Annotated in this window: 54 protein-coding genes and 1 tRNA gene (1 of these 55 only partly in view); 33 read left to right on the top strand and 22 right to left on the bottom strand. The window is 67.5% G+C overall.

Going from position 1 to position 54,406, the window contains the following annotated elements:
* Nucleotides 1-38: 38 nt before the first annotated feature.
* Nucleotides 39-758, top strand: coding sequence for a TerC family protein (locus tag ABNQ40_RS17880; RefSeq protein WP_109048117.1), 720 nt, complete (start codon nt 39-41; stop codon nt 756-758).
* A 42-nt stretch (nt 759-800) separates the two neighbouring features.
* Here ABNQ40_RS17880 and ABNQ40_RS17875 read toward each other — a convergent pair whose 3' ends face one another.
* Together ABNQ40_RS17875 and ABNQ40_RS17870 are read right to left on the bottom strand one after the other, a co-directional pair.
* Nucleotides 801-1,211 carry a cyclic nucleotide-binding/CBS domain-containing protein gene (locus ABNQ40_RS17875; RefSeq protein WP_109048118.1) on the bottom strand — a complete coding sequence of 137 codons (411 nt, stop codon included), beginning with the start codon at nt 1,209-1,211 and terminating at the stop codon, nt 801-803.
* 134 nt (nt 1,212-1,345) lie between these two features.
* A complete protein-coding gene (locus tag ABNQ40_RS17870) occupies nt 1,346-2,563 on the bottom strand; it encodes a YbfB/YjiJ family MFS transporter (RefSeq protein ID WP_109048119.1) in 1,218 nt (405 codons plus the stop codon).
* A gap of 195 nt (nt 2,564-2,758) precedes the next feature.
* On the opposite strand from ABNQ40_RS17870, the gene ABNQ40_RS17865 reads away from it, so the two are divergent.
* The 5 genes from ABNQ40_RS17865 to ABNQ40_RS17845 all read left to right on the top strand — a co-directional run bounded on the left by ABNQ40_RS17865 (nt 2,759) and on the right by ABNQ40_RS17845 (nt 7,424).
* Nucleotides 2,759-3,703 (top strand): LysR family transcriptional regulator, encoded by a 945-nt coding sequence (locus tag ABNQ40_RS17865; RefSeq protein ID WP_109048120.1) that lies wholly within the window; start codon nt 2,759-2,761, stop codon nt 3,701-3,703.
* A 140-nt stretch (nt 3,704-3,843) separates the two neighbouring features.
* Nucleotides 3,844-4,173 carry a ferredoxin FdxA gene (fdxA, locus tag ABNQ40_RS17860; protein WP_098738899.1) on the top strand — a complete coding sequence of 110 codons (330 nt, stop codon included), beginning with the start codon at nt 3,844-3,846 and terminating at the stop codon, nt 4,171-4,173.
* A gap of 367 nt (nt 4,174-4,540) precedes the next feature.
* Nucleotides 4,541-5,041 carry a CarD family transcriptional regulator gene (locus tag ABNQ40_RS17855; RefSeq protein WP_109048121.1) on the top strand — a complete coding sequence of 167 codons (501 nt, stop codon included), beginning with the start codon at nt 4,541-4,543 and terminating at the stop codon, nt 5,039-5,041.
* 189 nt (nt 5,042-5,230) lie between these two features.
* Nucleotides 5,231-6,226 carry a hypothetical protein gene (locus ABNQ40_RS17850; RefSeq protein ID WP_109048122.1) on the top strand — a complete coding sequence of 332 codons (996 nt, stop codon included), beginning with the start codon at nt 5,231-5,233 and terminating at the stop codon, nt 6,224-6,226.
* Between the two features lie 301 nt (nt 6,227-6,527).
* Nucleotides 6,528-7,424, top strand: coding sequence for an RNA polymerase factor sigma-32 (locus tag ABNQ40_RS17845; protein WP_109048123.1), 897 nt, complete (start codon nt 6,528-6,530; stop codon nt 7,422-7,424).
* Between the two features lie 44 nt (nt 7,425-7,468).
* Here ABNQ40_RS17845 and purH read toward each other — a convergent pair whose 3' ends face one another.
* The 4 genes from purH to ABNQ40_RS17825 all read right to left on the bottom strand — a co-directional run bounded on the left by purH (nt 7,469) and on the right by ABNQ40_RS17825 (nt 12,695).
* Nucleotides 7,469-9,073: a bifunctional phosphoribosylaminoimidazolecarboxamide formyltransferase/IMP cyclohydrolase gene (purH, locus tag ABNQ40_RS17840; RefSeq protein ID WP_109048124.1), complete on the bottom strand. Its 1,605-nt coding sequence runs from the start codon at nt 9,071-9,073 to the stop codon at nt 7,469-7,471.
* A gap of 271 nt (nt 9,074-9,344) precedes the next feature.
* On the bottom strand, nt 9,345-11,012 hold the full coding sequence (locus ABNQ40_RS17835; protein ID WP_109048125.1) for a heparinase II/III family protein: 1,668 nt from the start codon (nt 11,010-11,012) through the stop codon (nt 9,345-9,347).
* A gap of 165 nt (nt 11,013-11,177) precedes the next feature.
* Nucleotides 11,178-12,473, bottom strand: coding sequence for an RsmB/NOP family class I SAM-dependent RNA methyltransferase (locus ABNQ40_RS17830; RefSeq protein WP_391348437.1), 1,296 nt, complete (start codon nt 12,471-12,473; stop codon nt 11,178-11,180).
* A gap of 147 nt (nt 12,474-12,620) precedes the next feature.
* Nucleotides 12,621-12,695 (bottom strand) — tRNA-Gly (locus tag ABNQ40_RS17825).
* A gap of 201 nt (nt 12,696-12,896) precedes the next feature.
* On the opposite strand from ABNQ40_RS17825, the gene ABNQ40_RS17820 reads away from it, so the two are divergent.
* From ABNQ40_RS17820 to ABNQ40_RS17805, 4 genes are all read left to right on the top strand, one after another.
* Complete coding sequence (locus tag ABNQ40_RS17820) at nt 12,897-13,688, top strand: enoyl-CoA hydratase/isomerase family protein (RefSeq protein ID WP_391348435.1); 792 nt, start codon at nt 12,897-12,899, stop codon at nt 13,686-13,688.
* A 53-nt stretch (nt 13,689-13,741) separates the two neighbouring features.
* Nucleotides 13,742-14,476 (top strand): aspartate/glutamate racemase family protein, encoded by a 735-nt coding sequence (locus tag ABNQ40_RS17815; protein ID WP_109051895.1) that lies wholly within the window; start codon nt 13,742-13,744, stop codon nt 14,474-14,476.
* Between the two features lie 108 nt (nt 14,477-14,584).
* On the top strand, nt 14,585-16,036 hold the full coding sequence (locus ABNQ40_RS17810) for a DHA2 family efflux MFS transporter permease subunit (RefSeq protein WP_109051894.1): 1,452 nt from the start codon (nt 14,585-14,587) through the stop codon (nt 16,034-16,036).
* A gap of 255 nt (nt 16,037-16,291) precedes the next feature.
* The gene (locus ABNQ40_RS17805; protein ID WP_098738890.1) at nt 16,292-17,182 is read left to right on the top strand and encodes a LysR family transcriptional regulator; all 891 of its coding nucleotides are present in this window, start codon (nt 16,292-16,294) and stop codon (nt 17,180-17,182) included.
* A gap of 776 nt (nt 17,183-17,958) precedes the next feature.
* Here the strand turns inward: ABNQ40_RS17805 and ABNQ40_RS17800 are convergent.
* Both ABNQ40_RS17800 and ABNQ40_RS17795 read right to left on the bottom strand, forming a co-directional pair.
* Nucleotides 17,959-18,573, bottom strand: coding sequence for a Hint domain-containing protein (locus ABNQ40_RS17800; protein ID WP_391348431.1), 615 nt, complete (start codon nt 18,571-18,573; stop codon nt 17,959-17,961).
* A 191-nt stretch (nt 18,574-18,764) separates the two neighbouring features.
* Nucleotides 18,765-18,956: a hypothetical protein gene (locus ABNQ40_RS17795; protein WP_109051892.1), complete on the bottom strand. Its 192-nt coding sequence runs from the start codon at nt 18,954-18,956 to the stop codon at nt 18,765-18,767.
* A gap of 153 nt (nt 18,957-19,109) precedes the next feature.
* Between ABNQ40_RS17795 and ABNQ40_RS17790 the strand changes: the two genes are divergently transcribed.
* The 4 genes from ABNQ40_RS17790 (at nt 19,110) to ABNQ40_RS17775 (ending at nt 22,454) form a co-directional block, all read left to right on the top strand.
* Entirely contained in the window at nt 19,110-19,379 is a 270-nt protein-coding gene (locus tag ABNQ40_RS17790; RefSeq protein ID WP_098738887.1) for a ribbon-helix-helix domain-containing protein, read from the top strand.
* A 170-nt stretch (nt 19,380-19,549) separates the two neighbouring features.
* Nucleotides 19,550-20,194 carry a hemolysin III family protein gene (locus ABNQ40_RS17785; RefSeq protein WP_391348426.1) on the top strand — a complete coding sequence of 215 codons (645 nt, stop codon included), beginning with the start codon at nt 19,550-19,552 and terminating at the stop codon, nt 20,192-20,194.
* 131 nt (nt 20,195-20,325) lie between these two features.
* Nucleotides 20,326-21,873 carry a lysozyme inhibitor LprI family protein gene (locus ABNQ40_RS17780; RefSeq protein ID WP_247880063.1) on the top strand — a complete coding sequence of 516 codons (1,548 nt, stop codon included), beginning with the start codon at nt 20,326-20,328 and terminating at the stop codon, nt 21,871-21,873.
* A gap of 122 nt (nt 21,874-21,995) precedes the next feature.
* The gene (locus tag ABNQ40_RS17775) at nt 21,996-22,454 is read left to right on the top strand and encodes a MarR family transcriptional regulator (RefSeq protein WP_098738885.1); all 459 of its coding nucleotides are present in this window, start codon (nt 21,996-21,998) and stop codon (nt 22,452-22,454) included.
* Between the two features lie 40 nt (nt 22,455-22,494).
* Here the strand turns inward: ABNQ40_RS17775 and ABNQ40_RS17770 are convergent, their stop codons facing one another.
* Nucleotides 22,495-23,484, bottom strand: coding sequence for a D-glycerate dehydrogenase (locus ABNQ40_RS17770; RefSeq protein ID WP_109051890.1), 990 nt, complete (start codon nt 23,482-23,484; stop codon nt 22,495-22,497).
* Between the two features lie 251 nt (nt 23,485-23,735).
* Here ABNQ40_RS17770 and ABNQ40_RS17765 point away from each other — a divergent pair, with 251 nt between their 5' ends.
* Together ABNQ40_RS17765 and ABNQ40_RS17760 are read left to right on the top strand one after the other, a co-directional pair.
* Nucleotides 23,736-24,284, top strand: coding sequence for an SH3 domain-containing protein (locus ABNQ40_RS17765; RefSeq protein ID WP_247880062.1), 549 nt, complete (start codon nt 23,736-23,738; stop codon nt 24,282-24,284).
* Between the two features lie 108 nt (nt 24,285-24,392).
* Nucleotides 24,393-25,628 (top strand): argininosuccinate synthase, encoded by a 1,236-nt coding sequence (locus ABNQ40_RS17760; RefSeq protein ID WP_098738883.1) that lies wholly within the window; start codon nt 24,393-24,395, stop codon nt 25,626-25,628.
* Between the two features lie 68 nt (nt 25,629-25,696).
* On the opposite strand, the gene ABNQ40_RS17755 is transcribed toward ABNQ40_RS17760, so the two are convergent.
* Both ABNQ40_RS17755 and ABNQ40_RS17750 read right to left on the bottom strand, forming a co-directional pair.
* Nucleotides 25,697-27,736: an elongation factor G gene (locus ABNQ40_RS17755; RefSeq protein WP_109051889.1), complete on the bottom strand. Its 2,040-nt coding sequence runs from the start codon at nt 27,734-27,736 to the stop codon at nt 25,697-25,699.
* Between the two features lie 290 nt (nt 27,737-28,026).
* On the bottom strand, nt 28,027-28,308 hold the full coding sequence (locus ABNQ40_RS17750) for a hypothetical protein (RefSeq protein WP_146255527.1): 282 nt from the start codon (nt 28,306-28,308) through the stop codon (nt 28,027-28,029).
* A 54-nt stretch (nt 28,309-28,362) separates the two neighbouring features.
* Here ABNQ40_RS17750 and ABNQ40_RS17745 point away from each other — a divergent pair, with 54 nt between their 5' ends.
* The 3 genes from ABNQ40_RS17745 to ABNQ40_RS17735 all read left to right on the top strand — a co-directional run bounded on the left by ABNQ40_RS17745 (nt 28,363) and on the right by ABNQ40_RS17735 (nt 31,277).
* Nucleotides 28,363-28,845, top strand: a complete 483-nt coding sequence (locus ABNQ40_RS17745; protein ID WP_109051888.1) for a cache domain-containing protein — start codon at nt 28,363-28,365, stop codon at nt 28,843-28,845.
* A 65-nt stretch (nt 28,846-28,910) separates the two neighbouring features.
* Complete coding sequence (locus ABNQ40_RS17740; protein ID WP_109051887.1) at nt 28,911-30,623, top strand: methyl-accepting chemotaxis protein; 1,713 nt, start codon at nt 28,911-28,913, stop codon at nt 30,621-30,623.
* Nucleotides 30,624-30,809: 186 nt separating this feature from the next.
* The gene (locus tag ABNQ40_RS17735; RefSeq protein ID WP_098738879.1) at nt 30,810-31,277 is read left to right on the top strand and encodes a Dps family protein; all 468 of its coding nucleotides are present in this window, start codon (nt 30,810-30,812) and stop codon (nt 31,275-31,277) included.
* 98 nt (nt 31,278-31,375) lie between these two features.
* Here the strand turns inward: ABNQ40_RS17735 and ABNQ40_RS17730 are convergent, their stop codons facing one another.
* A complete protein-coding gene (locus ABNQ40_RS17730) occupies nt 31,376-33,046 on the bottom strand; it encodes a sensor histidine kinase (RefSeq protein ID WP_109051886.1) in 1,671 nt (556 codons plus the stop codon).
* Nucleotides 33,047-33,229: 183 nt separating this feature from the next.
* Between ABNQ40_RS17730 and mtnA the strand changes: the two genes are divergently transcribed.
* The gene (gene mtnA, locus ABNQ40_RS17725; RefSeq protein ID WP_109051885.1) at nt 33,230-34,321 is read left to right on the top strand and encodes an S-methyl-5-thioribose-1-phosphate isomerase; all 1,092 of its coding nucleotides are present in this window, start codon (nt 33,230-33,232) and stop codon (nt 34,319-34,321) included.
* Nucleotides 34,322-34,333: 12 nt separating this feature from the next.
* Here the strand turns inward: mtnA and ABNQ40_RS17720 are convergent, their stop codons facing one another.
* Both ABNQ40_RS17720 and ABNQ40_RS17715 read right to left on the bottom strand, forming a co-directional pair.
* Entirely contained in the window at nt 34,334-34,552 is a 219-nt protein-coding gene (locus tag ABNQ40_RS17720) for a hypothetical protein (protein WP_109051884.1), read from the bottom strand.
* Nucleotides 34,553-34,702: 150 nt separating this feature from the next.
* Nucleotides 34,703-34,969: a hypothetical protein gene (locus ABNQ40_RS17715; RefSeq protein ID WP_146255526.1), complete on the bottom strand. Its 267-nt coding sequence runs from the start codon at nt 34,967-34,969 to the stop codon at nt 34,703-34,705.
* Nucleotides 34,970-35,444: 475 nt separating this feature from the next.
* Here ABNQ40_RS17715 and ABNQ40_RS17710 point away from each other — a divergent pair, with 475 nt between their 5' ends.
* On the top strand, nt 35,445-35,696 hold the full coding sequence (locus tag ABNQ40_RS17710; protein ID WP_109051882.1) for a hypothetical protein: 252 nt from the start codon (nt 35,445-35,447) through the stop codon (nt 35,694-35,696).
* 51 nt (nt 35,697-35,747) lie between these two features.
* On the opposite strand, the gene ABNQ40_RS17705 is transcribed toward ABNQ40_RS17710, so the two are convergent.
* Nucleotides 35,748-36,518: a hypothetical protein gene (locus ABNQ40_RS17705; RefSeq protein ID WP_109051881.1), complete on the bottom strand. Its 771-nt coding sequence runs from the start codon at nt 36,516-36,518 to the stop codon at nt 35,748-35,750.
* 71 nt (nt 36,519-36,589) lie between these two features.
* Nucleotides 36,590-37,732 carry a Do family serine endopeptidase gene (locus tag ABNQ40_RS17700; protein WP_109051880.1) on the bottom strand — a complete coding sequence of 381 codons (1,143 nt, stop codon included), beginning with the start codon at nt 37,730-37,732 and terminating at the stop codon, nt 36,590-36,592.
* Nucleotides 37,733-38,012: 280 nt separating this feature from the next.
* On the opposite strand from ABNQ40_RS17700, the gene ABNQ40_RS17695 reads away from it, so the two are divergent.
* The 7 genes from ABNQ40_RS17695 to ABNQ40_RS17665 all read left to right on the top strand — a co-directional run bounded on the left by ABNQ40_RS17695 (nt 38,013) and on the right by ABNQ40_RS17665 (nt 45,512).
* Nucleotides 38,013-38,963 (top strand): hypothetical protein, encoded by a 951-nt coding sequence (locus ABNQ40_RS17695; RefSeq protein WP_109051879.1) that lies wholly within the window; start codon nt 38,013-38,015, stop codon nt 38,961-38,963.
* A gap of 6 nt (nt 38,964-38,969) precedes the next feature.
* A complete protein-coding gene (locus tag ABNQ40_RS17690) occupies nt 38,970-40,244 on the top strand; it encodes a pentapeptide repeat-containing protein (RefSeq protein ID WP_109051878.1) in 1,275 nt (424 codons plus the stop codon).
* A 268-nt stretch (nt 40,245-40,512) separates the two neighbouring features.
* Nucleotides 40,513-40,794: an integration host factor subunit beta gene (gene ihfB, locus ABNQ40_RS17685; RefSeq protein WP_085090428.1), complete on the top strand. Its 282-nt coding sequence runs from the start codon at nt 40,513-40,515 to the stop codon at nt 40,792-40,794.
* A gap of 63 nt (nt 40,795-40,857) precedes the next feature.
* Nucleotides 40,858-41,259, top strand: a complete 402-nt coding sequence (locus tag ABNQ40_RS17680) for a lipopolysaccharide assembly protein LapA domain-containing protein (protein WP_098738869.1) — start codon at nt 40,858-40,860, stop codon at nt 41,257-41,259.
* 115 nt (nt 41,260-41,374) lie between these two features.
* On the top strand, nt 41,375-42,334 hold the full coding sequence (locus ABNQ40_RS17675; protein ID WP_109051877.1) for an ornithine cyclodeaminase family protein: 960 nt from the start codon (nt 41,375-41,377) through the stop codon (nt 42,332-42,334).
* A gap of 196 nt (nt 42,335-42,530) precedes the next feature.
* Nucleotides 42,531-44,324: a sensor histidine kinase gene (locus ABNQ40_RS17670; RefSeq protein ID WP_109051876.1), complete on the top strand. Its 1,794-nt coding sequence runs from the start codon at nt 42,531-42,533 to the stop codon at nt 44,322-44,324.
* 240 nt (nt 44,325-44,564) lie between these two features.
* Entirely contained in the window at nt 44,565-45,512 is a 948-nt protein-coding gene (locus ABNQ40_RS17665) for a DMT family transporter (protein WP_247880060.1), read from the top strand.
* Between the two features lie 98 nt (nt 45,513-45,610).
* Here the strand turns inward: ABNQ40_RS17665 and ABNQ40_RS17660 are convergent, their stop codons facing one another.
* Nucleotides 45,611-46,036 (bottom strand): YkvA family protein, encoded by a 426-nt coding sequence (locus ABNQ40_RS17660; protein WP_109051874.1) that lies wholly within the window; start codon nt 46,034-46,036, stop codon nt 45,611-45,613.
* 187 nt (nt 46,037-46,223) lie between these two features.
* Between ABNQ40_RS17660 and ABNQ40_RS17655 the strand changes: the two genes are divergently transcribed.
* On the top strand, nt 46,224-46,985 hold the full coding sequence (locus ABNQ40_RS17655) for an SDR family NAD(P)-dependent oxidoreductase (protein WP_109051873.1): 762 nt from the start codon (nt 46,224-46,226) through the stop codon (nt 46,983-46,985).
* A 74-nt stretch (nt 46,986-47,059) separates the two neighbouring features.
* Here ABNQ40_RS17655 and ABNQ40_RS17650 read toward each other — a convergent pair whose 3' ends face one another.
* Nucleotides 47,060-47,257 (bottom strand): hypothetical protein, encoded by a 198-nt coding sequence (locus ABNQ40_RS17650; protein ID WP_098738850.1) that lies wholly within the window; start codon nt 47,255-47,257, stop codon nt 47,060-47,062.
* A 324-nt stretch (nt 47,258-47,581) separates the two neighbouring features.
* Here ABNQ40_RS17650 and ABNQ40_RS17645 point away from each other — a divergent pair, with 324 nt between their 5' ends.
* Nucleotides 47,582-48,130 carry an NADPH-dependent FMN reductase gene (locus ABNQ40_RS17645; RefSeq protein ID WP_109051872.1) on the top strand — a complete coding sequence of 183 codons (549 nt, stop codon included), beginning with the start codon at nt 47,582-47,584 and terminating at the stop codon, nt 48,128-48,130.
* Nucleotides 48,131-48,213: 83 nt separating this feature from the next.
* On the opposite strand, the gene ABNQ40_RS17640 is transcribed toward ABNQ40_RS17645, so the two are convergent.
* Nucleotides 48,214-49,419, bottom strand: a complete 1,206-nt coding sequence (locus ABNQ40_RS17640) for an aspartate transaminase (RefSeq protein ID WP_109051871.1) — start codon at nt 49,417-49,419, stop codon at nt 48,214-48,216.
* Nucleotides 49,420-49,802: 383 nt separating this feature from the next.
* On the opposite strand from ABNQ40_RS17640, the gene ABNQ40_RS17635 reads away from it, so the two are divergent.
* The gene (locus tag ABNQ40_RS17635; protein ID WP_109051870.1) at nt 49,803-50,240 is read left to right on the top strand and encodes a cytochrome c; all 438 of its coding nucleotides are present in this window, start codon (nt 49,803-49,805) and stop codon (nt 50,238-50,240) included.
* Nucleotides 50,241-50,339: 99 nt separating this feature from the next.
* Here ABNQ40_RS17635 and ABNQ40_RS17630 read toward each other — a convergent pair whose 3' ends face one another.
* Together ABNQ40_RS17630 and ABNQ40_RS17625 are read right to left on the bottom strand one after the other, a co-directional pair.
* Nucleotides 50,340-51,446 carry a cytochrome-c peroxidase gene (locus tag ABNQ40_RS17630; protein WP_109051869.1) on the bottom strand — a complete coding sequence of 369 codons (1,107 nt, stop codon included), beginning with the start codon at nt 51,444-51,446 and terminating at the stop codon, nt 50,340-50,342.
* A gap of 230 nt (nt 51,447-51,676) precedes the next feature.
* Nucleotides 51,677-52,375, bottom strand: a complete 699-nt coding sequence (locus tag ABNQ40_RS17625; protein WP_109051868.1) for a cytochrome b/b6 domain-containing protein — start codon at nt 52,373-52,375, stop codon at nt 51,677-51,679.
* 238 nt (nt 52,376-52,613) lie between these two features.
* On the opposite strand from ABNQ40_RS17625, the gene ABNQ40_RS17620 reads away from it, so the two are divergent.
* Both ABNQ40_RS17620 and ABNQ40_RS17615 read left to right on the top strand, forming a co-directional pair.
* Nucleotides 52,614-52,850, top strand: coding sequence for a DUF4170 domain-containing protein (locus ABNQ40_RS17620; protein WP_098738845.1), 237 nt, complete (start codon nt 52,614-52,616; stop codon nt 52,848-52,850).
* Between the two features lie 77 nt (nt 52,851-52,927).
* Nucleotides 52,928-53,458: a metallophosphoesterase family protein gene (locus tag ABNQ40_RS17615; protein WP_109051867.1), complete on the top strand. Its 531-nt coding sequence runs from the start codon at nt 52,928-52,930 to the stop codon at nt 53,456-53,458.
* Here the strand turns inward: ABNQ40_RS17615 and ABNQ40_RS17610 are convergent.
* Nucleotides 53,444-54,406, bottom strand: partial view of an EAL domain-containing protein gene (locus ABNQ40_RS17610; protein ID WP_391348405.1) — the 3' portion only. The gene runs 1,437 nt beyond the window's last position; only the last 963 of its 2,400 coding nucleotides appear in the window; its start codon lies beyond the right edge, outside the window — the gene reads right to left on this strand; the stop codon is at nt 53,444-53,446. The genes ABNQ40_RS17615 and ABNQ40_RS17610 overlap by 15 nt on opposite strands.

The raw sequence follows: 54,406 nt of genomic DNA, 5'->3' as shown, positions 1-54,406 counted from the left end.
CGATTGCCGCCATCTGACTGCCGGAGCCCCGCCCCTACATGCTCGACCTGCTCTCCGACCCGAATGTCTGGGCCAGCCTTCTGACGTTGACCGCGTTGGAGATCGTGCTGGGCATCGACAACATCATCTTCATCTCGATCATGGCGTCGAAGCTGCCGCCCGAACGGCAGCACAGCGCGCGGCGCGTCGGCCTGGCGCTGGCGCTGCTGACCCGCTTGGCGCTGCTGGCCTCCATCGCCTGGGTGGCGCAGCTGACCCAGCCGCTGTTCACCGTCGCCGGCTGGGATGTATCCGGCCGCGACCTGATTCTGATCCTCGGCGGCCTGTTCCTGCTGGCCAAGGGCACACTGGAGATCCATCACACCGTCGAAGGCCATGAGGAGGGCGGATCGGCGCCCAAGCACGCCACCTTCACCTCGGTGGTCATCCAGATCATGTTCCTGGACATCGTCTTCTCGCTCGACAGCGTCATCACCGCGGTCGGCATGTCCGACCATCTGCCGGTGATGGTCGCCGCCGTCGTCATCGCCATGGCGGTGATGCTGTTCGCCTCCGGCCCGGTCGGCGATTTCGTCAACCGTCACGTCACGGTTAAGATGCTGGCGCTGTCCTTCCTGCTGCTGGTCGGCGTGGCGCTGGTGGCGGACGGCTTCGGCTTCCACATCCCCAAGGGCTACCTGTACTTCGCCATCGCCTTCTCCACCCTGGTGGAGGCGCTGAACCTGCTGGCCCGACGCAAGCACAACGCGGCGCACTGACCGAAAGGAAGGGGGCGCCGTCCGCGACGCCCCCTTCCCCCGTCACGCCTCGGCGCGTTCGGCCATCAGATGCTCGTAGGCGACCTTGAACAGGTCGCGGATCGACACGATGCCGACCGCGCGCTTGCCCTGGGTGATGGGCAGGTGGCGGTAATGCTTGTCATGCATCAGCTTCAGCGCATCGACCGCGTCGGCGTCGGGCGGCAGGCTGTCGGGGTTGCGGGTCATCACCGCACCGACCTCCACCGACGACGGGTCGAGGTCCTTGGACAGCACCTTGTTGTTCAGGTCGCGCTCGGTGACGATGCCGATCAGGGCACCGTGGTCCACCACCAGAACCGCGCCGATGTTCTTGTCGGCCATCATCTTCGACACCGTGGCGACGGAGGTATCCTCCGGCACCAGGATCAGTTCCTGCGACTTCACGACGTCTGGAACGAGCTTGCGTTTCATCGACTCCCCCGGATCTGGTTGTTGTGGACCAGACTGTAGCCAAAGCAAATGATCGGGGAGAACAACGGCATCGCAGCAAATCCGGCGCCGATTGTCGCAGGCATACCTTTCGAATACTTACGAAGCTTTTCCCCTCATGACGCTTTGGGCGAGGCGAATGCCGACCCCGCCGACGACTGCCGCCCGGCGATCACCATGCCCAGCGCCAGCAGCAGCGCGCCCAGCACCACCACGGCAGCGGCCCCCAGCAGCACGGCATTGAAGCTGCCGGTGCGGGTCACCACCAGCCCGGCCGGCAGTGGCCCGATGATCTGCCCCAGCCCATAGGCGGCGGTCAGCGCCCCGACCACCCGGGCCGAGGCGCCGGCCGACAGCTGCCGCCCCAGCGCAAAAGCCTGGGAGACGATACCGACGAAGGTACCGCCGAACAGCAGCGCGGAAATGACGGCAACCGTCGGCGATCCGGTCATCGGCAGCAGGATGGCGACGGCTTGGGTCAGGTGCGCCAGGATCAGCGACCACCAGCTGTTCGACCGGCGGGCGACCGCGGCCCAGAACACCCCGGCGCCCATCGCCCCCAGTCCGGCAACCATCCAGGCGGCCTCGCCCACCGCGGCGGTGCCGGGATCGGTCTTCAGGATCGACACCAGGAAAGTGGCCGACACGATGTAGCCGCCGCCTTCCAGGAAATAGGCGAGCGTCAGCAGCAGGAGCGGCGCCGACAGTCCTCCCCGCCGTGCCGTACCGGCATCTCCCGCAGCCCCGGCCGTGGCGGAATGTTGCGGCTGCGGCGGGTCGCGCACCCAAAGGCCGGGCATCAGCCCAAGCACCGCGCAGATCGCCCCCAGGGCCAGCCAGTCGCCGGCCCAGCCCAGCCGCTCGCCGAACAGCGCGACGAACAGCCCCGACGACGCAATGCCCAGCCCCACCCCGGTGTAGAGCCAGCCGGCGAAGCGTTCGCCGCCCCGCCGCGTCAGGGTGTCCAGCACCATGGCGATGCCCAGGATGAAGATGCCGGCGCTCGACACCCCCGACAGGAAGCGCAGGACCAGCCAGACCGGCATCGCCTGCCCGGCATCGCCCAGCTCCAGCCCCATCGCCGCGGTGGTGACGACGCTGACCAGCAGCGACAGCCGGTACATCGCCGTCCGCGTGCCGCCGTGCGGCACAAGCCCGGCGCCCAGCGCGCCGACGAAATAGCCCAGATAGTTCAGAGAGGCGAGCAGCCCCGCCCCGTCGGCACGCAGCCCGGTGGCCTCCTGCATCGCCGGCAGGATCGGGGTGAAGGCGAACCGCGCGACACCCATTGCGATGGCAAGCCCGATCAGGCCGCCAACCAGCACCCGCACCATGATCCACGCCCTCTCGTTTTTTCGGCCGGCTCCTTTGACCGGGAAATGTTCGACAGAACGAACCGTCCGGTCGGCCGATTGATTTGGCGTCCATCATGGCCGCGGCCCCGCCCTCATTTCCAATGAATTGTTCTGATGATAAGCTCCACTTTCAGTGATGGGTGCCATGCACAGGAAGTGGAAGGAGGCCTCACGATGGATCTGGCCGGTTTGCGGGTGGTGAAGGCGGTCGCCGACACCGGAAGCGTCAGCCGGGCGGCGGAGGCGCTGAACTGCGTGCAGTCCAACGTCACCGCGCGGATCAAACGGCTTGAGGAGGATTTGGGCGTCGACCTGTTCCTCCGCCTCAGCCGCGGGATGGAGCCGACGCCGGCCGGGCGGGTGCTCAGCGGCTATGCCGACCGGGTGCTGCGGCTGGTCGCCCAGGCCCGCGACGCGGTGGCGGAAGCGGCCGGGCGCGGCGGCCGGCTGGCGGTGGGCAGCATGGAATCGACCGCCGCGGTGCGCCTGCCGCCAGTCCTGGCCCGCTTCCACCGCGACCATCCCGACGTGGAGTTGACCATCACCCCCGGCCCGACCGAGACTCTGCTGGCGGACGTGCTGGCCGGACGGCTGGACGGCGCCTTCGTCGGCGGCGAGGTCGCCCACCCCGACCTGATCGCCCGGCGCATCTTCGACGAGGAGCTGGTGCTGGCCGAACCGGCCGCCGGGCTGACCACCGAGTCCGCGCGCCGCACCCTGATCGCCTTCGGCCGGGCCTGCGCCTATCGCAGCCGGGCGGAGATGGCGATGCGCGAGGCCGGGCGCGTGCCCTTCCGGGTCATGGAGTTCGGGGCGCTGGACGCCATCCTGGGCTGCGTCGGCGCCGGCATGGGGGTGACGGTCATCCCGCGCGCCGTCGTCGAGCGCAATCCCTGGCGCGACCTGCTGGCGGCCCGGCCGCTGCCCGACGCGCTGGCCCGCATGCCGACCCAGTTCGTGCGACGCACCGACGCCATCGAAACCGCCAGCCTGCGCGCCTTCATGGAGGCGTTTTCACAAGCCCCCGGCCCGGTCATCGCTTCGAATGCCGCGTTGCAGGGTGCGACAGCGTCGCCCACATCATGCACAGGGTTGAACGGCTCGTCTGCGGCGTGCTAGGCAGGCGCGGGTTGGCCATCCGGCCCTGTGCCATGCGCGTGCCCTATTCCTGGGAAACGGCTCCGATCGGCCCCGATGGGCGATAGCGGGACCACGGACGCGCGGCTGGCACCGCGGGCCGGAACAGCGGAGAAGAGATCATGCCCTACGTCGTCACCGACGGCTGCATCAAGTGCAAGTACACCGACTGCGTCGAAGTCTGCCCCGTGGATTGCTTCTACGAGGGTGAGAACATGCTGGTCATCCATCCGGACGAGTGCATCGACTGCGGCGTGTGCGAGCCGGAATGCCCGGCCGAGGCGATCGTCCCCGACACCGACGACCGCGCGACCAAGTGGCTGGAGATGAACCGCGACTATTCCGGCCAGTGGCCGAACATCACCCGCAAGAAGGACGCGCCGGCCGACGCCGACGAGTTCAAGGGTGTGGACGGCAAGTTCGAGAAGTATTTCTCCCCGAAGGCGGGCTGAGACCGACTGACGATGCGGCCCGGCCCCCGATCCGAGTAGGATTTTTCGAGTCGGGCCACATCAACCGATTGCACCCATCGATGTTGCTATGCAAAATCGACGGGGCGGCCATGGCCGGGCGATGGACGATTTCCGCCCGATGGATTGCGCGTTCCCTTTGTAACTCGGGCGTAACATCGCTATAATGCGCGCCCGGAGCCGGCCTTCGCGCCATTGCCGGTTTTCCCATCGTTCCAGGACCTGTGGCTTTTGTGATCGTCGTGGATGGGTCCCATCCCCACGGCGCCATAATCGTCCGGGGTCCTTTTTCGTCCCTTCCACCGGGGCGGCAAAATGGCGTGATCGCGAGAAGTGAGAGCCAATCCACATGTCGAACAAGCTTGACTTCGAAGCCGGTGACTTCGTCGTTTATCCGGCTCATGGCGTCGGTCGGGTCGAAGGGATCGAGACCCACAGCATTGCCGGACTCGAGGTTCAACTCTACGCGATCACGTTCGAGAAAGAGCGCATGACGCTCAAGGTTCCGGTTACCAAGGCCCGCAACGCCGGCCTGCGCCGCCTGTCCTCCAAGGACCGGATCAAGGTCGCGCTGGAGACTCTGCAGGGCCGTTCGCGCGTCCGCCGCACCATGTGGAGCCGCCGCGCCCAGGAGTATGAGGCCAAGATCAACTCCGGTGATCCGGTGTCCATCGCCGAGGTGGTGCGCGACCTGTACCGCGGTGCCGACCAGTCCGACCAGTCCTACAGCGAGCGCCAGATCTATCAGGCCGCCCTGGAGCGTCTGGCCCGCGAGCTGGCCGCCGTCGAGAAGATCGACGAGATCAAGGCGACGGAGCGTCTGGAATCGGTGCTGTCCAAGGCCGCCTGATTCCAGGTCCCGGTTTCCGGGCACCTCATATACGTCCGTGACACGAACGGGCGCGCGGCTGCTACGTCACGCCGCGCGCCCGTCTCGTTTTTCGCCTTTGTTTCCACGGCATGACACGCCTAAACTCCGGCCGCCTTCCGGCGGACAGCGTCGGAACGACTTCGCGAACGACGCCGAAGGGAATCGAGTTTGGGTCTGCCGCCGCGCCTTGGTCTTCCCAACCGCCGGACCAACCGACCTGCCGGCCCCAGCGCCGGCACCCTTGTCGGTGCCCTTGAGGACGACAGCCGGTTCGCGTCGCTCGGCCGGCCGCGCCGGATCTGGGCCATCGGCGCCATCCATGCACAGCCGGACCGGTTGGACCTGATCCATCAGGCCGTCGGCCAGCGCTTCCGCCCCGGCGACCGGCTGGTCTATCTCGGCAACATGATCGGCTTCGGCGAGCAGGTGGTGGAAACCATCGACCGGCTGCTTGCCTTCCGCATCGCCCTGCTGGCGATGCCGGGCATGATCGCATCCGACATCGTCTACCTGCGCGGCCAGCAGGAGGAGATGTGGCAGAAGTTGCTGCAACTCCATTTCGCTCCCGATCCGCGCACCGTGCTGGACTGGATGCTGCGCCAGGGCGTTGCGCCGACGCTGGCGGCCTATGGCGGCCATCTCGATGCCGGCATGGCGGCGGCACGCGGCGGGGCGGTGATGCTGGGCCGCTGGACGCGCGAACTCCGGCAGGCGGTGGCCGCGAGGCCCGGTCATGAACAGCTGTTCAACGCGCTGCGCCGCGCCGCCTACACCGGCGGCCCAACATCGCAGGGCGGGGCCGCGGATGACGGATCCTCCGACGGGCTTTCGGAGGACGCTGGGGACGGCGAGGGCTGGACCGGCAGCAGCCGCGGCGGCGGAAGCCTGCTGCTGGTCAATTCCGGCATCGATCCCCGCCGCCCGCTGACCGGCCAGGGCGACGCTTTCTGGTGGGGCAGCGCCGGTTTCACCCGGCTGGAGCAGCCCTATGGCGGTTTCAGCCGTCTGGTGCGCGGTTACGACCCCAACTGGATGCCGGAAAGCCCCGGCGTCGGTGTCGGACCGGCAACGGTGACGCTCGACGGCGGTTGCGGCCGCGGTGGCTACCTCGTCTGCGCCTGTTTTGATTCTTTCGGTGAGGTGCTGGACCTTTTCCAGGCCTGACCCAACCTCAGATTCTGCCAGATCGCTCCGCCCGACCGTAACTTCGCGCAATAACAGTGAAGAGTTTCCGCTCTCCGCCCCCTCACCGGCCACCCATGAACGGGTCGCCGGAAAAATTCCTTTGTCTCTCCGGTGATCCGCTCCCCCTACACCTGCGTATGATTCCGCAACAGGGCGCGCTCATGCTTGTTGTCTTAACCCGACGGCATCGACCGACGGCAGGCGGCAAAGCGGCGAAGACCCGATAGTACGGGGATATGCGACGGAACACGATGCCGCCCAGACGGGAAGGAAGGGACGGATGGCATACATCGACGATCCGGAGACTCAGCGTGCAAATCTGAGCTTCATCAAGGCATCCATGCGCGAGCCGTTGCTGTCGCGCGACCACGAATTCGACCTCGCCCGAAAATGGCGCGAGGGCAACGACGAACGTGCCCTGCATCAGCTGGTCCGGGCATACACCCGTCTGGTGGTGGCCACCGCATCGCGTTTCCGCAACTACGGCCTGCCGATGGGCGATCTCGTCCAGGAGGGCAATGTCGGCCTGATGCAGGCGGCCAGCCGCTTCGAACCCGACCGCGAGGTGCGTTTCTCCACCTACGCCGCCTGGTGGATCCGCTCGGCCATGCAGGACTACATCCTGCGCAACTGGTCGATCGTGCGGACCGGCACCACCGCCGCGCAGAAATCCCTGTTCTTCAACCTGCGCCGTCTGCGCGCCAAGATCGACAGCGCCACCCAGAACGGCAGCGGTGCGCCCCTGACCAGGGAAGGCCGCGAGTGGATCGCCGGTGAACTGAAGGTCGAGGTGTCCGAGGTCGAGGCGATGGAGATGCGCCTGTCCGGTTCCGACCAGTCGCTGAACACGCCGGTGGCCGACGGCTCCGACGACGACTGGCAGGATTTCCTGGCCGACCAGCGCCCCTCGCCCGAGGACGTGGTGATCGGCATGCGCGACGCCAGCACGCGGTCGCAATGGCTGGCGGAGGCGCTGGGCGAACTGAGCCCTCGCGAACGCACCATCATCCGCGAACGCCGCCTGCGCGAGGAAGGCGCCACGCTGGAGGAACTCGGCCGTGAGCTGGGCGTCAGCAAGGAGCGCGTGCGCCAGCTGGAGCACCGGGCGCTGCTGAAACTGCGGCAGTCGATGCTGAAGCGGGTCGAGGATTCCGACGACCTGCTGGCGGAGGCGTGAGAAAAAGCCCTCCCCCCTGAAGGGAGAGGGCTCGTTTCATATCGTCAATGCCGGAAGTGCCGCATTCCGGTCAGCACCATCGCCAGACCCTTCTCGTCCGCGGCGGCGATCACGTCGTTGTCGCGGATCGAACCGCCCGGCTGGATCACCGCCGTCACCCCCGCTTCCGCCGCGGCCAGAAGGCCGTCGGCGAAGGGGAAGAAGGCGTCCGACGCAACCACCGAGCCCTTGGTCAGCGGCTCCGACAGGCCGGCGGCCTTGGCGGCTTCACCCGACTTGATGGCGGCGATACGGGCCGAATCGACACGGCTCATCTGGCCGGCGCCGACACCCACAGTGGCGCCGTTCTTGGCATAGACGATGGCGTTCGACTTGACGTGCTTGGCGACGCGGAAGGCGAACAGCAGGTCGGCCAGTTCCTGTTCGGTCGGCGCGCGCTTGGTGACGACCTTCAGCTCGGCCGGGTCGATGCGGCCGCTGTCGCGGTTCTGCAGCAGGAAGCCGCCCGACAGCTGCTTGATCATCATGCCGGGCTCGGCCGGGTTCGGCACGTCCTTGGTCAGCAGCACGCGCAGGTTCTTCTTGGTGGCGAGCAGCGCGCGGGCGGCCGCGTCGGCGTCGGGGGCGATCACCACTTCGGCGAACAGCTTGGAGATCTCCTCGGCCGTCTCGGCGTCCAGGCTGCGGTTGACGGCGATGATGCCGCCGAAGGCGCTGACCGGATCGCACAGCAGAGCCGACTTGTAGGCCTCCAGCAGGTTCGACCCTTGCGCCACGCCGCAGGGGTTGGCGTGCTTGATGATGGCGACGGCCGGCTGCTCGAACTCCGCCACCAGCTCGAAAGCGGCGTCGGTATCGTTCAGGTTGTTGTAGGACAGTTCCTTGCCCTGCAACTGCACGGCGGTGGAGACGCCCGGACGCTTCTCGCCGGTGACGTAGAAGGCCGCCTGCTGGTGCGGGTTCTCGCCATAGCGCAGGGTCTGCGCCAGCGAGCCCGACAGGGTGGTGCGCGGCGGGAAGGTCTCGCCCAGCTGGCCGGCCAGCCAGGTGGAGATGGCGGCATCGTAGGCGGCGGTGCGGGCATAGGCGCGCTGCGCCAGCTTGCGGCGCAGGGCCAGCGTGACGCAGCCGTCATGGGTCGCCAGCTCGTCCATCACCGCCTCGTAGTCGGACGGCTCGGTGACGATGGCGACGAAATCGTGGTTCTTGGCGGCGGCGCGGATCATCGCCGGCCCGCCGATGTCGATGTTCTCGACACAGTCGTCATAGGCAGCGCCCTTGGCGACCGTCGCCTCGAACGGGTAGAGGTTGACCACCACCAGATCGATGCCGGGGATGTCGTGCTGCGCCATCGCGTCGGCGTGGATGTCGCGGCGGGCCAGGATGCCGCCATGGACGCGCGGGTGCAGGGTCTTGACGCGACCGTCCATGATCTCCGGGAAGCCGGTGTGGTCGGAGACCTCCTTGACCGGCACGCCGGCCTCGGCCAGACGCTGGGCCGACCCGCCGGTCGACAGGATCTCGACGCCGCGGGCGGCGAGCGCCTTGCCCAGCTCCACCAGACCGGCCTTGTCGGACACGGAAATCAGGGCGCGGGCGATGCGGACCTTGTCAGGGGCGGGGGCGTGGTTGGCTTTGGGCGGGCTCATGGCGTCATCCTGATCGCTGCGGGAATTGCATAAGGCCGCAGGCAACCGGGGAGACCCGGACAAGCACGGAAGAAGAAAAGCACGGACGACCACGGAAATGCCGCTCAGCTGTGCTTATCCGCGTCCGCCCGGCCGATGCCGGCCCGGACGGACATGGATAAGCACGGCGTGAAGAGTCCCGTGGTCGTCCGTGCCCCAAAATCCCGTGTTCATCCGTGTTTCCACGCCTCTCCCGAAGGGAATAGGCCCGGCCACCGCGGATGGGCGCGATTTACGCCGCCTTGCGCTCGCGGCGCAAGGCCCATTTCACCGTCAGCCCTTCGGGTCCGCATTGTCCCTGCATCATGATCTGCCGGGTGCGGCGGGGCTCCTCCCCACTGCCGAGATAGACGCTCTCCGCCACCTCCAGCACGGCGCCGGTCACCCGCATGCGCCAGGCATTGCCGCTGGGAAGGCGCAGCAGCACCTGATCGTTGCCGCCATTGCCCTGTGCCTGAACCGGAACGACCTGGACATTGGGGTGCAGGTGGAAGCGGATGGCATAGGGCTGCGGTTGGGGCGTGGCGCCGATCACCGGTTCCAGCGTGTCCTCGCCCCGCAGATCCTCGCCATTGTCGGCCAGATAGACGCGGCGGCGGTGCAGCAGGCCGAAACCCTTGCTGTAGCCGTTGTGGGTGGCCACCACCAGCATGGCGCCGTCCGATTCCTGGCGTTCGCAACTGACATGCGTCGGCCGGCGGCCGAGCCCGCCCTTCTCCAGCACCTCCGACGAATTGGTGTCGGCGACCGCCATGGTCGAGTGGGCGGAGGTGCCGGCCAGCGCCGCGCGCCAGGGGCCGCGCTGAGACGGGTGACTGCCGCAATTGACGATCAGCCGCTCCTTGTTGACGGAAACCTCCATCGACAGGGTGCCGGCATGGGCGGTGCGGTCCAGCCCGGCCGGCGGCGGCGCGCCGGTGTCGAGCAGCACCAGCGTGCGCCCGGCGAGCAGACGCTCGAAGCCGGTGTGCGGCGCGCTCTTCAGCGGTCGGCCGCGGGCATCGGCCTGGGCCAGCACCGTGTCGATCAGCGCCGGCTCCTCCTCCCGCCCGCCGTTGAACAGGGCGAGGCTGCCATCGACATGGCGGAAGAAGCGCAGGGCCGGCGTCATGCGGTCGATGGCGTGCTGGAGGGTTTCCGGCACCTCTTCCTTCGCGACGCGCAGGACGGCGCGCATGTCGATCAGGTCGCGCAGCACCCGCATCTGGATCGACGGGTTGCGCTCCACATGGCCGCCATCGGGCAGGATCTGGCGGGGCAGCTCCTTGTCGAGCAGGCGCAACGCCTCCCGTGCCGCCCTGTCCTGGTCGGGCAGGCAATAGCCGCCGTAGAGCAGGCCCTTGATCGCGCCGATCAGCCGCTCGCCGTCCAGCTTGGCCGGCGCCACCCGCAGCAGGTGGCGAAGCTGGCGGGCCATGCTCTCGAACACCCGGGCGCGGAACTCGTCGTCGGCGGACGCGCAGTAGAAATCATGCAGACCGATCCAACTGGACAGCCGCATGCCCAGCACATCGGGCGCCCAGCTCTGCGAATGCCAGCCGCCGTTCTGGTCGAGCCAGGACCACACCAGCACCCGCGCCCGGCGCCGCGCAGTGTCGCCGCCGACCGCGCGCAGGTCGCGCAGCCATTCGAAGCCGTGGGCGGCGCGCAGCCAGCCGGGGCTGACGCCCTGGGGCCGCCAGTTGGGCACACCGTTGGGGTCGACCATGACCGGTTGGCCGGCGAAGCTCATCCGGCCGGCCAGCATGGCGTTGCCGTTGTCGGTATCGCCCGGCCAGGGATCGGGCGGGATCACCGCCAGCGCGCCCGGCGCCTTACCGCCCAGCATCAGGGCGTAGAGGGGGTTCCCATAGGCAAGGCGCGCCATGCCGCTGCGAAACCGTCCGTTCCCGTCGCCCATCTGCGCCGACTCCTTCAGGACCGCAAGCGGCGTCGGCAGCCGGCGGAGGGTGATGATGCGGTGCGGGAGAACGCGGACGGAAGCATGGCTCGTGTCGTATCAATTCGCCGCCCGCACCGCAAGACAGGGCTGGGATTTATCCCGCGGTGCGGACCGCACAAGGCTTCACCCCTGGCGTCGGCGCAGGCGTGCCACGAAGAAGCCGTCGATCCCGCCGAGATCGGCCAGCATGCCCGGCAGGCTGCGGACCTCCCCCGCCTCGTTGATCGGCTCCGACAGGCCGCCGAGCTCATCGGCGGTCACAGGCCAACGCTCCACCCGCTTGTCCTGTTCCAGCAGGCGGGCAACCTGCACCTCCCCCTCTTCCGGCTGGATGGAGCAGGTGCAGTAGATCAGCGTGCCGCCGGGCTTCACCAGCTCGACCGAGCGGGCGAGCAGCCGCGACTGGGCGCGGGCCAGCTTGGCGATGTCGTCGGGCGTCTTGACCCGCAGGATGTCGGGATGGCGCCGGATCGCACCCGTAGCCGAGCAGGGCGCGTCGAGCAGAACGGCGTCGGCCGGCTCCTCCGGCTCCCAGGTGGTGGCGTCGGCGGCCAGCACATCGGCCTCAAGGCGCAGGCGCTTCAGGTTCTCCGTCACCCGCTCCAGCCGGCGGGCCGAGCGGTCGATGGCGGTGACCTGCGCGCCCCGCACCACCAGCTGCGCCGTTTTGCCGCCGGGGGCGGCGCACAGGTCGAACACCCGTTTGCCCGCCAGATCGCCGAACAGCTTGGCCGGCAGCGAGGCGGCGAGATCCTGGATCCACCATTCCCCGTCCTCGAAGCCCGGAAGCTCGGTCACCGACCCGCCGGTCGGACGGCGCAGCGATCCGGTCGGCAGCAGGGTGGCGCCCAACCGCTCCGCCCAGCCGGCGGGGTCGGACTTCACCGTGATGTCGAGCGGCGCCTCGTGCAGGTGCGCCTCGACGATGCCGCGGGTGCGGGCGGTGCCGTAGGCGGAGCGCCAGGACAGCCACAGCCAGTCCGGCGTGTTCAGCCGCCCGGCATCCTGCCGCGCCGCCATCTCCGCCCCCTCGCGCCCGATGCGGCGCAGCACGGCGTTGATCAGCCCCTTGTAGGGAGCGGCGTTGCGCGCTGCCGCCAGTTCCACCGCGGTGTCGACGGCGGCGTGGGCGGGGGTGTTCAGGAACACCAGCTGCGCCGTGCCCAGCCGCAGCATGTCGTGGATGGCCGCCTTGGGCAGGCCCGGCTTGGCGAGGCTGGCCTGGATCATCTCGTCGATCTGGCCCAGACGGCGCAGGACGGTGGCGACCAGCAGGCGGACGAAGCCGCGGTCGCGCGGCTGCAACGCCGCCAGTTCGGGATGCGCGTCGAACGCGTCGTCGAAGGGGACGGACTTGCGCAGCACGTCGCGCAGCAAGTCGAGCGCAACGCCGCGGGCGGCGAGGGAAGTGTCGGTCATGTGTATGGATCTAGCGCGCCGGACGGCCAGTGTCGATACGGGATACCCAGCGATTTCAAAAGCCCGTTGCCGGGCCGCGGAAGCCGGAAAAGCGAAGGGCCGGTGCGTTGCCGCCCGGCCCTTTGATCTTCGCTTTCACCGGAGAACTGGAGCGGGCGAAGGGATTCGAACCCTCGACCCCAACCTTGGCAAGGTTGTGCTCTACCCCTGAGCTACGCCCGCGCTCCCGTCGTCCGGGAGCCGCTTTCTACGGAAACACGGCCTCCGCCGCAAGAGGAAAATTCACCCTCCTCTCACTTTTTTCGCGACCTCCCCTTCCAACCTTGCGGCCCACCCGTTCCGCGCCGCGGCACCGGGCAGCTTGCGTCCCGGCGGCGGCGCGCTATGGTACGCGGCCATACGGCAACGGATGGAGACTGCGGCATGGCCGGCACCATCACCCTGACCCGCGATGGAGTCGTCGCGACCCTGACCCTGTCCAACCCGGACAAGCTGAACGCCTTCGACAAGCCGATGTGGCACGCCTTGATCGGGCACCTGAGCGCGCTGGAAGCCGACGAGGGTGTCCGCGTCGTCGTCATGCGCGGCGGTCCCGGCGCCAATGGTGCCCGCACCTTCTCTCCCGGCGCCGACATCTCGGAGTTCGAGAGCGAGCGCAACAGCCCCGAACAGGGGGCGAGCTATGGCGATCTGATGGACGAGGGGCTGGATGGCCTGCGTGCCTTGCGCCATCCGGTGCTGGCCGCCATCGACGGCCCTTGCTGCGGCATCGGTCTGGCAGTGGCGCTGGCCTGCGACCTCCGGGTCTGTTCGGAGAGCAGTCGCTTCGGCGTGCCGGTCAGCCGGCTCGGCATCTCCATGGGGCCGACGGAGCTGAAGCTGGTCGCCGACGTCGCCGGCGGTCCGGCGGCGCTGGAAATCCTGCTGGAAGGCCGGGTCTTCGGTGCAGCGGAGGCCAAGGACAAGAACCTCGTCCACCGCACCGTCCCGGATGAAGGCTTCGAGACGGAGGTCGCCGCCACAATCCAGCGCATCGCCGCCGGCGCACCGCTGGCCGCGACCCTGCACAAGCGCTATGTCCACCGCCTCTCCGATCCGGCGCCGCTGACCGAGGCAGAGATCGCCGAATGCTACCGCTGCTTCGGCACCGGGGATTTCCGCGAGGGCTACAGGGCTTTCCTGGAAAAGCGGAAGCCGGTGTTCACCGGGCGGTGACGTGCTAAGGCTCAAGGCCTGCTCAGGACGAGCCAATGAGGAGCCACACCGCGATGACGATCCATCCAACCGTCCGCCCCGTGCCACAGAAGACCATCGGTGTGCTCGGCGGCATGAGCAATCAGGCCACCGGCGAATATTACCGTCTTCTCAACGACGGGCTGAATGACCGGCTGGGCGGCTGGGACAACGGCGAGATCGTCATCGTCAGCGTGAATTTCGGCAACATCGAGCATTTTGTCCGCACCGGCGACTGGAACGGCGCCGAACGCTACCTCTCCGGCAAGGTCGATGCGCTGGAGCGGGCCAGCGCCGATCTGGTCATCTGCGTGTCCAACACCATGCACCGGGTGGTCGAGCCGATCATGGCCGGCCGCAGCATCCCCTTCATCCACATCGCCGACCCGACTGGCGAGGCGATCGCGAAGGCCGGGCTGCGGCGGGTCGGCCTGCTCGGTACCGCGGCGACCATGCGGTCCGACCTGCTGGCGAAGCGGTTCCGCGACCGTTTCGGCGTCGAGCTTCTGGTGCCCGACGAGGCCGACCAGGCCCTTGTCGACCGCATCATCTTCGACGAGCTGGTCCGGCGCGACCTCCGCCCCGACTCCAAGGCCGAGTATCTGCGCATCGTCGAGGATCTGCGCCGCCGTGGCGCCGGGGGCGTGATCCTGGGCTGCACCGAGATCTTCCTGCTGATCGACCAGCCCGATCTGCCGGGCTTCCCTGTGTTCGACACCACGCGGCTGCACACGCAGGCGGCGGTGGACTTCGTCTCCGCGGCCGGATGATCCTTCTCCGACCGCGCTTACGCATGGCAGGGCTTTCGCATGGGCGATGGTCAATGCGGCGGGACGCCTCACATTCGTAGGGTTCCGCTTCCTGCCTGACGGTCCGTCATGTCGCGTGTCACCCCGCTGATCATCGCCTGCGCCCTGTTCATGGAGAACCTCGACTCGACGGTGATCGCCACCGCCCTGCCGGGGATCGCGCAGTCGATGGGCGAGGATCCGCTGCGGCTCAGTCTGGCGATGACCTCCTACATGCTGGCGCTGGCGGTGTTCCTGCCGGTCAGCGGCTGGGCGGCCGACCGTTACGGCGCCCGCACCGTCTTCGCCAGCGCCATCGGCGTCTTCATGGCGGGCTCCATTGCCTGCGGCCTGTCGAACGGGCTGGCGGAGCTGGTGGCCGCCCGCATCCTCCAGGGCATGGGCGGGGCGATGATGGTGCCGGTCGGCCGGCTGATCCTGCTGCGCACCGTGCCCAAGGACCAGCTGGTGACGGCGATGGCGCGGATGACCCTGCCGGCGCTGATCGGGCCGGCGCTGGGGCCGCTGGTCGGCGGGGCGATCACCACCTACGCCTCCTGGCGCTGGATCTTCTTCATCAATGTGCCGATCGGGCTGGTGGGCATCGCCCTGGTGCTGGCGCTGATCCCCAATCTGAAAGAGGAGCAGCGCGACCCCTTCGACGCCCGCGGCTTCCTGTGGAGTTCCATCGCGCTGGCCGCCTTCATGTTCGGCTTCGAGAATGTCGGACGCGACCTGCTGCCGGCCACTGCGGTGGCGATCCTGCTGGCGGTGGCGCTGCTGGCGACGCTGGCGTATCTGCGCCATGCCCGGCGGGTGGCACGGCCGGTGCTGGACCCGTCGCTGTTCCGGCTGCAAACCTACCGGGCGTCGGTGCTGGGCGGCACCCTGTTCCGCATCGGCATCGGCGCGGTGCCCTTCCTGATGCCGGTGATGCTGCAGATCGGCTTCGGCCTGACCGCCTTCGAGTCGGGCGCCCTCACCTTCGCCGGAGCGGCGGGCGCCCTGACCATGAAGGCGCTGGCCGGACCGATCCTGCGCCGCTTCGGCTTCCGACCGGTGCTGACGCTGAACTCCATCGTCAGCGGCGTGATCCTGGCCAGCTACGGCGCCTTCCGTCCCGATACGCCGCATCTGGTGATCCTGGGCGCGCTGCTGCTGGGCGGCTTCTTCCGTTCGCTGCAATTCACCGGCATGAACACGCTGAGCTATGCCGAGGTGCCGCAGCCGATGACAAGCCGCGCCAACACGCTGGCCAGCGTGATGCAGCAACTGTCAATGAGCCTCGGCGTCGCCGTCGGCGCCACCACGCTTCACCTGACCGTGCAGTGGAGCGGCACGCTGACCCCGGCCTCCTTCGTTCCCGCCTTCCTGACGGTCGGGCTGATGGCCTGCGCCTCCAGCCTGCCATTCTGGCGCCTGCCCGCCGATGCCGGCGACGAGATCAGCGGACATATCGGCCGCCGCGGTCCGGACAAGCCGGCGGGCGATGCCCGCAGCGCAACGGTCAAGGCCGCCGCCCTGACCGACGCCGCGGATTAGCAAAACAGGGGCGAACGACCGCCGCCCCGTTTCCGAGCATCGCAAACATCCCTATCCATTATACGGATATACTCGGATCGCTGTGACTTCGGATGAGAATAACTCCGGTGATCATGATTAATTTTCGTGCGAATCGCTTTTACTAGCGCGTGCGTTCCGGGCGCGTTCCCGCTATAAACATGCATGGCGGCCATGCGCCGTCCTCAAGATAAACGGGAGGCTCCGGGCGGTTGCGCATCGGGGCGGGACAGCATGATGGATTGGGACAAGCTTCGGGTCTTCCACGCGGTGGCCGAAGCCGGCAGCTTCACGCACGCCGGTGAGACGTTGAACCTCAGCCAGTCGGCGGTCAGCCGCCAGATCAGCGCGCTTGAGGAAAGCCTGGGCGTTCCACTGTTTCACCGCCACGCCCGTGGGCTGATCCTGACCGAACAGGGCGAACTGCTTCACCGCACCGCCCGCGACGTCTTCGCCAAACTGTCGATGACCGAGGCGATGCTGACCGAAAGCCGGGAGCATCCCAAGGGCCCGCTGCGGGTGACGACGACCGTCGCCTTCGGATCGACCTGGCTGACGCCGCGTATCAACGAGTTCATGTCGATCTACCCCGACATCCAGCTGACGCTGCTGATCGACGACGACGAGCTGGATCTGGCGATGCGCGAGGCGGACATCGCCATCCGCATGAACACGCCGCGCCAGCCGGACCTGATCCAGCGGCACCTGATGTCGATCCGCTTCCACCTCTATGCCAGCCAGAGCTACCTGAAGAAGAAGGGCTCGCCCAAGACGCTGGCGGAGCTGGACAACCACGACCTGATCACCTACCCGCCCGACGTGCGGGCGCCGATCCCCAACGTCAACTGGATCATGGAAATGGGCGATCCGTCGCCCAACCGGAAACCGATCCTGCAGGTCAACAGCGTCTACGCCATCTACCGCGCGGTGGAGAGCGGGCTTGGCATCGGCGCGCTGCCCGACTTCCTGGTCGACAGCTTCTCCAAGGACGTGACGCGGATCCTGCCGGATGTCGACGGGCCGAAGGTCGACGCCTACTTCGTCTATGCCGAAGAATTGCGCCATTCCAAGCGCATCGCCGTCTTCCGCGACTTCCTGGTTAAAAAAGTGGCAGAAACTCCGTTCTGACCACGAACATTTTCAGTGATCCTGTAAGAGAATTGCCAAAAACGACAGCGCCGCTCCAACTTACCGGAGCGGCGCTGTCGTTTTTGGCATTTTTATTAGCTTTCTAAGGGACTTCAGAAGCCATGCGTGTCTTGCATGGTAGATTTATACATTTATGCCTGGAAAGTTGGCAGCAGAATGGTCAAATTTTGATCGTTGGATGTTGCGACGCAGCATCTGATGTTTCGTCCCGGAGGTCTCCCCTCCGGGGTTGGGTCCTCGGACCCAGCGTCTCCCAGACGTGAAGCCTCCCTGTTCAACTCGCCGCTAATCCATCGGGTTAGCGGCGGTTTTTTTATGTGCGCAGGGGTTGGGCTACGCTAGGGGCCACAGTCTGCATGGTTCCGGCTGGCTGCTATGGCCGGCTGCAAGGTGGCCGGCAGTCGAGATCCGTCTTTGCCCAGCGCATCATTCCCAGCGGCAGGTCATCACCGGGGATAGGACGCCCGGCCGAACCGGGGACATGCCGAACGCCGCCCGCTGGCTCGACATGCCTCCACCGAGGCATCGCGCCGTCGCACCTATTTGTAGGGGCGACGGTGGAGGTCAGGAGGGTCGACATCCAGGGGCTTCTTGTTCAGTCTTTTGATGAGACCCGGCTGCTTTCGGCAGCAGTCGTAACAGGACGGGTGAAGCTCCTAGACGTCCCCAGCCTCCGCCAACGCAAAAGGGCCGCCCCACAGGACGGCCCTCTCTTACATTCGACAATCCGGCCCACAGACGGGCCAAGCCCTGCTTCAGGCCAGTTCGGCCGTTTCGATCTGCTCGGCGCGCTTGTTCACGTTCTTGCGGATTTGCTCCAGCGCGGCCAGCGGGATGTCGATCTTCACACAGGGTTCCTGAATGCGCGGATCGTCTCCCGGATACAGCGCCTCATATTCGGCAGCGTTGTCGTAAGCCTGACGGTTGTCGGCTTCGAGGTAGGTCTCGACCGGCAGCCCTTCGGCGTACATGCCGTCATGGCTGTCGAGTTCGATGTGGAAATACTCGATCTCCTCCATCGCATCCACCTGCCGAATCGACGAGCCGTTGATCAGGAGACGGGCCGAAACACCGTACTCGCCGATCAGCAGCGCATGGCTGGGGGAGATATAGAGATCGCGGGACGGCATGTTCCGGGCGATGGCGTCACGGGCGATCCGCACCGGCAGATGGACCTTGCGCAGATGCTCGGTATCGAAGGACGAGCCCGCCAGCAGACGCCGGCCGATCCAGCGGATCGAACGGAACTCACCGGTCACCGACGACTTGATCATATCGCCGATCTTCAGGCTTTCGACGGGCACTTCGCCCAGCTTGGTATGAACGTAAGTGCCGCGGAGGATGCAGGTCGGAGTCGGGATCGGAGCCATTGAGTAGGAAGTCCCATTTCGGTTTGAGAAGCCCTCCGCCTGCCCTCCCGGATTTTCCAGGATCGGGGATGACGGTGGTAAGTCCGAAAGGTTACCCCCCTATGCAATTCGTGGGCGTGCGAAGTTGTACAGATTTACGACCACCCGTGACCAATTGTCTCACCCCCTTGGATGTGACCGCGACATCCCCCTCACCGCTCTGGGCAGCCACCGCCTTCGTTCCGCGACGATTGCGGCATTTCATCCCCGTCCTGCCCCACCAGCGCTTCGCGGGCAATGGCGAGGATGTTGTCCAGACGGATGACCAGTTCGTTCTCGCACAGGGCGGAACGCGCCGCCGCCGCCTCGTTCATGATCGCACGCAGGGCTTCGTTTGGTGTCATGCCGTCCCCCGATCCGATGTCGATCCCACGATGCCCGCCCGGCCCTTCGACGGCTCCCCGCTCGGAGCGGTCATTTTCCCTGTGAAAAACTTCACAGCACACACCCCGCTGTTTCGCATACCCATTTATGCATCAGCAACGGAGGGCTCTCCCATGCACATGCGCAACATCAGGGTGAACGGCAAGCGGACCAGCATGAAGCTGATGCCGGTGGAGTGGGAGTCGCTTGAGGAAATCTGCGCCCGCGAGTTCATGACGATGAGCGAACTGGTGTCGAAGATCGATGCCGAACGCCAGGACTGCGACAATCTCACCGGCTGCGTCCGTGTCTATGCCCTGTGCTACTTCCGCAAGGCCGCCAACCTGTCGGAGCCGATGCCGCGCCACCGCCACACCGCGGCCGTGGCCTTCGCAGCGGAGTAACGGCCTAACGCGGCCGTTCCGTCCGGCATAAGCGGTTCGCCAAAGCAGCGCCCGCCGGGTTCATTCCATCGGACAGGACCGCTGGCGTGGCCGCTGCCGGCACACCATGTTCGACGCAGGCCCCATTCCGGCGGCCGACTTCTCTTTGCGTCGACCGAAGCGGTGTGCCAATGCCGGATGCCCACCAGTTTCCCGTCTACAGCGTCGGCGAGCGGCGGGCCGATGCGGTCGTTCATGCCATCGGCGTCACCGCCGGCCTCGCCGGTTTCGTCTGGCTGCTGAATGAAGGTGTGTTTTCCGGCGCCGTGCCGGTCCATACGGCGCTGGCGCTGACCGTCTACGGCCTGGGGCTTGTGGGGATGCTGACGGCCTCGGCCGCCTACAACCTCGCCCCGCCCGGCTTCGGCAAGGCGGTGCTGCGGCGAGTCGACCATGCCATGATCTTCGTGATGATCGCCGGCACCTACACGCCCTTCACGCTGGGGTTGGGCCAAGGGATCGGGCTGGGTGGCGCCGTCTGGGGCGGGGCCGCCTTCGGCGCCGCGCTGAAGCTGCGTTTTCCGGGTCGCTTCAACCGGCTGGGGCTGGCGCTCTACCTCGGACTGGGCTGGGCGGTGGTCACGGCGCTGGAACCGCTTGGATCGGCATTGTCGGCGCCAGCCCTGTGGCTGCTGGTCGCCGGCGGGCTGGTCTACACCGTCGGCGTCGTCTTCCACCTGATGGATCGCATGCCCTACAACAACGCCGTCTGGCACCTGTTCGTGCTGACTGCGGCCAGTTGCCATTTCGCCGCAATCGCAGTCGCTTTTCTTTGACTGCTTTCTTTGATTGCCGCTTTTCGGAATTGCCAGGGAGGCAGAGGACAAGCCGCAACGGATTCCGTATCTTCCGCGGATCACAGTCCCAGGAAGGCATGATGGGCCGGGCAGAGAAAAACCGAGCGGTTATGGACAAGCGCAAAAACGGGAAGCCGTCCATCGATGGCGCAATGCTCGCGGGGGCGGCGGCTGCGCTCTCGATCATGGTCGTCGGCGGGGCTGCAAGGGCGGAACCGTCCTTCGACTGCAAGGCGGCCTCCACGCCGGTTGAAAAGGCGATCTGCGCCGATCCCAAGCTGGCCGACGCCGACCGGGAGATCGCCGGCCTCTACAAGGCGTTGCAGGATTTGTCCGCCGCCGCCGACCGTGACCGGCTGCGGACGGAACAGCGGGCCTGGCTGGCGCAGCGCAACCAGTGTGCGACCGCAGCCACTCCCGGCTCCTGCCTCGGCCCGGTGCTGGACGCCCGGCGCACCGCGCTGTCCGACTCGATGCCGAAGGCGGTCGCCGCGATGTCCGCCATCGTCGACGGCATCGCCGGCGACCCGGCCGGCGCCGCCAAACGGCTTGTCGAAATCCGCGGCGGGCTGGGCAAGGGATGGAACGCCTATCTGCTGCGCTTCGGCCCCTCCCCCGACCGGGCAAAGGCGGAGGCGCTGCTGCGCGAGGCCATCGCCGGCATCGAGGATTCCTATGCCCGCGAGACGGCCTCCGGAGTCGATCTCGCTACCGACGACGGTTTCCTCACCGCTCTGCGCGTCGTCAGCGACGAGGTGGAGATGGCGTGGCCCTGCTCGGTGATGGAGAAGCGCGGAGCGGCGGCATGGAAAGCAATGGAGCCGCTCTATGGCAGCAACCGCGACAATTTCGGCGCCTATCCCGCCTGCCCCGATGACAAGGCCCTGCTCGCCACCCCCGCCTGGAAGGCGGTTGACGACCTGCTCGCCCCGATGCTGGAGGCGGCCTCCAACCGCACCGGCACGATCCGCTTCGCCACCTACCGCCAGATGGGCATCGACCGCATGAAGTCGGCGGTCGATCCGCGCCTGTTCGTCGCCAATCAGGGAGCCGATCAGGGCGCCGATGCCCCGCAACTGCCCCAGCTGGTCAAGGATGCCTCCGGCTGGTCCAACCCGCGCTGGATCGCGCCCGGCTGGGGCGACCGCCTGCGCAAGGCGGTGGACGGGGCGGTGACGGCCTGGACGCCGCAGATCGCCACCCGCTACGGCATTGCCGCCGCTGAAGCCCGCAAGATTGCCGAGGCGGTGGCCGCCCAGGGGCTGAATGGCAGTATCGGCCTGATCACCGACAATCTGGAGGTCCAGAAGGACACCCGCCTGCCGGACTGGCTGCGCGGCAGCTGGATCTGGAGCGGCGGCGGGGCGGACGACGCGCCCTTCAACGCCCCCGCCGGAAAGGCGCGCATCGACGAGACCAGCATCTGCGTCGGCAGCGAATGCACGGTTTACGATGTCGCCGGCCAGGGTGAGGACGCCGTCTTCGACCCCAAGGAGGTCCCTGGCGGGATGAAGCCTGCCGTTAACGCCGCCAAGCAGGCGGTCAGCCTCGCCCCGGTGTCGGCCGGCGGCAGCCTGACCGTCGTTCCGCTCGCCGGCGGAAACCTGCTGGTCACCGGCACGGCCAAGCCGCTGGTGCTGAAACGCGAGGGAAAGTAGGCAGGCACCGGCGCCGTCCTTCTCCCGGGAACGCGAAAGTCTTGCCTGCATCGTTCGGGTAAGCGACACTTCGCGGCGCGTGCTGCGGTTGCGGAACCGCACGCGGCTTTCCGGGGGGAGGCATGGCACGGAACCTCAAGGCGCTCGGGTTGTGGCGCACCGCGCTGGTCGCCAGCGTCCGTAAGGACGCGCCGGACCTGTCGGCGCGGCAATTGGCGATCCTTCTCCAGGTTTATCTGACCGACCCGCCGCACACCGTGCGTGGCTTGGCCGCCCTGCTGAACATTTCCAAACCGGCGGTGACCCGTGCGCTCGACCGCCTGTCGGTCCTGGGATTCGTCAAGCGCAAGCGCGATGCCGAGGACAAGCGCAACGTTCTGGTCCAGCGCACCGTGAAGGGCAGCGTCTATCTGTCCGATTTCGCCGAGCTGGTAATCGCCGCCGGCGCCGTCGCACCGGAGGACATGGCCCGCATCCAGGCCGACGAGCAGCTGGCCGCCGCCGCCAAGGCAAGGCTGGAGGCGGAGCTGCAGGAGGTGCCGGCACGGGAGGCCGCCCCGCTGGAAGCCTCCGCATCCTGACCGGTCCCCTCCCCTGCCGGGAGGGGAAGGGAACGCCGTCCTACAGCAGCGCTTCCAGAACGCGGTCGGGCGGGGCGTGGCCGTCGGTGAAGGTCTTGATGTTGATCACCACCTTCTCGCCCATGTCGATGCGGCCCTCGATGGTGGCGGAGCCCATGTGCGGCAGCAGGACGACATTGTCCAGCCGCAGCAGCTTCGGGTTGACCGCCGGCTCATGCTCGAACACGTCCAGGCCGGCACCGGCGATCTCGCCCTTCGACAGCATGCGGGTCAGCGCCACCTCGTCGATCACCTCGCCGCGCGAGGTGTTGACGATGTAGCAGTGCGGACGCAACAGCTTCAGCCGGCGTTCCGACAGCAGATGGTAGGTGGCCGGCGTGTGCGGGCAGTTGATCGACACGATGTCCATCCGCGCCAGCATCTGGTCCAGGCTGGACCAGTAGGTCGCCTCCAGCTCCTGCTCCAGCTCCGGATGGACGCGGCGGCGGTTGTGGTAGTGGATCGACATGCCGAAGGCGCGCGCCCGCTTGGCCAGCGCCGAGCCGATACGCCCCATGCCCAGGATACCCAGCCGCTTGCCGCTGATGCGGTGGCCCAGCATGGTGGTCGGACCCCAGCCGGTCCACTGGCCGGAGCGGACCAGCCGCTCGCCCTCCGCCACGCGGCGCGCGGTGGCCAGCAGCAGCGCCATGGTCATATCGGCGGTGTCCTCGGTCAGGACGCCGGGGGTGTTGGTGACGACGATTCCGCGCTCGCGCGCCGCCTTCAGGTCGATGTGGTCGACACCGGTGCCGAAGGAGGCGATCAGCCGCAGCTGCGGCCCGGCAGCTTCGATCAGCGCGCGGTCGATGCGGTCGGTGACGGTGGGCACCAGCACCTCGGCGATGTTCATCGCGTCCTGCATCTGGGCAGGGGTGAGCGGCACGTCGTCCGGATTGAGCCGAGTGTCGAACAGCTCCATCATGCGCGTCTCGATGACGTCCGGCAGCTTGCGGGTGACGACAACGAGCGGCTTCTTCTTGTCGGTCATCGGTGCTGGTCCTCCCTTGCCCCGGCCGCCCGCATCTGAAGGTCTCGGCACGGGCTGCTCCGGTCCATGGTTGCCATACCAAGCGGTCGTTGGACTGTCCAGAAGTCCGTCGCGAAAGGCCACCCTGCGGCAAGCCGGCCGCACCGTCCGACGGGGGTGGCATCGGGGGGTGGCGGCGCTTGCCCTATCGAACGGGTGGTCTCTATAGTGCGGCCCGCTTTGCCCTCCCCTATCCCTGTTCCGGTGCCGCCATGCCTGTCCGCCGCCGCTCCGTCCTCGCCGCTCTGGCCCTGATCGCGGGGTTGGGGGCGGGGCTTTTCGCGGGCGGCACGGTTACGGGCGTGGGCACGGCGCTCGCCGCGGAGGGGAAGGACCCGACCCACGCGTCGGGCCTGCCGATCCCCCGCTTCGTCACCGTGCGCGTCGGCGAGGTGAACCTGCGCTCCGGCCCCAACGGCAGCTACCCCATCGAATGGGTGTTCAAGCGTAAGGACATGCCGGTGGAGATCATCCAGGAATTCGACACCTGGCGCCGCATCCGCGATTGGGAGGGGGCGGAAGGCTGGGTGCACCAGAGCGCGCTGTCGGGACGCCGCGGCGTGCTGATCGTCGGCCAGACCCGCGCGATCTATGAATCGCCGCGCGGCGACGGCGCCGTGGTGGCGCGGGCGGAGCCCGGTGTCATCGGATCGCTGAAGAAGTGCCGCGACGAGTGGTGCGAGGTCGATGTGAAGGGCTATCGTGGCTGGATGAAGCGCGCCGATTTCTGGGGCACCTACCCCGGCGAGAAGATCGAGTAGCCGGTCCCGGTCATTCCCAGGAGCAGATCGGCGCCGGCAGGGCTTGAAGGCGGGCGGGAAAGGCCGTACGGTCGCGGCCTTACCTTTCTCTACTGCAAGAGCAGTCCCATGAGCGGCGCGTCCGGCAAACAGATCAAGAAAGTGGTGCTCGCCTATTCGGGCGGCCTCGACACCTCGGTCATCCTGAAGTGGCTGCAGGAAACCTATTCCTGCGAGGTGGTGACCTTCACCGCCGACCTCGGCCAGGGCGAGGAGTTGGAGCCCGCCCGCAAGAAGGCCGAGCTTCTGGGCATCAAGCCGGAAAACATCTTCATCGACGATCTGCGCGAAGAGTTCGTGCGCGATTTCGTCTTCCCGATGTTCCGCGCCAACACGCTCTACGAGGGCACCTACCTGCTCGGCACCTCGATCGCCCGGCCGCTGATCGCCAAGCGCCAGATCGAGATCGCCAACATGGTCGGCGCCGATGCCGTCGCCCATGGCGCCACCGGCAAGGGCAACGACCAGGTCCGCTTCGAGCTGGGCTATTACGCCCTGCGCCCGGACATCACGGTCATCGCGCCGTGGCGCGAATGGACCCTGAACAGCCGCACCACGCTGCTGGACTACGCCGAGAAGAACCAGATTCCGATCGCGAAGGACAAGCGCGGCGAGGCCCCCTACTCCACCGACGCCAACCTCCTGCACATCTCGTACGAGGGCAAGGCGCTGGAGGATCCGTGGGTCGAGCCGGACGAGGACATGTACACCCGCTCCGTCGCCCCGGAAAAGGCGCCGGACACCCCGACCTACATCGAGGTCGAGTTCAAGAACGGTGACGCGGTCGCCATCGACGGCAAGGCGCTGTCGCCGGCGGCCCTGCTGACCGAGTTGAACCGCCTGGGCGGCGAGAACGGCATCGGCCGCCTCGATCTGGTCGAGAACCGCTATGTCGGCATGAAGTCGCGCGGCGTCTACGAGACCCCGGGCGGCAGCATTCTGCTGGTGGCGCACCGCGCGATGGAGAGCATCACGCTCGACCGTGGCGCCGGCCACCTGAAGGACGAGCTGATGCCGCGCTACGCCGAGCTGATCTATTGCGGCTACTGGTGGAGCCCGGAGCGTCTGGCCATCCAGGCGTTGATCGACCAGACCCAGTCGCTGGTCAACGGCACCGTCCGTCTGAAGCTGTTCAAGGGCAACGTCACGGTCGTCGGCCGCCAGTCGCCCAACTCGCTGTACCGCATGGACTATGTGACCTTCGAGCAGGACAGCGTCTACAACCAGAAGGATGCGGAAGGCTTCATCAAGCTGAACGCGCTCCGCCTGCGTCTGGGCGCGATGGCCAAGCAGAAGATCGGGTAAGGCCAGAAGATCGACCAATAAGGAACCGCTCCACCGCCCGCCAGCCGGGCGGTGGAGCGCTCCTCCGTTTATTGTGCCGCCAGCATGTCGCGGCGGATTTCCACGGCCCGGTCGGCCGCCTTGCCGACCACCTCCTGAAGCCGTTCGAACTCGGCGCTGTAACTGCCGACGCCGAAGGTCAGCGACCGCAGTTCCACGATCAGATCCTGCATATCGGCCTGGGGCATGCACGCCTTCACCTCGTCCCAGCCGGGCCAGCCCGGCCGCGCATCGAAGCCCAGCAACTGGCCGCGCCGTCCGCTGACCAGACGCTGAACCTTCGGCGTGAAGGCGCTGGGCACCGCGATTGTGACGGTCAGGATCGGCTCCAGCAGCACCGGCTCGCAGGTCGGCAGGGCATCGGCCATCGCCTGCCGCGCCACCGTCTTGAAGGCCATGTCGGAGCTGTCGACGGCATGGAACTGGCCGCCGGTCAGCGCCACCGCGAAATCCACGACCGGAAAGCCCAGCGGCCCGCGCACCGCCGCGTCGCGCACGCCGGCCTCCACCGCCGGAATGTACTGGCGCGGCACGGAGCCGCCGACCACCGCATCCTCGAACTGAATGCCCGATCCGCGCGGCAGCGGCCGGATCTCGACATGGATGTCGGCGAACTGGCCATGGCCGCCGGTCTGGCGCTTGAAGCGGGCATGGTGGCTGGTGCCCCTGCGGATCGTCTCCTTGTAGGGCACCTGCGGCGGCTGGCCCTTCACCGCGACGTTGAAGCGGCTGCGCAGCCGGTCCATCGCCAGCTTCAGATGCACGTCGCCCTGGCCCCACAGCACCAGTTCGCCGGTCTCAGCCGACTGATCGAGCGTCAGGGACGGGTCCTCCTCCCGCAGTTTCTGCAAGGCTGCGGACAGCTTCACCTCGTCATTGCGGTTCTCGGCGCGGAGCGCCAGCCCATGCACCGGCGGGGCGGCGGCCGGCCAGTCGGCGGGCGGGCCGAGATTGGCCTTCTCGGTCAGACGGTCGCTGGTCGCCGCCTTCTCCAGCCGGCCGAGGGCCACGAGATCGCCGGCCACGGCCTGCGGCACCTTGGTCTGGTCGCGGCCGAACTGCTGGAAGATGCCGGACACCCGCTCAGCCCCCAGCGTCATGCCGTCGGTGACGGTGCCGCGCCAGATGCGGGCGAGGCTGAGCTTCCCGGCATGGGACCCCATCATCGTCTTCACCACCTGCGCCGCCACCGCCGCGTCGGCCGGGATGCCGATGCGGGCCGCGGTGGTGGCAACCTCCGGCCCCTCGTGCCGCAGAGCCTTCAGCAGGCGGCGGATGCCGTTGTCGTTCTCCGCCGACCCGAAGAAGACCGGCACGATCAGGTCGTCTGCCAGTTCGTGCGCCAGCGTCTCGTAAAGCTCGGCACTGTCGGGAGCCATGTCCTCCAGCAGCTTTTCCAGCAGGCCGTCGTCGAAATCGGCGGCGGACTCCAGCATCGCCTGCCGCGCCTCCGTCTCCCAGTCGCGGGCGCCGTCGGGCAGGGCGATCAGGTCAGACGGCTTGTGCGGGTTGAAGCGCCAGGCACGCTCGCTGACCAGATCGACCAGCCCGGTGATCTGGCCGTTCTCGCGCAGCGGCACCTCGCGCAGCACCAGCTTGCGGGCCGAGACCTCCTGATAGGCGGCGACGACGTCGCGCACCCTGATATCGCCCAGCGTGTCGATCTTGTTGATGAACAGCAGATGCGGGATGCGGTGATCGTCCAGCACCTTGAACAGCGGGGCCAGCAGCACCGCCTTTTCCGGTGCGGCCTCCGCCACCACGATGGCGATGTCGGCGGCCATCAGCGCCGCCTGTGCCTCCCCCGCCAGTTCCACCGAACCGGGGCAGTCCAGGATCGACCAGCGTTCCCCCAGGTAATCGAAGGAGGCGACGTTCAGCTCGGTGCTCATCGACCGGGCCTTCGCCTCCGGCGAGTTGTCGCCCACGGCATTGCCGTCGCGCACGCTGCCCTTGCGGGTGACGGCCCCGGCGGCGAACAGCAGGCTTTCCAGCAGTGTCGTTTTGCCGGCGAGATAGGGGCCGACCAGCGCCGCGCAGCGCGCCGTCCGGATTTGCGTATGCGGCATTCACACCTCCCGTCGAAGCTTCGGGCTGTCGTGACCGGGGGACGGGGCCAGGGCGGGAAAGGGGCCGCCGGCGCCGGCCGCCGGGGCGGCCCGTTCGCGTGTGGCACTTCAGACTGGCACTTTAAAGAACTGGCACTTCCAGAAGATTGCGTCCGGATCGGGCGACGGGCGGCGGCGGACGGGCGCTGGGAAAACGCATCGGGTCCGGAGCCGGCGGGGCGCCCGCATCGGACTTTCGATGCTCCACCCGAACGGCGCGGCTGTCGATGGAAAAAAGGGGCGGCAAACCGTCACGCGCGGGCTGTGGGAGCGACCGATGCGTCGATAAGCCGCATCGGCGCGCGAATGGCTTGTCCATACCCGCCCAGCCGCTCTCGCCGCACGGCCAATACGTTCAAATGCAAGGCGATACCGCCGGAGAGTGCACCTACCGGCCATTCATTCGCAATATTGCTATGCTGCAATGCGATATGAACGCATGGAAATGCAGCGGACAAACGCATGAAACCTTCTGATAGTAGCCTTTCGGGAAAATGGCCGAACGCGAAGGCGATGACGGCCGGATAAAACATGTCAGGGGCGTCCGGCGTCTGCCGGCCGTCCCGCATTTCTTGGGGAAAAAGCACATGCGCCTGTGGTTTCGTTTGCTGGCGGTCACCCTGATTGCCGTCGGGACTGCCGTTTCCGCCCCGCTGTCCAGCCCGGCCGTCGCCGAGCAGGCCAAGCCGACGCAGGAGGACGCGAAGTCCATCACCCTGAAGGCGGCGGACCTGATCGCCGCCCAGGGCCTGGACGAGGCTGCCAAGGCGTTCAACGCCGACGGTCCGTACAAGCACGGTGAGATCTACGTCAACGTCATCGATTTCGCCGGCGTGTGGAAGGTCTACCCGCCGCGTCCGGCCGGCGTCGGCCAGAGCGTCATCAACGTCAAGGACCCGGACGGCCGCTTCATCGTCCAGGACGTGCTGGCCGTCGCCAAGGACAAGAGCGAGGGCTGGGTCGAGTATCGCTGGCTGAACCCCGCCAGCAACAAGATCGAACCGAAGATCACCTACGTGAAGCGCGTGCCGGGCCAGGAACTGGTCGCGTATGTCGGCATCTACAAGTGACGGCTCCCGCGTAAGGCGGTGATCGGCGGGTAGGGCCGTTGGGGGCGGAACTGTTGGGGGTGAACATGAGCGGCGGTGTCTTTGCGCGTCTGTCCGGCCTGTCTGTGGCAGGCCGTGTGTTCGCAGCCCCCCTGATGGGGATCGTCCTGACGGTGGCGGCGCTGGTGCTGGCCGACCGACAGTCGGAACAGGCCCTGGGCGCCGTGGACGCCATCCACCGCGAGGCGGCGGAGCAGTTGGGCCGTATCGACCGGCTGGTCGCCATCGCCTACGTCATCCACAGCGACGTGTCCCGGCATCTGGCCCTGTCGGGGTCCGGGATCGAAGAGAAGAAGCTCCAGGCCATGCGCGACGCCATCGCCGCCAACCTGGGCAAGGCGCGCGCCGCCATTGCCGATCTGCGGGCCATGCCGCTGATCGAGGCGGAGCGGGCGATGCTGGACGAGGTGTCGGTGCGGATCGGCGCCTATGCCAAGGCGGTGGACGAGATGAACCAGATGGCGGCCATCGACCGCCTGATCGGCATCCCGATGATGGCCCACACCGACGACCAGTTCGCCGCCCTGACCGCAAAGGTGATGGAAACGCAGGCGGCCATCGGCCGCTCCACCGCCGCCTCCACCCAGGCCACCCGCGATGCCGCCGCATCGGCCCGCCGCGACTTCGCCCTGGTGATGGGCGGGCTGCTGCTGGCGATGATGGCGGCCGGGCTGCTGCTCGCCCGCTCCATCACCCGCCCCTTGCAGCGGCTGGCGAGCAACACGGCCGATCTGGCCGCCGGACAGCTCGGCACCGTGGTCGAAGGCGGCTGGATGCGCAACGAGATCGGTGCCATGGCCCGCGCGCTGGAGGTGTTCCAGACCAACGCCCGCGAGGTGGAGCGGCTGACCGCCGACCAGCAGCGCCAGAAGGCGGACGCCGAGGCGGAGAAACGCCGCGCCATCCAGGAGCTGGCCGACCTGTTCGAAGTCCGGGTGGCGGAGGTGGTTCAGCTGGTCGGTTCCGGCGCCCATCAGGTGCGCAGCAACGCCGCCGGCATGCTGGAGCGCGCCAACAGCACCAACCGGCAGGCCGCCACCGTCGCCGCCGCCAGCGCCCAGGCGGGCATCAGCGTCCAGACCGCCGCCGCCGCGACGGAGGAGATGTCGGCCTCCATCGCCGAGATCGGCGATCAGGTTCGCCGGTCCTTCGACATGGTCCGCGGCGCGGTGCGGGCGGTGGAGGAGACCAACGCCCATGTCGTCGGTCTGTCCGACGCCGCCCACCGCATCGGCGAGATCGTCGGCCTGATCAACTCCATCGCCGCCCAGACCAACCTGCTGGCGCTGAATGCGACCATCGAGGCGGCGCGGGCGGGCGAGGCCGGCAAGGGCTTCGCCGTGGTGGCGAGCGAGGTGAAGAACCTCGCCACCCAGACCGCCAAGGCCACGGAGGAGATCGGCGCCCAGATCGCCACTATGCAGGGCGTGACCGGAGCCGCCGTCACCGCGATCAAGGGGGTGGGCGAAACGGTGGTCGGCATCGACGAGATCGTCGGTTCCATCGCCGGGGCCATGGAACAGCAGGCCGCCGCCACCCAGGAGATCACCCGCAACGTGCAGGAGGCCGCCGCCGGCACCGCCGAGGTCTCCCACACCATCGCCACCGTCTCCGCCAGCGCCGGGGAAACCGGCACCGCCGCCGGCGAGGTGCTGCGCGCCGCGGAACTGCTGGACGGCCAGGCGGTGACGCTGAACCGCGAGGTGACAAACTTCATCGGCCGGCTTCGGGCGGGCTGACGGGAGCGGACGAAGAGGACGGCATGGGTCCTGGGGTTCATCGCATGCCCGCGAAGTTTGGTCGCATCGGACTTGAAACGATCCGCCTGCGCCCAAGCTCTTGTCCCGGGGCCGCGGGGGCTGAGGCCGGTTACGGCCGCGCTAGAGCCGGGGTATGATGCAGGACCCAACAACAAGGATCGAAGCATGAAGATCGACATCGGGATCTCGGACGCAGACCGCAAATCCATCGCCGAAGGGCTGAACAAGGTTCTGGCCGACACCTTCGCGCTCTACATCAAGACCCATTCGTTCCACTGGAACGTCACCGGTCCGATGTTCAACACGCTCCACACCATGTTCATGACCCAGTATACGGAGCTGTGGACCGCCCTGGACGAGATCGCCGAGCGTATCCGCGCCCTGGGCTATCCGGCGCCGGGCAGCTTCTCGCAGTTCGCGCAGCTGGCCTCGATCAAGGAAGAGGCGGGCGTTCCCAAAGCGAACGACATGATCCGCCAGCTGGTCGAAGGCCACGAGGCTGCCGCCCGCACCATCCGCGGCGTCTTCCCGCTGGCCGAGCAGGGCAGCGATGAGCCGACGGCCGACCTGCTGACCCAGCGCCTGCAAATCCACGACAAGACCGCCTGGATGCTGCGCAGCATGCTGGAGTAGTCACCGCGCCGGCCGCCTTGCGGTCGGCCGCACAAAGTCAGGGCCTCCCCGTCCGGCAGGATGGGAGGCCCTTTCCATTTTCAGTCCGATCCTTTTCCTTACGCCGCTGACTTGGCGTGCTGGCGGACCGGCAGGTTGGGAATGGTCAGGGTGAAGATTGTGCCGCCGTCGCGCTCGATCTTCAGCGTGGCACCGGCCTGGTGCGACAGCGCCTGCACCAGATTAAGGCCGAGCCCGCTGCTGGCGCCGCCGCGGCTTGGGCGCTTGTGCTGGCTCGGCATGCCGGCAGGCAGCCCGACGCCGTTGTCGCGCACGATCAGCCGCATGCCGTTTTCCTCGTGTTCCAACAGCACGCGCACCGTTCCCGGATGACCATGCGGGAAGGCGTGCAGCAGGGCGTTGGACACCAACTCGCTGGTGGCGATGGCCAGCGGCGTGGCGCGGTCGGCATCGACGATCCAGTCCTGCGCCTCCAGCTCCAACCGGGCGGCCGTCGGATTGTCGGAACGGACCAGCCCGTCGCACATCTGGCGCAGCGCGTCGGCAAAGTTGATGTGCGCCGGCTCGGCCGAACGGTGGAGCAGCTCGTGCAGCAGGCTCATGGTCTGGATGCGGCGCAGGCTCTCGTCGAAGCCGCGCCGCGCCCTCTCGTCGATGCGGGCGGCTTGCAAGCGCAGCAGGCTGCAAATGACCTGAAGGTTGTTCTTCACCCGGTGCTGAACCTCCTTCAGCAGGACCTCCTTGTCGGTCACCGCCGCTTCCAGCTGGGCGTTGGCCCGCTCCAGTTGGGCGGTGCGCTGATGGACATTTTCCTCCAGCGTGTCGTAGGCGTGTTGCAGGGCGTCCTCGGCCTCGCGCTCCTTCCGGGCGCGCTGGATGGCGAGCGCGCCGATCACCGCCACCGTCGCGCAGGCCGCGGCGGCGAAGGCGGCGTAAATCCACAGCCGCTCGCTCCAGCGCCGCAGGACGCTTTCGGTGGTGATGGTCACCGCGGCCGACAGGCCGGTGTCGCCGATCGGACGGGTCACGGTGATGTCGTCGGCGTGGCTGGCAGCTTCATCCCCGGGATTGCCGCCCGTGGTGCCGCCGCCCTCCGGCTCGCGCAGCAGCGGCGTTCCGTCCGCCAGCATGATGGAGATGCTGTGGCCGTAGCCGACGTCGAGCGCGCGGTAGACATCGCGGAAGGCCCGCGCGTCGAGCCCCGCCACCGCCCAGCCGCGCGGCGCGGCACCGGAACCGCTGGCGGCCGTACCGCCCGGCAGAGGCTGCGCCAGGACAACCACCGCGCGCCTGCCCATCCGGCCGCTGCCGATGGTCATGCCATTCGGCTTCAGCGCCGGCATGCCGGCGCCGGGCGCTGCGTCCGGCAGGCTCGACAGCCGCAGGGCGCCCGCGGCATCGCGGATCTCCAGCCCGACCACATGGGGAGCGCTGGCCGCCAGCAAGGCCATGCGGTCGCGGGTCGCCGCATCGTCGGGCAGCGGCGTGCCGGCCTGACCGGCCAAGGTCGCCGTTTGGGTCAGCAGCAGGTCGCCCGACTCGATCAGACGGGCGGCATGCTCCGCCGCCAGCAGCCCGATGTTGCCGGCGACGCCGGTCGCCTGCTGGACCGCCTCGTTGCGGTCGCGCCAGGCGAAGACGGCCGATAGCCCGATGGTCAGCAGAACCGCGGCGGTGCAGGCAATCAGGACCAGCGCCGAACCGGGCAGCCGGTAGAGCGGAGAGGATTGGGAACGCAGCGCGCGCAACGGCATCGTGTCGGAAACCATCTGGAGATACGGCCACTTCATTCTTAGCCGGAAACGGTAACACCGCCCGGCAGGTGACGGTTCCGCCGAAGGCTACCCGTGTTGAAGCGGCAGCGGCCACCACCTATTGTGGGGTGCCGACAAAGTCATCCCGCGTTGGTAAGGACTTGGCAAGACTCCAGCAGGCATGGGGAGGATAGTTTTATGCGGATCGACGGGACGGCCTATCGCACCATCTGGCCGGACGGCGAGGGTGTCGTCGCCATCATCGACCAGACCAGACTGCCGCACGATTTCGCCGTCGTCCGCCTGACCAGCCTGGAGGAGGCCGCCCACGCCATCCGCGCCATGCTGGTGCGCGGCGCCCCGCTGATCGGTGCGGCGGCGGCCCATGGCGTGGCGCTGGCCTTGCGCCGCGACGCCAGTGACCTTGGGCTGGAACAGGCCTGCGCCACCCTGCTGGCAACCCGCCCGACCGCCGTCAACCTGCGCTGGGCGCTGGAGCGCATGCGTGGCCGGGTGGCCCTCCTACCCGAGTCGCAACGCATCGGCGCCGCCGAGGCGGAGGCTGCGGCCATCGCCGACGAGGATGTCGAGATCAACCGCTCAATCGGCCTGCACGGCGCAGCATTGATCCGCGCCGCGGCGGCATGCAAGGCACCGGGGGAGCCGGTCAACGTGCTGACCCACTGCAACGCCGGCTGGCTCGCGACCGTCGATTGGGGAACGGCGCTCGCCCCGGTCTATGCCGCCTTCGAACAGGGCATCCCGCTGCATGTCTGGGTGGACGAGACCCGGCCGCGCAACCAGGGCGCCAGCCTGACCGCCTGGGAACTGAAGCAGCATGGCGTTCCCCACACCGTGATCGCCGACAATGTCGGCGGCCACCTGATGCAGCACGGCAAGGTCGATCTGTGCATCGTCGGCACCGACCGCACCACCGCGACCGGCGACGTCTGCAACAAGATCGGCACCTATCTGAAGGCGTTGGCCGCTCACGACAACGGCGTGCCCTTCTATGTCGGGCTGCCTTCGCCGACCATCGACTGGACCATCGCGGACGGTGTGCGGGAGATTCCCATCGAGGAGCGCGACGGCCGCGAGGTGAGCGAGGTGACCGGCCGCACCGCCGATGGCCGGATCGAGACGGTGCGCGTCACCCCCGACGGCAGCCCGGTGGCGAATTACGCTTTCGACGTCACGCCGGCAAGGCTGGTGACCGGCCTGATCACCGAACGCGGCGTCTGCGCCGCCTCGCGCGAAGGACTGCTGGGGCTGTTTCCGGAGCGGGGGTGAGGGGCGATAGGATCAGGGGCGACGGTTGGATAGAAGCCGCCGCAGCAGCGGCCATCCCAACTGGCGCGGTCTGTCTTCGGCATTCTTGGCATCAAGCCACTGATCGGCCAGTTCACGGACCTGCCAGTCACCGAGAAAACGGTCGCAGTCGATGGCGGTATAGAGTCGAACCCGCTCTTTTCCCAGCCTTTCGAAATAGGCCAGCGCTCTTTGGCGGTCGATGTCTTCCATAGGCCCCAATGAAACGGAGATTGCGGGACGGCCGGTTCTGACCTTTGCCGATCCTCCGGATATTGGGAGCAGCCTACCGCCCATGCAACTGTCCGTTCGTCGTTGTTCCATCCCCCGGAAGGTGAATGGACCGTTCCCATCGGTGGCTGGCTAGCGGTGACCGGGGTCGAAGCAGTCGGTGTCGAGACGGCCGGTGTGCACGACATCGGCGGACAGCGGAATGCCGGCCCGCGCGGCAGCCTGCTCCAGCGAAGCGCGGTCGGACCAGTAGAGCCGGCCACCGATCTCCGCCAGGGCGCCCCGCCGCCGGATCACCCACAGGCCGCTGAACGCCATCTCGACGATCCGCCCCATCGGAGAGTCGGATGGCGAGCGGAGCGGCCGGTTCCTGTCTAAGTCGCTGTCGTCGATTGTCATCTCTAGTCTTCCCAGTGTCGGCCTTTGGGCATTGGGCATCTGCACGCCCGCAGCTGGAGCTGATCTCTGTCTTCCCCAAGGGGTAGTGGATGAGGTCCTAAAGGGTTTCCCAGCCAATTCACAAGAAGTTTTCACTGGAAAATTTCAAACTATTTGCAAATGACCGTACACAATTTATGTGATCTTACCACACCATTTGGTAACCATAATTTAAATGTATTTATTCCTGATGCCGGACACCTGAACTGGCGTACACGCCGTGGCGCATGGTCCATGCCGCACATCCGCCCAACCTTCCGTGCCGCTTGCAATCCAAAAGGAGTGGGGAGCCTCGATCGGATGGGATCGATACCCCTAAATGGTCACAGCAAGGACCAACGCCACTCACCAAACATAAGCTTGACCGCCTGTTCCCGACCTGACGGCCGGGTGGCGGTCGGCTTATCGACGTGCCTGTGTTCGAAGGAAGAGACCGATGAAGACCACCATGCGGACATTCACCACCGGGGCGATGGCGCTGCTGATCGGCGCGCCCCTGCTCGGCGGCTGTTCGAACCTGAACCATCGCGAGAACCGCGCGCTGACCGGCGGCGCCATCGGTGCGGCCGGCGGTGCGGCCATCGGTGCCGTCACCGGCGGCAGCGCCGTCTATGGCGGATTGCTGGGCGGTGCCGCCGGCGCGGCGGTCGGCGCCTTGACGGCGGACGAGGGCAGGCACCGGCGCTGAGCGTCCAGGGGACGCAGGGGGGACGGTCGGTCTATCCGGCCCCTCACCTCCCTACTCCTCCTCGTCGTCCTCGAACTGATCGAGGCTGAGGGAGCGGACCTCGGTGCTCGGGTTCGGGACCGGCGGGGCAACCGGCGGCATGCTGCTCGGACGGGCAACGACCGGGCGGGCGGCGGCGCGGCCGGGCGGCAGATGGGCGTTGGGGCCCTTCAACGGACTGTTCAGCGTGCCGCGCGGGCCGATGCTGGGTTCGTCGCCGAAATCGGGCAGCGGCGGGATGCGGTCCATCACCCGCCGGATCAGGGCGGCGATGCGGTCGGCCTCGCCGCGCAGGGCCTGCCCGCGCTCCCCCTCATAGAGCGGGTCGTCCAGGAATTTGCGGATTTCCAGGACGCCGCGCAGTTCCACCCCGCACATCTCATGGGTGCCGATGGGCAGGGCCTTCACCCGCGCGAAGCTGGCGAAGAAGGCGGCGCTGCCCTCCACGAACTGGACCACCATGCGGGCGTGCAGACGCTCCAGAGCGGTGGTCATGGGGTCGATCAGATCCTCCATCTCCTCCGGCGCCGCGTCCAGCCGCTCCTGGGTCAGGGCGGCCAGCGCGAAGAAGTCGCGCACCCGCCGGCTGAAGCGGCGATAGCGGGCCAGCCCGCCAACCGACACCCGCTCGCGCGCCGTCTGGGCCAGTTCGGCCGACTGCTTCAGCATGGCGTCGAGCCGCATCAGCAGCGTCGCGATCTCGCGCTGCCGCTGGGCCGCGCTGCGGCCGGGCGTGGGCGCCGGCGGAGCGGCCGGGCGGCGGGGAGGGTTCGAACGCATCATGCCGGTACGGGGTGGCTCCTCGACGGTCCATTCACTTTGGCCAACGTTGGGGGGACAACGCTGGGGTGGAGTCAACGCTGGGTTCGGACAGTGACCGACTTTTGCCCGCCCTCGCGCATCACCGTCAACTGCACCGGCGTGCCGACGCGCAGAAGGCCGATGCGGTTGCGGAAATCGGTGGCGCTGCGCACCGGCCGCCCATCGACCGCGATCACCACGTCGCCGCTGCGCAGACCGCCGCTGTCGGCCGGCGATCCGCGCTCGATCTTGGCGATCAGCGCGCCTTCGTCGCCCTTCAGGCTCATGCTTTCCGCAAGGTCGGGCGTCAGGTCCTGGATGGCGACGCCCAGCCGGCCGCGCCGCACCTCGCCATATTCGCGCAGCTGTTCCACCACCGACCGGACGATGCTGACCGGCACCGCGAAGCCGATGCCGACCGAGCCGCCGGCCGGGCCGATGATGGCGGTGTTGATGCCGATCAGCTCTCCCTGGAAATTGACCAGGGCGCCGCCGGAATTGCCTGGGTTGATCGAGGCGTCGGTCTGGATGAAGTCCTCGTAGCCTTCGATCTTCAACCCGCTGCGGCCCATTGCCGAGACGATGCCGGAGGTCACCGTCTGCCCGAGTCCGAACGGGTTGCCGATGGCGACGACGAAGTCGCCGACCTTGGTGCGGTCCGAGTCGCCGATGGACAGCGCGGCCAGCCCGTCGGCCTTGATCTGCAAAAGCGCGATGTCGGTGGCGGCGTCGCGGCCGATCAGCTTGGCGCGCAGGCGGCGGCGGTCCTTCAGGGTGACCGCGATCTCCTGCGCGTTCTCCACCACATGGTTGTTGGTGACGACATAGCCATTGCGGGCATCGATGATCACGCCCGACCCGGCGCTGACCTGCGGCTTGGACTGCGGCATCTGGTCGGGAAGGTTGAAGAAGCGGCGGAAGAACGGGTCGCGCAGCAGCGGGTTTTCCGCCTGGGGCGCCTGGCTCAGCACCGAGATGTTCACCACGGCCGGCGTCACCTGCTCCAGCATCGGGGCGATGGTGCCGCCGCCGACCGCACCCAGCGGCAGCGCCGCTTCGGCCGGCGAGGCGCCGAGGCCGATGGCGGAACCGATCCGGCCCAGCGCCGAGTCGGCCGGTGCCACCAGCGCGCAGCCGGTCAGCGCCGCGATCCCGACCGCCGCCGCAAACATCACCGGACGCACCGCCGTCTTCATGGACTGTTCCTTTCCTGCTGGGAATTTCTAAGGCGAGATGGCCATCGATCGAGCTGATTTGGGATAAAAACGAAGTCTGTTCAAGCCGGTCGGCCGTTTGACGGCCTTCAGAGCCGTGCCGGCCTCCATGGCCGTGCCCTGTCGGCCAAATCCGCAGCATCGATGATAACGTGGTGGCGTCGGAAACTCCCGGTAAAGAAATACGGTGGTATAGGACGACGGTCGGCGCGGCCCCGGAGATGCCGGGAAAGCGCGGCTGTCGAGGAACGGGTTGAGCGCTATGAGCGGCGGGTCACTGCTCGAACTGACCGAGCAAGAGTATCTGCAGATGGAAGAGGCCCTGTCGCAGACCGCACGGGGGCGGGCCTTCCTGCGCATGCGCGACCGGCGCAGCCGCGTCGTCGCCTCCGACGAGTTCCACCGGCTGGTGGACAAGCTGGGCACCCAGGTCGACCGGCTGAGCGGCACCTCGCCCAGCGCCTTCACCGCCTTCGCCCCCGGCGAGGATCCGCGCATCCAGCAGGAACTGACCGCCATCACCCAGGTGGTGCGCGAGGCGCGCAGCGACATCGCGGCCCTGAAGGCGACCGACACCGGGTCCAACCGGATCGAGGCCGCGACCGGCGAGTTGGACGAGATCGTCGCCGCCACCGAACGCGCCACCACCGACATCCTGAACGCGACGGAGAAGATTCAGGAAATCACCATGTCGATTCCACGCGACGACGACGATCTGGCCGAACGGATCGACGCGATCGAGGCATGGTGCATCGAGATCATGACCGCCTGTTCCTTCCAGGACATCACCGGCCAGCGCACCACCAAGGTCGTCAACACGCTGCGCTACATCGAAGAGCGCGTGAACACGATGATCGAGATCTGGGGCGTCGAGCGGCTGGCCGTCGCCCCCCAGCAGCATGCCTCGGGCGAGGTGTCCTCGCACCGCAAGCTGGGCGACACCCGGCCGGACGCGCATCTGCTGAACGGACCGCAGCTGGGCGGGCCGGAGGTCAGCCAGGACGCCATCGACGCGCTGTTCGACAGCGTGCCGGGGATTGCGGAGCGGGCCGAGCCGCTGCCGGCCGATGTGGAGCCCTCCCCACCCCCGCCGCCTCCCCCGCCTCCTGTCGCGAAGCTGGCTCCGCCGCCCCCTCCGCCGCCTGCCGATCCCGGCGGCGGCGATGGCGGCAGCCAGATCTCGCAGGCCGACATCGACGCCCTGTTCGCGTGACCGGCCATGGCGCAAGACGGCAAATCCCGCATCCGCCTGACCCAGGACCAGCTCGACCGTGTGTGCGAGCGTCATGTCCGATTCGCCGAAGGGCGTCCGAACGGCGCCCGCGCAAATCTGCCCTTCTTCGACCTGTCCGGCCTGTCGCTGGCCGGACGTAACCTGACCGGCGCCCATCTGGCCGGCGCCATCCTGCGCGACGCCGACCTGCGCGGCACCGTGCTGGACCATGCCGACCTGTATGGCGCCGACCTGCGCGGTGCCGACCTGTCGGAGGCGCGGCTGTTCCGCACCGACATGCGCGGCGCCAACGTGCGCGGCGCCAAGCTGGACGGCGCCACCATGGTGGAGGTCGACCTGCGCGACGGCAGCATGGTCAACCGCAACAGCGCCGGCGAACTGAAGGTGGTGGGCTTCGACCCCGGTCCCGCCGACATGGCATCGGCCCGCCTGACCAACGCCGACATGGCGCGGGCCAAGCTGTCGGGCAGCTTCGCCCAGGCGGCTGACTTCACCAACACCCGGCTGTCCGGCGCCCGGCTGGACCGCACCGACCTGCGCGGGGCCAACTTCTCCGGTGCCGATCTGCGCGGGGCCGACCTCAACGGCTCCGACCTGCGCGGCGCCATCCTGGAGGGGGCGAGCCTGGACGCCGAAGGTCTGGAACAGGCGATCCGCACCGACGAGCAGGCCGCTGCTGCCCGGCAGGCGCCGCTCCAGCCCCCGGCGACGGAGCCGGAACCGGATGAATCGGTCGCAGACGAACTGCCGGCCCTGCCGGTGGACCAGCTGGACAGCATGCTGCGCCAGCACATGATCTGGCTGGGCACCAGCGGCAAGCAGGGCTGTCAGCTCGACCTGACCGGGCTGAACCTGGAAGGGGCGGATCTGACGGGCAAGATCCTGACGCTGGCCAAGGGCAGCGGCGCCCGGCTGCGCCACGCCCGGCTGAACGGCGCCCAACTCCAGGCCGCCCAATTCGACGGTGCCGACCTGCGGTCCGCCGATCTCAGCCGCGCCGACCTGCGCGGGGTGAAGCTGGACCGCGCCATCCTGATCGACAGCCGGCTGGACGGCGCCAACCTGGGCATGCTGCTGGTCAGCGCCGGGGCCAAGGTGATGCGCGCATCGCTGGTGCGGGCACGGCTGGCCGGTGCCTCGCTGGCCCAGACCAACCTGAAGGGCAGCGACCTGACCCTGGCCGACCTGACCGGCTGCGACCGCTCGTCGGCGGTGCTGGAAGGCGCCATCCTGGAAGGAACGCGGCTGAGCGGAACCTGAGCCGGTGCCCGGGTTTTCTTTCGCGAAGCCGTTGATTGCTTTCAAATTTCCGTCACGATCCATGCCGGAGATTGCCGCCGGGCGCCCTGGAAGGAACAGGTTCTTTGGTGGCAAAACACCTTCCACCGTTCGGAAAAACGATTGTGTCGTAACGGCTTAGCACCGCGGGTGGGGCTTGACGCCTTATTCGCCCGGTGGCACGCTGCTGTCCAAGCGCGGCGCAATCCGACCTAATGTGCCCGCATCGAATGGGGGAACGTCAACGGTCATGACCAAGTCGGAACTGATCCAACGGCTGGCAGAGCGAAACCCGCACCTGTACCAGCGCGACATCGAAAAGATCGTCGGCACCATCTTCGACGAGATCACCGAGGCGCTGGCGCGGGGCGACCGGGTGGAGCTGCGCGGCTTCGGCGCCTTCTCCATCAAGAAGCGGGACGCGCGCACGGGTCGCAACCCCCGGACCGGGGAATCGGTTGACGTCGGCGAGAAATGCATTCCTTTCTTCAAGACCGGCAAGCAGCTTCGCGAGCGTCTGAACACGGAGTGAGCGCCGGTCCGGCCATGTCTCAGCGCCGTATTCCGGCCGTATCACTCTCAAGGAACCTTAGCCTTGCGCCATCTTTCCTGGATCGTCACCATTCCCGTGGCCCTCGTCGCGATCCTGTTCGCGATCTCCAACCGCGGTATCGTGACCCTGTCGCTGTGGCCGCTGCCCTTCACGCTCGAAACGCCGGTGTATCTGGCCACGCTGATCGCGCTGGTGGTGGGCTTCGTGGCCGGCGGCTTCATTGTCTGGAACAGCCAGCGCCGCCATCGCCGCCGCGCCCGCCGCGAGGGCAACCGCGTGCTGTATCTGGAGCGTGAGCTGAAGGAGGCGCAGGCCCGCGCCGCCGCCGCCGAGAAGCGTCTGGCCGAAAGCACCCGTCCGGTTTCCGGCCCGGTTTCGGGCACGCTGCCAGGCTCCACCCTGCCGGTAGCGGCCGCCCAGGGCAGCGCGCCGACCGTTCACTGAGCATCATCGGGGCCAGGGCCGTTGGGCCAGGGCGATAGGTTAGCCTTAGCAGTTCAGGTGTTCCGCTCTCTTCCATCGGGGCGGAACGCCATGCCGGCCGGCGGGAGGGGGTTCCATGCGCACCGTCAGCGGCGCCGAGCTTCGATCCGTTCTGCACCACCGCATGCTCGTCGAACGCTTGCGGCAGACCTTTCGCGCCGGCGTGGAAACCCCGCCGGCCCACCGCCATCGGGTCGAGACCTATGGCGCCAATGACGCCGCACTGCTGCTTGCCCCCGCTTGGCAGGTCAATCAGGCGATCGGGCTGCGCATCGACACCGTCTTTCCCGACAATGCCGGCAGCGACCTGCCGCGGACCCAGGGCGTCTATCTGCTGGTCGACGGCAAGACCGGTGTGCCCCAGGTTCTGATGGACTCCTCCGCCACGCTCGGCCGGCGCAGCGGTGCCGCATCCTCCGCACTCGCCGCCTCCTATCTGGCGCGGCCGGATGCCGACCGGATGCTGGTGGTCGGCACCGGTCCGCTGGCCCTTGAGCTGGTGGAGGCGCACACCGCGGTGAGGCCGCTGCGCCATGTGCTGGTCTGGGGACGCGATCCCCAGAAGGCCCGCAAGCTTGCCGCCCGTTTCCACCGGCCGAAATTCCGCATCGAGGCGACCGCCGACCTCGAAGGGGCGGTGCGTGGCGCCGACATCGTCGTCTGCGCCACCGCATCGCACAGCCCGCTGATCCATGGCGACTGGCTGCAGCCGGGCCAGCATCTGGACCTGCTGGGCGGCGTGACGCCGGAGATGCGGGAGGTCGATGACGAGTGCATCCGCCGCGCGCGCGTCTTCGTCGATTGCCGCGACCGCACGCCGGCCGAGGCCGGCGACATCGCGCAGCCGGTGGCCTCCGGCGTGCTGACCGCCGACGACATCGCCGGCGACCTGTTCGAACTTGGCCGCGGCGAACGTGCCGGCCGGCGTTTCTACGATCAGATCACCCTGTTCAAGTCGGTGGGCACCGCCCTGGCCGACCTGTGCGCCGCCCGGCTGGCGACCGAGATGGTGCTGCACAACGATTCGATCCGTTGAAGCCGTTCGATCTTTGAATCGCTTCGGCCTTTGAATCGCTTTGGCCGCCGGGCCGGTCTTGTCGGAACCAAGCGTAACCTTGAGTCTACGAAAGATAAGGTTACTGACAGCTGACCCTGCGCTACTATTCCACGATTCTGACCACCCGCCCGACAACCTGTATGGCGATCCACATCGAAGGGAAAGGAACGGCCGATTGAATGGCCCCGCCCTCCCCCCGCTTTTCGACGAGTCCACCGGTTCCGAACGCATTGCTGCGGACGGCGCGCTGCCTTTCCGCAAGCCGAGGCTGGAGGCCGCCATCGGCTGGCTGGCCGCCTGCGGCTTCCTGTTCCTCGCCGTGGTCACCGTGGTCGTCGGGGTGCAGTCGCGCGAACGGGCTATCGATGGGGCGCAGGAACGCGCACGGGCGGCCGTTCGTGTCCTGGCTGAACATGCCGCCCGCCTGTTCGATGCCGCCGACCTGCTGGTGGAATACGCCGCCCAGGAAAGCGCCGGCCGGCCCTGGACCGAGGTCGCGGGGTCGCGCGCCCTGTGGGAGAAGCTGAACGCCCAGCGTGCCCGGCTGCCCTTCCTGGACGCCATCTGGCTGAACGATGCGACGGGACTGCTGCGGCTGACGACGGCAGCCTTCCCGGCTCCCTATTCCGATGCGTCCGACCGCGAGATCTTCCTGTTCCATCAGCGCAACGCGCAGCAGGGCCGCCTGGTCGACCAGCCCCATGTCGGCCCCCGCATCATCGGCCGGGTGACCAACAAGGCCACCTTCCTGCTCAGCCGCCGGCTGTCCGAACCGGATGGCGGCTTCCGCGGCATCGCCTCGGTCACCATCGATCCGTCCTACCTGTCCGGCTTCTACAAGGAGTTGGACCTCCCGCACGAGCCGGTGACCATCCTGGTGCGGGCCGGCAGCCTCGACGTGCTGGTGCGCGAGCCCGACAGCTCCGCCGGGCCCACCCCACTGTCCGACACCGCCCGCCGGGCAATCGAGGTCGAGCCGGACGGCGGCGTCGCCCGCGACGCCGCCACCATCGTTGCCCACCGCCGGGTCGACAGCTGGCCCGTCCATGTGGTCGTCCGGCTGGATCTGGCACCGATTCTGGCGTCCTGGCAGCGGTTGATCGCCCCCTATGCCGGGTTGGCGGCGGCGGCGGCCATGGCGCTGGCCGCCCTGTCGGTCTTCGGCTTCCGGCAGGCCGGTGCCGCCCGGCAGGTTCAGCGCGAGCTGGAGCGGCGGGTGCGCGACCGCACCGCCTCGCTGGAGCGGACCATCGGTGAGCGCGACGCGGTGCTGGCGCAGAAGGATTTGCTGATGCGCGAGGCCAACCACCGCATCAAGAACAGCCTGCAGGTGGTCTCCAGCCTGCTGAGCCTTCAGGGGCAGGCGGTCGGCGATGCACAACTGAGCGAGCATCTGCTGGAAGCCGGACGCCGCGTCCAGGCCATCGCCGACATCCACCGTCTGCTCTACCGCGTGGACGACGTCCATTTCATCCCCTTCCACGACTATCTGACCGAGCTGTGCCGGGATCTGGAACGCTCCGCCCGCTCCGAAGGCGGCAACTGGCGGCTGGAGCTGGTGGTGGAACCGGTGGAGGTGCCGACCGACCATGCGGTGCAGCTGGGCCTGCTTGCCAACGAACTGGTGATGAACGCCATCAAGCACGCCTACCGGCCGCTTGCCTCCACCATGGTCGGCGTGGCAGCGGGATCGCAGGCCGGCGCTCCTGACCGAGCCCCGGAAGACACGAACGTCATCGTCGTCGGGCTGCGGCGGGACGGTGAGACCTTGCAGATGATCGTCGGCGACCGCGGTGTCGGCCTGCCGCCCGATTTCGACTGGCGCCGCAGCCGCAGCCTGGGCATGCGGCTGATCCACACCCTGTCCAAACAGCTGGACGCCATCCTGTCGATTGAGAACACCGATCCCGGCGTGCGCTTCACGATCAGCCTGCCGCACAGCCTCATCGTTGGCGGCAGCCCGGAATAGGCTGTCCTACCGAGGAAGAGTCCGAACTTCGCAACTTCCGAACCAACACCCGTCATACGGGAGTATAATAACGTCTCATTCTCGTATTTTGCTTGCGCTGGCGAGGTTTCCTTCGGAGGATCGTTGTCGCGGCGCTGGCCGCGGGCAGTCCGACCGCAAACGGTCCTGACGGATCCATGTTTGCGCTAACGGCCTCCCGCAAGCCGGACCGGACCATCCGCCAACGGTTTGCCAGGGACGATGACTGTGACCGTCTCCGCCTCTTCCATGGACGCCGCCCCCCGCCTGCGGGCGCCGTCCAACCGGCTTCTGCTCGGCGCCGGCTTCATGCTGCTGTCGGCACTGCTGTTCGGAATCGGCAACACGGCGGTGCGGTGGGCCTCGACGGTGATGGACCCGCTGGAGGTCGTGTTCTTCCGCAACCTGTTCAGCCTGCTGTGGATGCTGCCCTGGGCGCTGACGGCCGGCGCGCCGGCCTGCCGGGCGGTGCTGGCGGAGCGGCGGCTCGGACCCTATGTGATGCGGGCGCTGACCACGCTCTGCGCCATGAGCGCTTGGTTCTACGCCATCTCCCAAATCCCGCTGCCCACCGCGACGGCGGTCAGCTTCGCCATCCCGCTGTTCGTGGCAGCGGGAGCGGCAGTGCTTCTGGGCGAGCGGGTGCGGCCACGGCGCTGGGCCGCGGTCTGCGCCGGCCTGATCGGCGTGATCATCGTGCTGAGGCCGGGAGCGGCGCCGATCGATCTGGCCTTTCTGGCTCTGTTCGTCCATTGCGTCGCCGCGGCCGGCACCGTCCTGCAGATGCGGCTGCTCAGCCGGAAGGACAGCTCTCCGGTGATCGTCACCTTCCTCGGCCTGCTGGTCACCCCGATGGCCCTGGTGCCGGCGCTGTTCGTCTGGACCTGGCCGAGCTTGGGCACGCTGGGCTGGCTGGCTCTGCTGGGCGGCATCCTGACAATGGGGCAGTTGGCGATGACGAAGGCGCTGTCGCTGGCCGAATCCTCGGCGATGATGCCCTATGATTATGCCCGGCTGCCCTTCACCGCCATCGTCGCCTGGATCGTCTTCGGCCAGACCATGGACCTGTGGGGCTGGGTTGGTGCCCTGGTGATCGCCGGCTCCGCCCTCTACACCATGCACCGCGACGCGGCAGACGGCCGCAAGATGGCGCGGTCGAAGCCTGACTAAAGTGTGATCGTTTCAAGCGGAATCGCTTGAAGCGTGAATCACGCGGAAAACCAAAAAGTTAGAGTTTGTCTGGAGCTTCAATAAGCACCAGACAGACTCTAACCGGCGCTTTGCGTCTCTCCGCCCTTTTCGGCGCGCAGGACCTCCTTCGCCCGCAGCCAATGGCCCGGGGTCAGGTTGGTGCGCACGGTCTGCACGGCGGCTGCCAGCACCGCAGCGTCATCGGTGAAACCGGCGATCAACAGCCAGTCCGGCACCGCATCCACCGGCAGCACGAAATAGGCCAGCGCCGCCAGCAGGATCGCCTTGGCCCGGTACGGGGTCGCCGGATCGGTCGCGCAGAAATAGGCGGCCAGCAGCTCCTCCAGGAAGGGTACGCGATGCAGGTTGGCCCGCAGCTTCTGCCAGAAGCGGCGGCGGACCAGCCGTTCGTCCCGCTCGACCCGGTCGGGATCGGAAACCGTCAGCGCGGTGCCGGTGCCCAGAGAGCGGCCAAGGGAGGGAGAGACGGACGATACGGTCATGGACGCGAGAATCCCTTTTGGAATTGGCCCGTTCGCAGATGGCAGACTGCGGCGGCGGCATGATGTATCTGACCATACGGTGTGGTATGGTTCGGCGGCCATCTGGTAAACAACAAGTGCGATCGCATCCTGTTGGACACAAGGCCGGCGCCATCCGCGGACCGGTCGCAATTAAGGAGGAGATGCCATGAACATCCAGGGACTGTCCGCAATCGTCACCGGTGGCGCCTCGGGCATGGGGGCGGCGACGGCACGCCATCTGGCCGGGCTCGGCGCCAAGGTGACCGTACTGGATGTCAACGAGGACGCGGTGCTGAAGACCGCGCATGAGATCGGCGGGCTGGGTCTGGTCTGCGACGTCACCGACGGCGCTTCGGCCGAGCGGGCGCTCGATCAGGCGCGCTCGACCCATGGGCCGGCCCGCATCGCAGTGAACTGCGCCGGCATCGCGCCCGCCCAGCGCATCGTCGGCCGCGATGGCCCGATGCCGCTGGAGAATTTCCGGTCGGTGATCGAGGTCAACCTGATCGGCAGCTTCAACATCCTGCGGCTGGCTGCGGCCGACATGGCCAAGCTGGACCCGTTGGACAGCGGCGAGCGCGGCGTGATCGTCAACACCGCCTCGGTCGCCGCCTATGAGGGGCAGATCGGGCAGGCCGCCTATGCCGCGTCGAAGGGCGGCATCGTCGCCCTGACCATCTGCGCCGCCCGCGATCTCGCCCGCCACGGCATCCGCGTGATGACGGTGGCCCCCGGCCTGATCGGCACGCCGATGCTGCTGAACATGCCGCAGGAGGTCCAGGACAGCCTCGCCGCCACTGTCCCCTTCCCCAAGCGCTTCGGCAAGCCGGAGGAGTATGCCCGCCTCGTGCAGCATATCCTGGAGAACGAGATGCTGAACGGCGACGTCATCCGTCTGGACGGCGCCATCCGCATGGCGCCCCAGTAAGGCCATCGCATCGGTCAGGAGCGGCTTAACCCCATCAGGCTCGGGCCGCTCCTGCAACCATCGATGACGTGCCTTCAGACTTCAGCCATGGCGGCTTCGTCGGCGCGTTCCGCCTCGCCCAGCAGGTCGATCAGCTGGGTGGTGCAGTGCTGAAGCCGCTGGTCGGCAGTGGCGGTCGCCATGTCGCGGCCGGTCATCTCCTGCCATTCCTGCAGCATCAGCGCCAGATGTTTCCGGACGTGATCGTCCCGATCCAGTCGCCGCGTCGCCATGTCGCCTCCCCTTTTTTCCGATCCGTCAGAACCGAAGCCCGAATCCCATGGCCGCGCCCGGTGGCGCGTCCTACCCTTTGTGTGGCCTCTAAGTGGGTAGTCATCCAGCCAATCAACAGTCGCAGCCCAAGATGGTCACAGCCGGCATGCGTTGCCCTTCCGGGCTTGCCCTGATGGCAACGCGGGCATGGCCTGTTGGAAAGCCGGGCCTGCACCGACCATTTCAGCGCCATTGGGTCCGTCCCGCAACTCCATCGACTGGACCGGGACCGGCAATTGCCCGTAAGAAAACAGATCGAAGACTACAGGAAAGGCAACCGCTTCATGACCGATGCAACGGTGCGTGCCAAACTGCTGGGCCTGCCCGGCAGCCTGCGCAGCAACTCCAACTCGCTGGCCATCCTGCGCGGACTGCAGGACGCCCTGCCGGCCGGCGCCAGCATGGACATCCGCGACCTGCGCCTGCCACTCTACGATCAGGACATCGACACGCCCGACGCCCCGGCGGAGGTGCACGCCTTCCGTCAGGCCATTGCCGACGCCGACGGCGTCGTCATCGTCACGCCGGAATACAATTACGGCATGCCGGGCGTGCTGAAGAACGCGTTGGACTGGGCCTCGCGCCCCTACGGCAAGTCGGCGCTGATCGGCAAGCCGGTGCTGGTGATTTCCAACTCTCCCGCCTTCACCGGTGGCGTGCGGGCGCACCAGCAGGTGAACGACACGCTGCTGGCGCTTCCGGCCAAGCTGCTGGGCGGCCCCCAGGTGGTGATCGGTGGCGTCGGTGAGAAGATCAAGGACGGCAAGCTGGCCGACGAAGCGGTGCTGAAATTCACGCTCGGCGCCATTGACAGGATGATCGCGACAGGATGATCGCCGCGAAATAGTGCCCAAAGGAAAAGGGCCAGCCCCTTGCGGAGCCGGCCCTTTTCCTTGTTCAGGTCCTGCGAACGCTATCAGTCGCGCAGGTTGCCGCAGGCGCGCTGGATGCGCTTGCACGCCTCTTCCAGCGCTTCCGTCGAAGTCGCGTAGGAGATGCGGAAGTGCGGGGCGAGGCCGAAGGCCGAACCCTGGACGACGGCCACACCTTCGGACTCCAGCAGGTAGGTGACGAAATCCTCATCGGTCTCGATCACCTTGCCGTCCGGAGTCGTCTTGCCGATGGTGCCGGCGCAGGACGGATAGACATAGAAGGCGCCTTCCGGCTTCGGGCAATGCAGGCCCTTGGCCTGGTTCAGCATCGACACCACCAGATCGCGGCGCTGGCGGAAGGCCTCGCCACGCTCCTTGATGAAGTCCTGCGGACCGTTCAGCGCCTCGACGGCGGCGGCCTGGGCGATGGAGGTCGGGTTGGAGGTCGACTGGCTCTGGATGACGCCGATCGCCTTGATCAGCTCCTTCGGGCCGCCGGCATAGCCGATGCGCCAGCCGGTCATCGCGTAGGACTTCGACACGCCGTTGACGGTCAGGGTGCGGTCGTACAGCGACGGCTCGACCTGGGCCGGGGTGACGAACTCCAGGTCGTCATACAGCAGGTGCTCGTACATGTCGTCGGTCATCACCCAGACATGCGGATGCTTGACCAGCACGTCGGTCAGCGCCTTCATCTCGGCGCGGGTGTAGGCCGCCCCCGACGGGTTCGACGGCGAGTTCAGGATCAGCCACTTGGTCTTCGGCGTGATCGCCTTTTCCAGATCGGCGGGCTGCAGCTTGAAGCCCTGCTCGGCCGGGCAGGAAACGGCGACCGGCGTGCCTTCCGCCAGTTCGACCATGTCCGGATAGCTGACCCAGTAGGGCGCCGGGATGATGACCTCGTCGCCCTGGTTCAGCGTCGCCATCAGGGCGTTGTACAGCACCTGCTTGCCGCCGACGCCGACGGTGATCTGCTCGGGCGTGTAGTTCAGGCCGTTCTCGCGCTCGAACTTGGCGCAGATCGCCTTCTTCAGAGCGGGCGTGCCGTCCACCGCGGTGTATTTGGTGTCACCGGACTCGATCGCCTTGATGGCGGCCGCCTTGATGTTGTCGGGGGTATCGAAATCCGGCTCGCCGGCACCCAGGCCGATGACGTCGCGACCGGCCGCTTTCAGTTCACGGGCTTTGTTGGTCACGGCGATGGTCGGCGACGGCTTGATGCGGGACAGGCGGGACGCGATGATCGACATGGCGATGGGCCCCCTCAGGGCTATGGAGACGGTGTGGCGGAGACGTCGGTGAGACGCCTGCCCCTCCGGGTGGAAGGCGCGAGGCCGGACCTTACTTCCGCTCTACCCCGGTTGCAAGGCCGGTTGGCCGGTGAAAGCCGCATGGTTCGGCGGTTTTTCCGCCCTGTGGCGGTGCCGTACCGGATCGCGTCCGCGCGTATTCCCACCCCTCCACGGGTCGAACCCGCAGCAGCGGCAAATTCCACCCTCTATCCTTCGCAGCATTATTTCTTACAGCACAAATGAACGCCATGACGGCACTGCACCGTCATGCCCGCTTCACTTGACAGCTTCGGCGTTGCGGTGTGTAAGGTCTGGCGTTGGGGACAAAATTCAACGAAGGGATGAGAACCGTGTTTTCCCGTATCGTGCTTGCGGCGTCGGCCGCGCTGATGCTGACCGGCGGCGTTGCTCTGGCCCAGGACGTGATCCAGACCCGCAAGGCCGGGTTCGAGGACTACAAGAAGGCGATGGGCGAGATCAAGGACGCAGTGGGCAAGGGCGACCTCGCCGCCATCGGTCCGGTCACCGATCGCATCGACGCCTTCGCCGCCAGGATCCCCAGCCTGTTCCCGCCCGGCTCCGACAAGGGCAAGACGGCGGCCAAGGAAGTGATCTGGGCCAACTTCCCGGATTTCACCGCCAAGGCGCAGGGCCTCCAGGCCTCCGCCCAGGCGCTGAAGGTCGCCGCCGCTTCCGGCGACAAGGCTGCCACGTCCAAGGCGTTCGGTGCGATGGCCGACAGTTGCAAGGCCTGCCACCAGCGCTACCGTTCCGAATAAGCGGCGCTCCCGACGGAAAAGCCCTTCCCCACCGGCTTGGGGAAGGGCTTTTTCTTTGGCCGGGGTTTCTTCGGGATATGCCGTACTTGAAGACGGGCCTTACTTGAAGACGGGTTGCGGCGTGGCCGGGGTGCTGGCCGGCATCAGCGGGTAGTCGACACGCGGCTGCTGGCCGGTCAAGGCGGTCAGGAAGGCGGTGATCTTGTCGATCTCCTGGTCGGACAGGGTGGCGCCGAGCTGGCTCGACCCCATCACCGCGACCGCCTGACGCAGGTCCCACACCTTGCCGGAATGAAAATAGGGGGCGGTCAGCGCGACGTTGCGCAGGGTGGGCGCTCGGAAGACATACTCGTCGTCGGCGGTCTTGGTGACGGCGAAGCGGCCCTTGTCGCCCGGCGGCAGGATCTCCGCCCCCGGCTTGGTCACGACGCCGAAGGGGAAGTAATCGTGGCCACCGACATTGACGCCGTTGTGGCAGCCGGAACAGCCCTTGTCGATGAACAGCTCAAGCCCGGCCTTCTGCGTGTCGGTCAGCGCGTCGGCCTTGCCCTCCAGATACTGGTCGAACGGAGCGGCGGGGGTGGTCAGCGTCGCTTCGAACGCCTCGATGGCCATGGCGACATTGTCGAAGCTGACCGGATTCTTCTCGTTCGGGAAGGCGTCGGCGAATTTGGCCTGATAGGCGGGAATGCTGTTCAGCACCGCCATCACGCGGTCGGGCGTGCTGTTCATCTCCACACCGGCCTGGATCGGCCCCTTGGCCTGGGCCTTCAGGTCTTCGGCGCGGCCGTCCCAGAACTGGGCGACGTTCAGCACGGCGTTCAGCACCGTCGGCGCGTTGCGCGGCCCCTTCTGCCAGCCATGGCCGACCGAGGTTTCCAGCCCGTCGACGCCGCCGAGCCCCAGATTGTGGCAGCTGTTGCAGGAGAAGATGCCGCTGGCCGACAGGCGCGGATCGAAGAACAGCATCTTGCCCAGCTCGATCTTCTCGCGGGTGACCGCGTTGTTGCGAACCACGGGCAGGGTGGCGGGCAGCGGCTTGAACAGCTCGCGCGCGCGGCCCATCAGGGCGTCGCCGCCCGCAGCCGGCGGATCTGCGGCCGCCGCGGTGCCGGCGGTGGCGGCAAGGATGCCCAAGGCGGCGGTGACGGCGACCAGAAGGCCTTTCAATCCGGCAGTCGGCCGGTGTCCGGTATGTGCGTGCATGACTGGCGGTCCCCCGGCCGGCCGACATCCCACCGCAACCTGAAGCTTCATCCAGGCAAAGGTCGATCGATCCGGGAAATCGGGCCGGCATCATTGGTTTCGTGGCGTTTTGTGCGGATCAATCTGGAGTCATTCTAGACTGGAAGGCGTCGAGCCCCAGACGGCGCATTGTCGCACACAACCAACGGCATATATCGCAACGTACAGCCCGGCAGGAGCCGTCGACAGGGTCAGCCAGCTGCGCGCAGCACCAGGAAGACCAGTCCGGCGGACGCCGCCAGGATCGCCAGCGCCAGCGCCGCCGGGGCACGGCGTGGCTCCGTCGCCGCCAGCCGAGCCGGCAGGGGTTTCCGACCGGTGAGCATGGGGCGGATCAGGTTGTCCTTCCTGACCAGCAGATAGAAGAACACGGCGGCCACATGCAGCCCGATCAGCACGAAGATGCCGTTGGCGAGCAGCCGGTGCAGCGAACTGAACAGCGCCACCGTGGCGCCGGACACCAGCGGCACCAGCGGACCGTCGACCAGAATATCGTCGCTGGTGAACAGGCCGCTGCCCGCCTGAACCAGCAGCACCACCAGAAGCGCCACCACCATCAGCGCGCCCAGCGGGTTGTGGCCCAGGGTGAAGGCGGCTTCCCCACCCGCGCGGGAGCGCTTCAGATAGTCGCGGATCGCACCCGGTCCCTTCACGAATTCGGCGAAGCGGGCGGTCTGGCTGCCCACCACACCCCAGACCAGCCGAAACAGCACGAGGATCAGAACTGTTTCACCTGCCAACATATGAACGGCAAGCACACCAAGCTCGGCCGACAGAATCGCAACTGCCACCGCGGCGACAAGCGCCCAATGAAACAGGCGGGTCGGCAGGTCCCAGACCCGCAGCTCCCGCCGATGTTTCTCCCGAGTCGCGGTATGACCACTTGCCATCGCTCGATCCTCGCAGTGTTCGGCCATGTTTCCGGCCCCCGTCATCTGCGGCAAATGGACGGATTCTTTATCCTGATCCTGAAAACGCCGCGGTCCCGTGGTGGCAAAGGTCGGTGGACGTGTCAACAGGCTTGAAGCGCCGCCCGGACGACGGATATGAGAATGCGACGCATCAGCCGGCCTGCCGGCGCAAAGACAGCCATAACTCCCCAATCACCCCGGTTATAAGGACCCCGCCATGCCCGACAAACAGCTCCTCCACCTCGTGTTCGGCGGCGAACTCGTGCGTCCGGACTCGGACCAGTTCGTCGATCCGTCGAAGCTGCACATCGTCGGCATCTTCCCGAGCTATGAGGACGCCTACAAGGCATGGCGCGGCGCCACCGGCCAGACCATCGACGACGCCCACACCCGCTACTACATCGTCCATCTGCACCGCTTCCTCGACCCGGCGGCGGGCGATCACAAGCACTGAGTTGGGATCCGGCGGCGCGCCCAACGGAGGAACCCAACTGCGGGAACCGCCGGCGGCGCGCCGGCGTTGACCGGTCGATGACCGTATACTTCACCAGCGACACCCATTTCGGCCATGGCGGCGCCCGCGGCCGTTTCCGCCGCCCCTTCGAATCCACCGCCGAGATGGACGCGGCGATGGAGGCGAACTGGAACGCCACCATCGGCCCCGGCGACGAGGTCTGGCACCTCGGCGACTTCGCCCTGCACATGAAGCCCGACGCCATGGCTGCCCTGCTCGGCCGGCTGAACGGCACCAAGCATCTGATCGCCGGCAACAACGACGGCCCGGAAACGCTGGCGCTGCCCGGCTGGGCCAGCGTCGGGCATTACGCCGAACTGACGCTGGACGGCATCGATCTGGTGATGTGCCATTACGCCTTCCGCACCTGGAACGGCATGCACCGCAAGGCGCTGAACCTGCACGGCCACAGCCATGGCCAGTTGAAGCCGCAGCCCCGGCAGATCGACGTCGGCGTCGATGTCTGGAATTTCCGCCCGGTCACCCTGGCCGAACTAACGGTTCCCCGCCCGCGGCGCAAGGCGGTTCCGGTTTCAGGCAGCCCCTAACGCCGCCGTCTGCCGCAGACGCTCCATCAGCAGACAGCAGGCGGCGTCGGCCGGCACCGGGCGGCCGGTCAGCCAGCCCTGGACCTGGGTGCAGTTGTGGTGGCGCAGGAAGTTGGCCTGCTCGGTCTTCTCGACCCCTTCGGCGACCACATGCAGGCCCAGCATGTCGGCCATGGCGATGATGGTCGAGACGATGCCGGCGTCCTCACGCTCGTTCGGCACGCCGTTGATGAAGGAGCGGTCGATCTTCAGCGTGGTGATCGGCAACCGCTTCAGGTAGCTCAGGCTGGAGTGGCCGGTGCCGAAATCGTCCACCGCGACCCGGATCCCCATCGCCTTCAACGCCGCCAGCACCGCCAGCGCATGATCGAGATCCTGCATCACCGCGCCTTCGGTGATTTCCAGTTCGATCAGGCCGGGAGGCAGGCCGTGGCGGTCGATGATGCGGCGGAAATCCTCGGCGCTGCGGTTGCGCAGATGCTTGGGCGAGATGTTGACGGCGACCGGCACCGGCTCCATCCCGGCATCGAGCCATTCGCGCATCTGGCGGCAGGCCTCGTCCAGCACCCAGTCGCCGAGCGGGACGATGAAGCCGGTCTCCTCGGCCACCGGGATGAACTCGCCGGGCGGGATCATGGTTCCCTGGCCCTGGTTCTGGCCTTGCCCCGGCTTCTCCCAGCGCAGCAGCGCCTCGAACCCTTCCAGCGAGTAGTCGATCAGCGACACCTTGGGCTGGTAATGCAGGCGGAACTGCTTCAGCGCCAGCGCCGCCCGCAGATCGCCGTCCAGCGCCAGCTGACGCCGCGCCTGCTCGGCCAGTTCCGGGCGGAAGAAGGCATGGCGGCGTCCCCCCATCCGCTTGGCGGCATAGAGCGCCGTCTCGGCCGCGCGCAGAAGCGCCTGCGGGTCGTCGCCGTCCTTGTGTCCCTCGTGTCCCTCGGCGGCGCC

The organism is Azospirillum sp. A23, assembly GCF_042938965.1.
In the GTDB taxonomy this organism is placed as follows: Bacteria; Pseudomonadota; Alphaproteobacteria; order Azospirillales; family Azospirillaceae; genus Azospirillum; species Azospirillum melinis.
This window is presented reverse-complemented; position numbering and strand designations above follow the sequence as displayed.

Coding starts and splice junctions, on each gene's coding strand:
- ABNQ40_RS17740 (WP_109051887.1), top strand. CDS start 28,911: ATGAGCGGCGGTGTCTTTGCGCGTCTGTCCGGCCTGTCTGTGGCAGGC.
- ABNQ40_RS17730 (WP_109051886.1), bottom strand. CDS start 33,046: ATGGTTTCCGACACGATGCCGTTGCGCGCGCTGCGTTCCCAATCCTCT.
- ABNQ40_RS17870 (WP_109048119.1), bottom strand. CDS start 2,563: ATGGTGCGGGTGCTGGTTGGCGGCCTGATCGGGCTTGCCATCGCAATG.
- ABNQ40_RS17645 (WP_109051872.1), top strand. CDS start 47,582: ATGACCGATGCAACGGTGCGTGCCAAACTGCTGGGCCTGCCCGGCAGC.
- ABNQ40_RS17775 (WP_098738885.1), top strand. CDS start 21,996: ATGGCACGGAACCTCAAGGCGCTCGGGTTGTGGCGCACCGCGCTGGTC.
- fdxA (WP_098738899.1), top strand. CDS start 3,844: ATGCCCTACGTCGTCACCGACGGCTGCATCAAGTGCAAGTACACCGAC.
- ABNQ40_RS17830 (WP_391348437.1), bottom strand. CDS start 12,473: ATGACCGACACTTCCCTCGCCGCCCGCGGCGTTGCGCTCGACTTGCTG.
- ABNQ40_RS17810 (WP_109051894.1), top strand. CDS start 14,585: ATGTCGCGTGTCACCCCGCTGATCATCGCCTGCGCCCTGTTCATGGAG.
- mtnA (WP_109051885.1), top strand. CDS start 33,230: ATGCGGATCGACGGGACGGCCTATCGCACCATCTGGCCGGACGGCGAG.
- ABNQ40_RS17650 (WP_098738850.1), bottom strand. CDS start 47,257: ATGGCGACGCGGCGACTGGATCGGGACGATCACGTCCGGAAACATCTG.
- ABNQ40_RS17710 (WP_109051882.1), top strand. CDS start 35,445: ATGAAGACCACCATGCGGACATTCACCACCGGGGCGATGGCGCTGCTG.
- ABNQ40_RS17615 (WP_109051867.1), top strand. CDS start 52,928: ATGACCGTATACTTCACCAGCGACACCCATTTCGGCCATGGCGGCGCC.
- ABNQ40_RS17815 (WP_109051895.1), top strand. CDS start 13,742: ATGACGATCCATCCAACCGTCCGCCCCGTGCCACAGAAGACCATCGGT.
- ABNQ40_RS17620 (WP_098738845.1), top strand. CDS start 52,614: ATGCCCGACAAACAGCTCCTCCACCTCGTGTTCGGCGGCGAACTCGTG.
- ABNQ40_RS17705 (WP_109051881.1), bottom strand. CDS start 36,518: ATGATGCGTTCGAACCCTCCCCGCCGCCCGGCCGCTCCGCCGGCGCCC.
- ABNQ40_RS17675 (WP_109051877.1), top strand. CDS start 41,375: ATGCGCACCGTCAGCGGCGCCGAGCTTCGATCCGTTCTGCACCACCGC.
- ABNQ40_RS17695 (WP_109051879.1), top strand. CDS start 38,013: ATGAGCGGCGGGTCACTGCTCGAACTGACCGAGCAAGAGTATCTGCAG.
- ABNQ40_RS17805 (WP_098738890.1), top strand. CDS start 16,292: ATGGATTGGGACAAGCTTCGGGTCTTCCACGCGGTGGCCGAAGCCGGC.
- ABNQ40_RS17855 (WP_109048121.1), top strand. CDS start 4,541: ATGTCGAACAAGCTTGACTTCGAAGCCGGTGACTTCGTCGTTTATCCG.
- ABNQ40_RS17625 (WP_109051868.1), bottom strand. CDS start 52,375: ATGGCAAGTGGTCATACCGCGACTCGGGAGAAACATCGGCGGGAGCTG.
- ihfB (WP_085090428.1), top strand. CDS start 40,513: ATGACCAAGTCGGAACTGATCCAACGGCTGGCAGAGCGAAACCCGCAC.
- ABNQ40_RS17875 (WP_109048118.1), bottom strand. CDS start 1,211: ATGAAACGCAAGCTCGTTCCAGACGTCGTGAAGTCGCAGGAACTGATC.
- purH (WP_109048124.1), bottom strand. CDS start 9,073: ATGAGCCCGCCCAAAGCCAACCACGCCCCCGCCCCTGACAAGGTCCGC.
- ABNQ40_RS17655 (WP_109051873.1), top strand. CDS start 46,224: ATGAACATCCAGGGACTGTCCGCAATCGTCACCGGTGGCGCCTCGGGC.
- ABNQ40_RS17735 (WP_098738879.1), top strand. CDS start 30,810: ATGAAGATCGACATCGGGATCTCGGACGCAGACCGCAAATCCATCGCC.
- ABNQ40_RS17785 (WP_391348426.1), top strand. CDS start 19,550: ATGCCGGATGCCCACCAGTTTCCCGTCTACAGCGTCGGCGAGCGGCGG.
- ABNQ40_RS17795 (WP_109051892.1), bottom strand. CDS start 18,956: ATGACACCAAACGAAGCCCTGCGTGCGATCATGAACGAGGCGGCGGCG.
- ABNQ40_RS17720 (WP_109051884.1), bottom strand. CDS start 34,552: ATGGAAGACATCGACCGCCAAAGAGCGCTGGCCTATTTCGAAAGGCTG.
- ABNQ40_RS17845 (WP_109048123.1), top strand. CDS start 6,528: ATGGCATACATCGACGATCCGGAGACTCAGCGTGCAAATCTGAGCTTC.
- ABNQ40_RS17765 (WP_247880062.1), top strand. CDS start 23,736: ATGCCTGTCCGCCGCCGCTCCGTCCTCGCCGCTCTGGCCCTGATCGCG.
- ABNQ40_RS17630 (WP_109051869.1), bottom strand. CDS start 51,446: ATGCACGCACATACCGGACACCGGCCGACTGCCGGATTGAAAGGCCTT.
- ABNQ40_RS17780 (WP_247880063.1), top strand. CDS start 20,326: ATGGACAAGCGCAAAAACGGGAAGCCGTCCATCGATGGCGCAATGCTC.
- ABNQ40_RS17790 (WP_098738887.1), top strand. CDS start 19,110: ATGCACATGCGCAACATCAGGGTGAACGGCAAGCGGACCAGCATGAAG.
- ABNQ40_RS17660 (WP_109051874.1), bottom strand. CDS start 46,036: ATGACCGTATCGTCCGTCTCTCCCTCCCTTGGCCGCTCTCTGGGCACC.
- ABNQ40_RS17770 (WP_109051890.1), bottom strand. CDS start 23,484: ATGACCGACAAGAAGAAGCCGCTCGTTGTCGTCACCCGCAAGCTGCCG.
- ABNQ40_RS17700 (WP_109051880.1), bottom strand. CDS start 37,732: ATGAAGACGGCGGTGCGTCCGGTGATGTTTGCGGCGGCGGTCGGGATC.
- ABNQ40_RS17755 (WP_109051889.1), bottom strand. CDS start 27,736: ATGCCGCATACGCAAATCCGGACGGCGCGCTGCGCGGCGCTGGTCGGC.
- ABNQ40_RS17640 (WP_109051871.1), bottom strand. CDS start 49,419: ATGTCGATCATCGCGTCCCGCCTGTCCCGCATCAAGCCGTCGCCGACC.
- ABNQ40_RS17865 (WP_109048120.1), top strand. CDS start 2,759: ATGGATCTGGCCGGTTTGCGGGTGGTGAAGGCGGTCGCCGACACCGGA.
- ABNQ40_RS17880 (WP_109048117.1), top strand. CDS start 39: ATGCTCGACCTGCTCTCCGACCCGAATGTCTGGGCCAGCCTTCTGACG.
- ABNQ40_RS17690 (WP_109051878.1), top strand. CDS start 38,970: ATGGCGCAAGACGGCAAATCCCGCATCCGCCTGACCCAGGACCAGCTC.
- ABNQ40_RS17665 (WP_247880060.1), top strand. CDS start 44,565: ATGACTGTGACCGTCTCCGCCTCTTCCATGGACGCCGCCCCCCGCCTG.
- ABNQ40_RS17835 (WP_109048125.1), bottom strand. CDS start 11,012: ATGGGCGACGGGAACGGACGGTTTCGCAGCGGCATGGCGCGCCTTGCC.
- ABNQ40_RS17635 (WP_109051870.1), top strand. CDS start 49,803: ATGAGAACCGTGTTTTCCCGTATCGTGCTTGCGGCGTCGGCCGCGCTG.
- ABNQ40_RS17750 (WP_146255527.1), bottom strand. CDS start 28,308: ATGTTTTATCCGGCCGTCATCGCCTTCGCGTTCGGCCATTTTCCCGAA.
- ABNQ40_RS17820 (WP_391348435.1), top strand. CDS start 12,897: ATGGCCGGCACCATCACCCTGACCCGCGATGGAGTCGTCGCGACCCTG.
- ABNQ40_RS17760 (WP_098738883.1), top strand. CDS start 24,393: ATGAGCGGCGCGTCCGGCAAACAGATCAAGAAAGTGGTGCTCGCCTAT.
- ABNQ40_RS17745 (WP_109051888.1), top strand. CDS start 28,363: ATGCGCCTGTGGTTTCGTTTGCTGGCGGTCACCCTGATTGCCGTCGGG.
- ABNQ40_RS17800 (WP_391348431.1), bottom strand. CDS start 18,573: ATGGCTCCGATCCCGACTCCGACCTGCATCCTCCGCGGCACTTACGTT.
- ABNQ40_RS17715 (WP_146255526.1), bottom strand. CDS start 34,969: ATGACAATCGACGACAGCGACTTAGACAGGAACCGGCCGCTCCGCTCG.